The sequence below is a fragment of the Pseudomonadales bacterium genome, assembly GCA_024234615.1.
Lineage (GTDB): Bacteria > Pseudomonadota > Gammaproteobacteria > Pseudomonadales > IMCC2047 > JAJFKB01.
Genome location: JACKNY010000001.1, coordinates 1,154,558 through 1,212,228, shown reverse-complemented (window position 1 = coordinate 1,212,228; position 57,671 = coordinate 1,154,558). Strand labels below are relative to the sequence as shown.

The window sequence follows — 57,671 nt, the reverse complement described above, 5'->3', positions numbered from 1 at the left end:
GAGACGGAAAAAGTATTGTAACGGCCACAACAGCTGCCCCTGACATTAATTTTGGGCACACGATATTGATCAGCACTATCTTCCATGAGAGGATGCGCCCTGACAGCGGCACATGACGGTGTCAATGGTGTGCCTCCAAAATAAAAATACTAATCGCAAAGGAAATTGATATGACTCTTCAACTGCCCCGGCCGCTAAAATCTCTTATGGCGCTGTTTGTGTTTGGCTTTTTATGGATGGCTGCACCTGTCTCGATGGCGGCCCCCCCTACACGCTTACAGGGGGGGAGCTGTGCTATGACCATGCTACCCATGATTATGTTGCCCTGAGTTTTTGCAGCCCTGTTACCACAAATCCCACAAATCCCACAAAAACCGCAGAAGCCACAGTGACAGGCATTATCTCGCCACGTCCCAAAACTCCCTATCGAATGACGAGAACGGACTGTAAATCAGATGGCAGTCCGTCTAGCCCATCCGAGACGTGTGAAACGACCGAATACACTATTGATCCGGACACGCACCAACCGACGGCGATCAAAATTACGAAGAGTTGCACGACAACGTCAAGTGGGGTGGAGACCTGTACAGATTACGGCGTACGCCCCTCGGACGTCAGCATCGAAGTACTCGATCTGTCGGCCGGTCTGGGCTATGGGCAAACCAATATCGACAGTGATGCCTCCCTGTTGGGCAGCAAGCAGCGGATGAGTAGCACGGCCATCGCCGTCTCATTGAGGCAGGATTTTGGCGATTGGGGCTATACCGTCTGGATCCCCCTGCAGGATACCGAGAACAGCGGTCAATACTCTGCGTTAGACAATAAGCAGCTAGGGGTCACCTTCGCGCCGAGCTATCACCTATTCAAGGAGCAGGTGCATGGTATGACGCTGGACCTCGGCGGTCGCTTGGGCTACAACTACACCTCATTTTCGGACGTCAATGCCGTGCGTGATACTGCGGGTCCCTTCCAGTACGCTGATTTCAGCGACTTGAAGACCGCTTTCGCCAGCCTGAACGCCTCATTTGGCAAGCAACTCATGCCCGAGACGCGTTTACAACTTGGTTTTGAGGCCATTGGCTATCGCAACGAAGGCGCCGAATCCATGATGGGAAAAACCGGCAACATGCTCCTCGCCACGGCAGGCTTGAGCCACCAGCTCTCGGACAAACTGTCCGTGCGCGGAAGTGTTCAGGCCGTCCAGTTCCATCAGAACAGCTTCGACGATACCTCACGCTACAATACGATCGGACTTGGTTTCACTCACCATGTCAGCAGTTTTTCGGCTCTTTCGTTTGACCTGAGCCGCTCTGTCGACGGGGATGGCTTCGACACGACTGCAGCAAGCCTCAACTTCGCGTGGGCACTGAATTAGTGCCAGGTAGGCATTGGATAAAGGCCCTCTTACTGGGGGCTTTTTTTTATTGCGCATCTGCCTGGGCCGAAGAAGCCCAGCCAAATGGACCCCATCCATTTCCGGGTACGGCAACGACCCTGCAGGATGGCGACATCATCCTGAATGATAGTTTGAATATCGTCTCGTCGTTTAACCGGCAATTCGGCTACCCGTTAGGTCTTTATACCCACGCTTCGATCTATATCGAGTTGCCTAAGGAAGGTGGGCGGATCATTGGCTTCAACGATGCGGGCATACAGGTCAGCAAACCGGATGCTATGTTGAGGCGCAATTTTCGTCTGGCCCTGCTTCGCCCCAGGGTCAAGCCCCCTGCTGGCGCATTGGCGGTTGCCTTTCAAGCGCTTTCCGGGCGCCCGCTGAAGTTCGATTACGACATGAAGTGGCCCAGCGCCGACAGTAACACGAGCTACTGTGCGGGCTTCATCTCTCAGTTGTACCGGTTGGCCGGGCTCGCCGAGATCGACCCCTTCCCTCAGCCGGCGCCGCGCGCGCAGGATTATTGGGACGGCTGGGCACAACAGCACCTGGGCCTGCAGCTCGACAGGATCAATTCACCCAATGCCCCGTTGCTCAATCCGAATTTCCAAATTCTGGCCGAATATCAGGAAGCCAATCCCCGGCTGCGCCATCGGTTTTGGATCAACGACGCGACCATGGGCAGGATGATGGATTACATCCGCACTGACCAGCGTGATGTGGCCCCGCCTAAGCTGGGTTCCCGGCTGGCGCTGGCCGCGGCCAAGGCGGGGCTGGTGGATGGCGTCGGATTCATCGATATGCCGGGGCCAAGACAAAGGGTATTCATTGCCATCTACGAGTTCATGCTCCGGGTGGAGGCGAGGGTGAAACGCAGCATAATCCTGAACGAGGATCAAACATGGGACGAGCCGGCGATTCGTGCGCTGACCGTGGCCGTTGCGGATGCTTACCGCGACGAATTCTTTGTGCCGCCTTCACCACATTGAGCCCTCTGACTCAACTGCTAGGTTATCTGCTCTTGGTCGTTGCGGGACTTGCTCGTGCCGACGGGGGGTGCGACATGAAATCAGCCGAGTCAATCTGGCAGGACGCGCATCGTCGCTTGCAGGCTCAGTTCGGCGCCACGGTTCCTGCGCTAAGGATTATTCTATACCCGGATACGCGTGACTTGCCGGACGGCAATGACTTGGCCATTTTCGGGTACTACGAGCGGGAAGGGCGGGTTTTGCATGTGGCCTGCCGAAACGGTGACGAATACTGGCTGGACGTCGCACTGCGCCACGAAGCAAGCCACCATTACCTGAGCCAGGCTTTCGGGCCGCTTCCCACCTGGCTGAATGAGGGAATCTCCCTGTACATGGAAGTGGCGGACGAAGGCGAGAAGAAAGTGGCGGGCCACGTCAACAAACAACGTCTAAAAGAGTTCATCCAGATGCTGAAGTGGGGCAAAGCCCCCGCTTTGATGCGCCTGCTCACCCGGGATCCGGATTCATATAACGCCTCGCAGTACTATGCGGCCTATTGGGCGCTGGTCTATGCCTTGATGCATCACCCCGATGACCGTATTCAGCAGCAACGCCGTCAATTGTTGCAGGAGTTGCTTACGGATTCGCATCATGAACCCGCAGCATTGAGGCAGCATCTGATCGATGGCTTGCTGAGGGAGAACGCAAGTTTGGCCGACTGGGAGTTGCTCTGGAGGCGGCAGATTTGGGATCTGCGTCAATAAGATATTCGGGCCGAAGTACGGTCGTTGCAGGCCCCTGGACGTGAGTTTAGGAGGGATGCCCCTGTCTTGATTGCTGGGTTGTGTCTCAGCCCACAGCGCCGCGAGCCTGTCGCTACCGCTGGACTTGACGTCGGCGCTGCTGGGTTTTTTGGGCATGCGAACATCATCACCGAGTTCGACGATGAAGCGCGAGGGATCGCAGGCGGCGGTCTCGCGTGCACGCTCGCGGCGTGAGCAGTAAGAAAGCGTGAACGGAAGCATTCGTTTATTGGGTACATGAGCCTACATGTGTCAATTGGCATCGAAAAGTATCCAGCAGAGGGTGCGGCCATAATCTGGACAGTTTTACACGCCAATCAACACACCACAAGATGGAAATGATCTCGAGACGAGCGTATGGTTTTAGAAACTTTGAGAATTACCGATTAAGAGTGCTGGCCCACTGCGGGTGGGATGGTATTATCAACCGGGTTTGATGAGTGCTATCCCCCGATAATGGGGTAGAGCCGGTAGAGCCTGGGGTAGAGCCTAGAGCCAGCGGCGCTAACTACCTGCCGATTCAAGTTTTTTTGCTAATTTGGCGGTGAGGGTGGGATTTGAACCCACGAAGCCTTGCGACTTACACACTTTCCAGGCGTGCTCCTTCGACCACTCGGACACCTCACCAAATGCGTTCAACTTCTTGTTGCTTTCAAACTACAACGCGTCCGCACGCCTGCGTGGATGTAGCTTTTTCAAACAAATACACTTGTGTAATTTGATGCTCGAAAAAGAGCGCGTACTTTATACTAGGGTCTGGTGAAATGCAACGCCGCAAAAACCCTACGACTTGGGAAAAGCAACATAGGTTCCTTGATAATAAACAGCCACTTCAGCCCCTTGTTTAATCCTGGATTCTAGTACGAGGCTACCTTTGCCCTTCTGTTCCAACTTCACTATAAACGTTTTTAAGATGTCCGTTGCCGGCAAATAAGACTCAACCCTAAAGTCAGCGGTGATTGGCAGACGGTATTCGCTCTGACTACTGACCACAGCCAAGTCTAAATAGAATCCTTTTTGCTTTAAAAACAAATGTAGCAACGACCAGGCACAATAGGTTGTCGCCGCATTTAAAGAACCCGCAAAACCGGTACCTTTATCGTTGATGTTTGGCGCTAACGGAAAGGCTAACGACAGCCTATTACCATCATATTCGGCGACCGTCATCCCCATTGCCTTTAACAGAGGAATCTGACAATAACTCGATTCAACAAAGTCAGGAAGCAACGTCAATTTTGCCCCAACTCACAAGAACATCCCGAATGCGTATCTCCGGAGCAGGTTTTAGTTTTACTTGGGGCGTACCCAGATAGATAAAGCCTATAATGACCTCATTTTTGGCCAAACCCAATCCTTCTTTAACAACTGAATGATAGGCGGCGCCCCCCGTTCTCCAATAGGCGCCAACGCCTAAAGCAAAAGCCGCCGTAACCAAATTAGTGGCGGCGGCACCTGCAGTGATGATTTGCTCTATTTCAGGAACCTTGGGATGCTCTGTCAATTTTGCCACAACAACCACAATAGTCGGCGCACGTAGCGTTTTGCGTCGGACTTTATCAAGCGCCTCTGGCGCAGAATCCGGTGTGTCGGTTAGTGCAGCCTGCACCAAGACCTCACCCAGTTGCTCTCGCGCTGCCCCCTCAATCAACAAAAAACGCCAGGGACGAAGATTGGCATGATCCGGTGCCCGCACCGCAGCTTTTAACATTATTTCGAGCTGCTCTGCGCTAGGACCAGGCTCAGTTAATAAAGCACATGAAACCCGGTTGTGTAGTGCGGTTAATACATCCATCAATGATTCCTTAAAACAACCTATGATCTACTTTTGTTCAGCCCCTTCACCAGCACCAGGTAACTGAGCGCATTAATGGTAGCTTAGGACTAGAAACTTAAGGCAATGCTCTCTCAATAGCACTTTTTACTTCAGCCTCATCAGGCGCAGTTTTAGGGCCGAACCTGGCCACCACTTCACCAGCGCCGCTAATTAAAAACTTCTCAAAGTTCCAGGTAATATCACCGGGAAACGCTGCCCCGTCTCCGGCTAACCACTGATAAAGAGGGTGCCGCCCTTCCCCGTTGACATCAACTTTGCTGCTCATCGGAAAAGAGACTTTAAAATTGGTGCTACAAAAGTCCTTTATTTCGCTCTCGGTTCCCGGCTCCTGCCCACCAAACTGGTTACAGGGGATACCCAGCACAACTAAACCATCGCCTTGATACTCCCGATAAAGAGCCTGTAAGGCTTCATATTGCGGAGTCAGACCACACTTGCTGGCAACATTCACCAACAATACCGGTTTACCTTTGAATTGCGACAGATTAAGCGCGTTACCGTCAATATCAAGCAAACTAAAATCATATAACTTAGACATTTTTCTACTCCTGCTGCCAGTGGCAACTGTTAGGTTTGGTCTCTCTATTCTTTCTACTGCCTCACTTGACGCCCAATAACCTGGAAATCTTTCTGAGTTGAGCGCACGGGGTTAATATCCAGTCCGCCTCTGCGCAAATACCTTGCGTTGACTGTTAGCTCTAATGGTGCGCATTCACGCATGATATCCATAAATATTTGCTCAATGCATTGTTCATGAAAACCCATATGTTCTCGGTACGAAATAAGGTATCTCAGTAATCCGGCGTGATCAATCCGCACACCGGAATAATCGATAAAAAGACTTGCCCAGTCGGGCTGACCGGTAACCGGACAGTTGGATTTAAGTAAATGGCTGACTAATCGCTCACTGGTCTGGCTCTGCGTATCGACGCCTAACTGCGACGGATCAGGTTGGTATTGATTAATTTCCACATCCAAATCATCTATGCAAAGGTACTTGCTGACATTGTAAAACTCTCCCGCTGTGTCCTTAAGAACACTTATATAAACCGTTACTTCACCGCCCGCACATGATGACAAATCACTTTCTATTAAACTTTTAACCTCTTGTTTTTTTTGATATTTTGATTGATTCAATGAGTTAAGATAAAGCTTGAGTGATTTAGACTCGATAAGACAAGGAGAATCACAGGGTACAACAAATTCCGCCATTGCCACCTGGGGCTTTCCCTTACCGTTAAGCCAGGACAACTCATAAGCGGTCCAACGATCAGCGCCATAAAAAGGTAACGGGCCATCGATACCCAGCTCAGCTCGTCCGTTTGACCGGGGAATAGCAAATAGCAACTCAGGCGCATAGGTGCTGGGATAGCCACTTTCTTTGCCGAGCAGTGAGTCCTGAGGTGTATTTTTCTTCATTGACAATCCTATACTGATCTTTAGCTTCTGAGACCAACGCCTCTTTTTAGCAACCAGAGACAGGCACAAAAGAACAAGAGCATAAAACTCGACATCATGGCAAAAGCCAAGCCCAGATTAACCTCTATTATGCCAGTAAACCCATAACGGGCAGCACTGATGATATAAAGTATTGGATTGAGCAGGGATAGGTGACGCCAAAAGTCAGGCAGCATTTCGATAGTATAAAAGACCCCACCCAAATAAATCAGTGGCGTTAAAACAAAGGTAGGAATAATAGAAACATCATCAAAATTATTCGCAAATAGCGCATTGATAAAACCCGCCATGGAAAATATCGCCGAGGCCATGAGCAGGGTTAATAGCACAATAGCAGGGCTGGCAACCTTAATGGAACCAAAAACAGCGCAGATAGCCAATGCCATTAGCCCCACAATCAAACCACGCGCGATACCACCCGCGATATAACCCGCTAACATGACATAACCCGGTATCGGGGCAATCAGCATTTCTTCAATGCAATGCTCGAATTTCGCCATATAGAGAGAAAAGGTCACATTTTCATACGCGCTCATAATGACACTTAGCATGATAAGCCCGGGGACAATAAATTCCAGATAGCTAATCCCCCGCATTGAACCAACGCGATCGCCAATCAGATTGCCAAAAATAATCAAATAGAGCGTCAAACTTATAGCCGAAGGAACCAGAGTCTCAAGCCAAATCGACAGAAATCTTTTCACCTCTCCACGGAATATCGTGGGAAAGGCCGCCCAATTATTAAGGCATTGTTCCATTAACTGCGCAGTCCTTTGCTATGTTTAAGCAAATACAAACCTAAGACAAAGAACGCCAGGATAAACAGCATGATCACACCGAAAGCGGTAACCACATCGATATCTGAAACGCCCAATACGCCAAATCGAAAGGCATTGACCATGTATAGAATGGGATTAATTAATGACAGATTGCGCCAAAATTCGGGTAATAAATCAATCGAATAAAAAACGCCGCCCAGGTAAGTCAGCGGCGTTAGTACAAAATTGGGAATGATCGAGATATCGTCAAAGTTCTTGGCGTAAATTGCATTTAGAAATCCGGCCAGCGCAAACAATATAGAGGTCAATACGACCACAGAGAGCATTATACCCACATGGGCGATATGCAGGTCGGTAAAGAACAGAGACACCAAGGTTACGATAAAACCTACAATCAACCCGCGCGCTACGCCACCCACAATGTAGCCAACTAATATCAAGAAGTTTGGCGTTGGCGAAACCAGCACTTCTTCTATCTGATTCTGGAATTTGGCGCTGTAGAAAGAGGAAACCACATTTGAATACGAATTAGTGATAACCGACATCATAATCAACCCGGGCACGATATAAGCGACATAGTCAAAGCCGCCCATCTCACCCACCCGACGGCCAATCAAATTACCGAAAATTACAAAATACAGCGCCATGGTAATGATAGGAGGAATCAGAGTTTGCACCCAGATACGTAGAAATCGACGTACTTCTTTGATGACTATAGTGCTAAAACTAATCCAAAGCTCGTAGAAACTCACGCCACTCTCCCCGCTTCCACTAGAGAAACGAAGAGTTCTTCCAAACGATTTGCCTTATTGCGCATGCTCCGAACCTGGATTCCCTGCGCAGAGAGGCTTTCAAAAATGGGATTCAGCCCCTGTTCCCGCACCACTATTGCCTCAAAGCAATGATTATCAACCAGCCGTGTCGCATAGCCGCTTATTTCCGGCGCCATTTCCAGTTCATTGGTCACATCAAAAATAAAGGTTTCCAAATTCAACTGGCTTATGAGCGCACGCGTGTTCGAGTCCTGAATGATTTTACCCTTATCAATAATCGCAATATTACGACACAGGCTTTCGGCCTCTTCCAGGTAGTGAGTGGTCAAAATAATAGTGACGCCCTGGGCATTAATCTCTCGTAAAAACTCCCACATGGAGCGGCGCAATTCAATATCAACCCCGGCAGTCGGCTCATCTAAAATCAATACCTTAGGCTCATGAATTAATGCGCGGGCAATCATCAATCTGCGCTTCATACCCCCCGACAACATACGTGCCTGAGTATTGCGTTTATCCCAAAGGCCAATTTTTTTCAAGTAGTGTTCAGCACGCTGACGCGCGAGCTTGAGCGGAATACCATAGTAACCGCCCTGCGTCACCACGATGTCGAAGACCTTCTCAAACTGGCTAAAGTTAAACTCCTGCGGTACCACGCCCAAGTGTTTTTTTGCCTGCGAAAAGTGAGTATCAATATCGTAACCGAATACCGCCACCGTGCCGGAAGTTTTATTGACGAGAGAAGTAATAATACTCAGAGTAGTGGATTTACCCGCACCATTTGGCCCAAGCAAGCCAAAAAAATCACCCTGTTTAACATCAAGGTTAATACCTTTAAGGGCTTCAACTCCACCCGCATAAACCTTTTTTAAGTCCCTGATTACTAATGCTTTAGTCATATCAATTCTTATTGTTAACTGCGCTGAGAAAATATTTTCAATAGTAATGTTTGCAGTGCGGCCGTCCCATCACTTTCGACCTTTCTTGAGACTAAACTTTACTTCAATTCACGGCGTAAAATTTTACCAACATTGGATTTGGGTAACTCTGCGACAAACTCTATGTGCTTGGGCACTTTATAGCCGGTCAGACGTTCCCGACAAAAGGTGCGAACCTCTTCTGCGGTGACCTTTGGATACGCTTTGACGGCCACTAACTTGACCACTTCACCACTGTTTTCATCTGGCACCCCAATCGCCGCGCACTCTTTAACACCCGGGTGCATACTCGCCACTTCTTCCACTTCATTAGGAAATACTTTAAAACCCGAGACCAGGATCATATCCTTTTTACGGTCAACGATTTTAATATAACCATCCTTATCTATTTGGGCGATATCTCCGGTTTTCAACCAACCTTCTTCGGTTAGTACGTTTTGCGTCTCCTTTGGGCGCCGCCAATAACCGAGCATAATCTGCGGCCCTTTAACCCAAAGCTCCCCTGGCGTTCCTATCGGTAGTGCTTTTCCATCATCATTGACCACTTTAACCTCCGTGCCCGGAACCGGTGTGCCAATGGTGCCTTCGCGAATAGCGCCGGTTTGGTTACTCGAAACTACCGGAGAGGCCTCGGTTAGCCCGTAACCTTCCAAAATGGCGCAGCCGGTCAGCTCTCGCCAGCGTGTTGCTGTATCAGAGGTCAGCGCCATACCGCCGGCAGAGCAATTCCTTAAGTTTTTAAAGTTTAAACGTTTAAATGCAGCGTTGTGCAGAAGCGCATTGTAGAGTGTATTTAAGCCGATAAAACAGGTGATCGGATAGTCCTTAAACGTCTTAACCACCGAACTGATATCCCTCGGATTGGGAATTAATATACTGTGATTCCCCGTATAGGGCGAACAAAGAACATGCATGGTAAAGGCGTAGATATGGTAGAGCGGCAGCGGTGCAGCGATGCAATCTTGCTCGATGCGATAAACGTCGGGTAAGTGCTCGCAGGCCTGTATCATATTCGCGACCAGGTTGCCATGAGACAGCATCGCACCCTTAGCAACACCTGTCGTGCCACCGGTGTATTGCAACAGTGCCAAATCCTCAGGCTTGCGCTGGACGAGCTGAAACGTGCATTTCTCCCCTTGTTTAATCGCCCGCCTTAAATCAATTCTGCCAGGAATATTAAAGTTCGGCACCGCTCTCTTACCATACTTCACCACCAGGTTTAATAAGATGCGTTTAAACCCCGGATGAAAATCCCCTACCTGGGCGGTAAAAATATATTTCAATTCTGTTTCCGCCATGACATTAGCGACGGTATCAGCAAAATTTTCCAACACTACCAGCGCCTTGGCACCAGAGTCCTGCAATTGGTGCAAAAGTTCTCGCTCGGTATAGAGTGGATTGGTGTTTACCAGCACCAGCCCAGCTTTAAGCACCCCCAAAGCCACCACCGGATAGTGCAAGAGATTAGGGAGCTGAATCGCCACCCGATCGCCCACTTTTAGCGTGGTTTGATTTTGCAGATAAGCCGCAAATTGTGTCGAAAGCAGATCTAACTGCTGAAAACTAAGGGTATGGCCCAGCGCAGAAAAAATCGGATTATTGCTGTATTTCTGACAGGCATCTGAATAAATATCGATAATGGTTTGATTTATTTCCATTCTCTCCCCCAGGCAAGAGACTTTTGTCGATGTTACCTTATTGCTGTACGGGTTCCTAGGGGCGCAAAATCTGCCACTTAAGTGGCGTATATAAGATGCCTATAAACGCAAAAAGCAGCCGAAGCTGCTTTCAGGATCTGGAGCGGGAAACGAGACTCGAACTCGCGACCCCAACCTTGGCAAGGTTGTGCTCTACCAACTGAGCTATTCCCGCGTAAAACTTTCTAATTTAAGGCGCGGGCGTTTCCCCGCCACTTCATAGGTATGATTCTGTAGAGCTGATCCCACAACCTTTGAAGAGGCGCGAATTCTAATTTAAAACCTTCTGGAAAACCAGTCTGAACGTGAAAAAATTACCGCCTGACAGTGAAGTGCTTATTCATTCAACGTCTAATTGAATTTGCTTAATCGCGATTCCTGCATCATGCTATATCTTTAATAAAGGACGCTGACCGTCCGCTTCTATAACCATCAAACAGACATACCCAATGACACCAGAGAAAAGCCACAGACAAGAACAACACTACATTCTCACCCTCTCCAGCCCAGACCGAAAGGGCATCGTCAGAGCTGTAGCGAATTTCCTCTACGACTGGGACGCTAACATCATTGATGCGGGGCAGCATGGCGACCCTGTTTCCGGCAGATTTTTCCTGCGTACTGAGTTTTGCAGCGCCTCACAAACATCATTAACCAACCTCGAAGAACTGGAACAGGCATTCCTACCGATTGCACAAGAGTTTTCGATGGATTGGCAGTTTCACGATGCCAGTCGGCGTACCAAAGTGCTGATTGCTGCTTCGAAGCATGGCCACTGTCTGAACGATCTGCTCCACAGATGGAATACTGGAGTGCTGCCCATCGATATCGTCGGCGTCGTGTCTAATCATCAGGATATGCGTGAAATGGTGGAGTGGCATAGCCTGCCCTTCCATTATTTACCGGTCACTAAGGCAACCAAGGCGGAACAAGAAAAAGCCATTTTAGCAGTGATGCAGGATACCGGGGCGGAATTACTCGCATTGGCCAGATACATGCAAATTCTTTCTGATGAAATGTGTCAAGCGCTTTCCGGCAAGGCCATTAATATTCATCACTCCTTTCTACCGGGTTTTAAGGGCGCCAAGCCCTATCATCAGGCTTATGAGCGCGGCGTTAAAATTATCGGTGCGACCGCACACTATGTTACTTGCGATTTGGACGAAGGGCCCATAATTGAACAATGTACTGAACGAGTAGACCATTTGTACAGCCCTGACGAATTGGTACAGATTGGCCGCGACACCGAGTGCATGGCATTTGCCCGTGCGATTAAATGGCATTGCGAGCATCGCGTTATTTTGAATGGCAATAGAACAGTGGTTTTTAAGTAGCCGTCTCATCCAGATTCACCACTCTGCCAACTTCCAGGCTAACCTTACGATCACAGCGCGACGCCAAATGGTCGTCGTGAGTCACCATCACCAGAGTTGTGTACTTTTCTCGATTGAGTTCAAACAACAGATCAATTATTTTTTCACCCGTTTGCGTATCAAGGTTCCCCGTTGGCTCATCGGCAAATAAAATAGTCGGCTCGGTTACAAAAGCCCTGGCGATAGCCACCCGCTGCTGCTCCCCGCCGGAGAGCTGGGCAGGATAGTGACCTATGCGCTCGGCCAAACCTACTCTCGCCAATAAATTTTTCGCTTTAATTTCAGCATCATCGCAACCTTTGATCTCTAAAGGCAATAGTACATTTTCCAATGCCGTTAAGCTCGGTAAGAGCTGGAATGACTGGAATATAAAGCCCACATATTTACCACGTAGCAGCGCGCGGCCGTCTTCATCCAATAAACTCAGATCCTGTCCGGCGAGAATCACTTTACCAGCACTCGGTTCATCCAATCCGGCCAACAGACCAAGTAATGTAGATTTACCCGAACCCGAAATCCCGACCACCGCCACCGACTCGCCAGACTTGATCTCTAAACTAACCTTCGACAGAATGGTCAAATCACCAGCCAGAGTGCTCACTCTTTTAGTCAGCCCCTCTGCCACAATCATTAATTGAGGTTCTTTATTTTCCATGCAACGTGCCCTGATAGTCATTCTTTTAGTGTTATGCCCCGTCATTGTATCTGCAAAAACAGTATTGGTGTTAGGCGACAGCCTAAGCGCCGCTTACAACATGAAACTGGAAGCGGGCTGGGTTCATTTGCTCAGTGAGCGATTAGGCCCAAATCACCAAGTGATTAATGCCAGCATCAGTGGTGACACCACCGCCGGAGGAGTTAATCGATTACCCGCCGCCTTGAAAAAGCACCGCCCGGACATTGTAATTTTAGAACTTGGCGCCAACGATGGCCTGCGCGGCCTTTCCTTAACACAAATGAAACGAAATCTATCGAAGATGATCGAGCTTTCGCAAATCAGTGGCGCCAAAGTAATCCTAGCCGCGATGCATTTACCGCCGAACTATGGGGATTTGTACAATAGTAAATTTCACAATGTATATACTGAGCTAAAGAGAGAGCATAACATTGTGCTAATCCCCTTTCTGTTAGACCAGGTGGGCGGCGTCGATGATATGATTCAGGCTGACGGCTTGCATCCAAATGAGAAGGCGCAACCGATTATTCTCACCAATGTTTGGGGGCAGCTGAGGAAATTACTCGATGTACAAAAAGTTAGTTTGGAAAATACACAGTTATAGCTAACCAAAATCAGCTCTAACTCAAATCTTGTTTTATGATATGAATTTAACTTTACGGTTGTTTCGGCATCAATACTACTTGATCTTCTTTTTTTTCAAATCGTTTTTTCCATGCTTTGCGAATCAAATGTGGAAACAACAAATGCATAGGCATGCGTAAATAGTGCGATCGAATATAGAGTAGTAGTCGTGCAAGACTCGATCCCGGCATGTTACAGCTTGGGTGATTCGGTCTTAATGCACGTAAAAACAACCAATCCATCAATCTCCCCATTAAGACGCCTGGGGCTCCGCAATGAGCACTGCGCATCACATTGTCGGGTACTTGTGCTTGAAGAATCTGTTTGGAGTAATGCAGCCCATAGTAAAGCGGCTTGAGCAAACCCAACTCCTTGGCTCGCGGCACCAACCGATCCCAGAAGCCTGATTCGTTTTGCTCAAAGTAGCATAATAATTCTTTGATATCGTTCAAATCCCGCAAACCATGGTCGAATTCGCCTTCATGGAACAAGTGCGTAGTGCTATGGATTAAAATATCCTCTGAGCAAAGAGTGAACACCCCAGGCGAAATCTCTCGTTTCGCATCAATAATCTTATTTGGGTCTGGTTTATATTTCGCAGTTGGCGGCAATATGGTGTGATGAACATCAAGAAAACCTTTCCGTACTAAATGCTGGAGAGGCGGGATTTCATGCATCCACTCACGGTAGTAGCGCTGGTCATAGCTATCAGTTTTACTTGAAATCCAACCATGAGAAGCGAAAGCTTGTTCTGCCTCTTTGATTTGTTTTTTTGACACTAACAAATCGATATCGGAAAGTAGTCGGCCTTTAGCGAGATCAAGACCAGAGGCAATATAGGCCGCTCCTTTAAGTAAAATTACTGGCGCAGAAATAGGCTCCAAAGCCTTAATTATCTTTGTCACCTCCCATAAAGTAGTCGCCCTTTGTTTTTCCGAGGCTAAAAACGCAGATAGGCTGTGATTCAATGGTGCCGACGGCAGCGAGTCCGTTAAGTTATTCTGCTCAATCAACACATGTAAACGCCCTAGCAACAGGGCATGCCTAGCCTGTGGTATCAGCACGTTCCAGTCATCTAGCGTAAGACTTTGTAATATTGCAGGATCACGAAGCACCTCTACCAACGTATATGATGGATAGTTCATCCTCTAACTTCGCTCAGTTGGTTCAAAGTGGAAACTGCTTCTTCCAAATTGGAATAACTTAAATTGTAGCAATCGCTTGCTTCAATCAACCTCGACATCACATCAAAACCTTGGGCACCCAACAAACTATAATTAAATGACTGATCAGCGGTTTTCAAGAAAGCAGTCTCTTTGATTCTTTCTGTTAACCTCAAAGAAGCTTCTGCAGTGTATTTTGGAAATATGACCCAACCTGGCTTTACTGTTTGACTATCAAGCTCAACGGAATGGGTATCCGGCTTCATATGGGCCACTGTACCCTTGTGGGTATCAGCACTCATCGGACCTAGCACAACGCTTGGATCAAATGATTTTATAATCTGAATAGACTCATTCTTTAAACTAATTGGACGACAAACAGGAATGAGATCGCTATTCTCCAAAGAAATCAGCGCATGCTCGTCTGACAACAATCGCCAACCGCGTAAAACCAAGGCAGCGCACAGAGTACTCTTTCCGGCGCCCGGTGCGCCAGGCATCACCAACGCTTTACCATTTCTCTCGAGAACCGCAGCATGTAACTTTAAATATTGGTTCATATGAATTGAAATACACCAGTTCATACCCCACTCTAAAAATGCGTATGCCTGTGACAATGGCAAGGGTTTAAATGGCGTCTGATGGTCGAAATAAAAGTCCAGTTTGGGCCGGAACCAGCGTCGTAACCAATTCGGAGAATCTAACCGTATATCAAAGTCAACAAATTCCAAGTTTGAGTAGAATTTATTGTTTCCATATAAGACATGAATCCCTTCGGCAACAGCTGCTGCTGATGAGCGTATTCGATAACAAAATGGCCCGGTTTTGAGATAAAGACCAGAACCACCAAGTATTGAAGACAATTGCAAAGAAGATAAGTCAGAGATTGTTGCAATCATTGCGCGACCACTATGTCGCGCTTTATTAATTCAGCCAGCACCAATTCCATATGACTAAGATAACTTTCATCAACCTCATAATTAAGCACTTCAGCCACATGCTCAAACAGAAATTGTTTTTCGAGGGGTCTCTCGAGCAAATTTTGAATCAGCGGAACTGCTGTCGGGTTTAATAATAAAGTATCACCTGAAGCCGTATGGAACAACAAGGTCTCATTGCCGAAAGATTTAAGTATCAGTTCGGTACCCGAAGGGATATGAAGAAAAACCTGATGTATGATTAATTCCTTGCCAAACAAAATCAAAGAGCCTTTGATTCACAAATATACAATGAATCAAAGACTCGTAGAATAACACCAAGCTCCCCTAAATAAGAAGCGAAAGAGCCCTAATCGTGATAAAAGAAATTGTTAGCGTCGTTATTCAACGGACAGTTTCTTTCATTCAACGATGCCATTTGGCTATGCCAATTAATCAACGGTCCAGTGTTATTATTGTTGTTCTTCCATGCAGTATAGGCAGTGCAATATCCATTAACCACCTGCTGTGGTGTCAATTCAAAAAAACCACTCATGATAGTTGCATTTAGCCAAGCAGCTATAGAGTGCCTCGCCGACTGTTTTAGAAATGAAGTGTTTTCGTTTGGAATACAGAGTATTTGGTTCAACTCGGTCCCCTGTGCGAATCCGGGGCCAGGCCCACAACCAAATAGCGCGCTAAACTCCCACCATGGATCAACACCAGTTAACTGTTTAATTCTATCCCATGCTTTAGTATCTGGAGGCTGACCATAACACCAGAATCCAGGTGTGCAACCCATTCGGCATGCTTCCGGGTCAAAATTATGTAGAGAGCTTCCCGCATCTATCGACGCTAAAACAGAACCAGAACAGCGCGGATCCGTAAAACCCGTTCCTAGTGCTGGCCGACTAAGCAGCGACATTAGCACAGCGCCACCAGCAATACCTGACTTGGTAAAGTTACGTCTTGACTCTACCTGACCTTCAAGCTGTTTTTTGTCGTCACTTTCCGTTTTCACATCATCAGCCATAAGACTTCCTAAAACTTAAATTCCACTGAACCAATTATAGACGTTATCCACAAATATAAAGCATTTTTCTGCTCAAACAGGCTGCGTCTATACAATCCCAAACAAAGAGGTTGAACTCTTCACTAAATCTGCAATATTTGTACCTGAAACAAAATATACTTTAAAAACAAAACATTACCAGCAATAGATAGCCTAAAAGGGGGGCAAGATTGTAAATATGTAAAATTTACTGACACTTATCGCTTATCAGTAACCTGTCACGTTGGGATAGCCCCGGCTATCACTGCTGGCTCTTAACTAAATCTCGTACATAGTTTGAAGGAATCGCATAGGTAATACCGCTTGGTTTTTCAAGCACAGACTCCTTGGTTTCCTTTACAAAAACCTTATTAATAACACCAATTACTTTACCTGTAGCAGGGTCATAGAGTGGACTACCGCTATTTCCCGGATAGGCCGTCGCATCCAACTGAAAAATACTGTAGGGCGATTGCAAGCGCCGAATGAGTCTGGGATCAAGTTGCCCTGAATAAAACGCGGGGATCGCCATCGGCGTAATACTGGCGATAATGCCATGATGGGTTGCCGGATAAAGCCCCAACACAGCCCCCACCGGAAAACCGGTAAAGGCGTATTCCTCACCTTCTCGCACCGTACTCGAATCGCCTAATTGTAAAGCTGGTAATTTCCCGCTTGATAACTTTAGTAACGCCAGATCATGCTCATTATCTCTGCGAACCAGTTCAACATCGACCACTTCCGGAGTTTTCCCGACGCCCACAAAAATCACCCGGCGTTCTTTATGTAGAATATCCAGCTCACCGCCAATAACATGTGCATTGGTCACAATATAGGATCCATTGCCTACCACAAACCCCGTTCCCATGAGTTGGGAACGAGGCTGACGGGTAGGCAAATAAGTCCCGACACCCACCACCGATGGTTTTACTACAGCAATGGTATCAGATAGCGAAGCTGCCATTATCGACAAAGATAATCCGCAGATTAGCAACCCAGTGAACCATTGCAGACCGCGCAGAATCAATGACAACATCAGAACCACCAACGATCAAGTATTACGCCGAACCATACCAGCACCGTGATAATAATACTTAACATCACTGCTGCCGAACCCATATCTTTAGCGCGTCCGGCAAGCTCCGTATATTCCGAAGTTACCTGATCCACGACTGCTTCCAAGGCAGAATTCAATATTTCAACCACCATCACCAGCAGCCAGCTACCCATCAGCAGGCTCCTGACCAGAAAGCTTTCGCCAAGCCAAAATGCAGCAGGCATGAGGATTAAGGCCAGCGCAAACTCAAAACGAAAAGCCTCTTCATTATGCCAGGCGGCTCTAATGCCCGCCAAAGAATAGCGAGTAGCATTAACTAGCCGATGTTTGATGCGTTGAAGAATATTCATTTTCTCTTAATGCTACCTGTTCACCTGTCAGTGTTCGAGACCAATAAAACAGTTAGCCTCGCCATTTAGTTTATCATTGTGCCTAACTCGGCGAATCATGTCTCCCTTATCGTAATCTACTTCCGGTATTTTCCCGGATAGTACCGGAACCAAGCTGGCACTTTCATACCCACCCTTTTGTGAACGCTCAACGCTATAACGTAAAAAATTTCCACCACCATCCTCACTATGGTTTTAAACTGAAGTTAGCCTGTATACTTGCGCCACAACGCACAACGATAAGCAATGGAAAGTTAATTTGGCCGTGAACGACAACAGGACACTCTCTCCATCCTGGGGTAATCGTATTATCGCAATCATTGTGATGATGCTAGTTACTTGGGGCACACTTAACTTCCCCGTCGCAAGCATCGCGTTGCTGACTGGATTTCTCACCTATTTCACATTACTCATTCGCATGCCACAGGTTTGGATACTGGTCCTTCCTGCGCTTCTGCCGGTGCTCTATCTAACGCCCTGGAGTGGCCGTATATTATGGGACAGTTTTGATTTGTTACTGCTGACGACCCTAGCAGGAGCCATATGGCAAGGCTGTTATAGAAAAGTCCAATTTCCGCAAACCCGAAGCAACGCCCTTTTTGTTATTACCCTAACCCTATTTACCATTTCCTGGCTATTGTCTTTACTGATAGGCCTGTTCCCACTTGACCCATTTGATGCCAATGCCTTATCCAATTACCACTCCAGCTACAATGCCCTGCGCATAGGTAAAAGTCTGCTTTGGGCAGTGATTCTTCTGCCTTTGATACATCAGGCTTGGCATATCGACCCCAACAAGGCCACCAAGTTTTTATTGGCCGGCGCGTCAACGGGACTGCTCTTGCTAGGATTTTTTGTGCTGGCTGAACGCGGCGTATTTCAAGCAATCAGCCAGGCACAAAATATCTATGGCCTGGTTGGCCCGATCTTTAATTTTTCAACCACATACCGGGTCACCGGATTATTCGCAGACATGCACACAGGCGGAGCTGCCATTGATGCCTATTTACTGCTCTGTTTACCTTTAGCCCTCTACGGTGCTATTTCTCAGCAACCCAACAGCATACGTATAATCTGCGCCTGTGCTAGCGTTATCGGCCTCTATTCTATTTTGGTTACTTTTTCACGCGCCACTTATGCGGCGATGGCGCTCGCCCTTTGTATTATCGCTGCCAGTTTCTATTTAAAAGCCAAGTCCGCACAAATAAAACATCCTGTTTTACACCTGATCGTGTTACCGGTCTGTATAGGCGTCATTCTCTTATTCATGTTTAACCGGGGCGGGTCAGTTAGCCTTAGCGCCGGACTGGCTATCACAGCAATGAGTCTGCTCGCCCCCAATCTTCAACAGTATCTGAATAAGTATCCTGCTCTCTTTACCTTAGGCTGTGCATTTCTTTTCGCGCTGACGCTTGGTTGTTATGGCATGGCGACTAGCAAATGGGTCAAAAACAGTGCTCTCGAAGTATTCATGTACAGCGTATCAGCCAATATCTTGCTAACCTTAATCGCTTATCGCATCAGCACTCACCTGGCCGTCATCGCCAACCTTAAGCAAAGTATCAAACTGGTACTCGTCTTTACCTTGGGCTGCGCGCTCATTTTACCCTCCGTATTTGGCACCCGCATGATCGAGCGTTTCTCCGTGATTAATCAGGATATTGTGACTCGCGGATCTCATACGCTGACATCACTCAGTTTGATGGGAGACCGAATGATCGACCATGCTTTCGGACTTGGCTTGGGCAGTTTCCCCAGATATTTCTCACAACTACCAGACTCCCATGCCGGCAGCCTCGCCTACCTTGAGGAACAGCATTCAACCTTTCTCCGTATCGGCGGTGACGATGATTTCAAAGTCGGACAACGTTTTACCAATAGCAGCAAAACCTCAAAAATGCACATCAGCTTTACCGCCCGCTCAGACTCGAATGCTTCGGCCTATGTCGTGATTGCCCGTAAAATGATTAATAATCAACTGGGTTATAACCCCGCATGGATCAGCAAGGCAGTTCGCATTGAGGGCACTAAAAGATGGCAGTCTATGGACGTGGAGTTAGATATCAACCATTTCGCCAAGGCCAATTGGCTTAGCTCTCAACCGTTAGCTTTACTCTTTATTAACCCTAATCGCGGCACATTGATAGATATCGACAATGTTGTTCTAAAGGATGAAAACAATGCTTCACTGCTTCAAAATGGTAATTTTGAAGCCGGTGGAGATCACTGGTATTTTTATAATGACATCAAGCACTTACCCTGGCATACCAAAAATCTTTGGGTTCATCTCTATTTTGAAATGGGGTTACTGGGCCTGATCACCTTTATTGCATTCATCGGTTGGCTGCTAAATCAGCTGCTGCGACAGCTCACTCAGCCTGCATTAGCGATACCGATCACCGCCTCAATTGCGGGATTTTTAGTGTTAGGCATCAGTGACGGCCTACTGGATACGCCCCGCACTTTCTTCTTGTTCCTAATGTTTGCTTTGATTGCCGCAAAACAATTAGTAAAGCAAACCACCGCGAATAGTTCGTAGGGCAAGCGGCATGCTTTCCCGGAAAATACGAATGCTAATTCTGCTGGTTGCGGTTTCGCCGCTACCAACGCTAACTTTGTTAGGATACGAAACCTGGTCTCAGCATCAGTTACCTTTAAACCTATTCCTAGAAAAAAGTCTAGACAAACTTTTTCCTGGTCAGCCTGACGATTCCATTCTGACACCGAATCAAAGTACCGAATCACTTCCCGCAGAATATAGCCTCTGGGGAGCCAATGTCAGCAACCCCTTAAACACCACCACCGGAATTTCAAGGAAGGTGCTGGTGACATCAGCACAAGAACTTAGACAGGCCGTAGCAAGAGCACAGCCCGGCACGTTGATTCAACTTTCACCAGGCACCTACCCGATAACACATAAAATTCAAATCACCAACGCCGGAATCAGAGACGCACCCATTCTGCTGATGGCCGAACAACTTAATCAGGTAAAGCTGAAGGTCAACACAACGGAAGGAGTTTTGGTCAACGCTCCCTACTGGACATTTCAAAACCTGGATATCGAAGGTGTTTGTACGAACCACTCCCAATGTGAACACGCTTTTCATATTGTCGGTATGGCCGATCATACGACATTACGGAACAACCGTATTTACAACTTTAATGCGCATGTCAAAGGCAACGGCATTGGTGAAAATAATGCGCGGGAATTTCCCGACGACGTACTCCTTCAAGGCAACAGTTTCTTTAACACCAGCATTCGGAATACCGCAAATCCGGTTACGCTGATAGACGTCATCGGTGGCGAGCGCTGGATGTTACGCGAAAATCTGATTGCCGATTTTTCCAAAGGCCAGGGTAACCACATCAGTTACGGTGCGTTTCTCAAAGGCAATGGCCGCGACGGCATCATTGAACAAAATTTGGTGATATGTGAAATGGGGTTGCCAGCCGATCAAGGCATCAGAATCGGGCTCTCTTTGGGCGGCGGCGGTTCATCGGCCTACGCCTGCCAAAACAACAACTGCGACACCGAACATCGTAACGGTGTCATTCGAAATAATATCGTCATGGATTGCTCAAAGGACGTTGGTATTTACCTAAACCGTGCGCAAAACACACTCATTGCTCATAACACTTTGAGTCATACGCTAGGCATTGATGTGCGCTATGCAACCAGCACAGCAACAGTGATTAACAACGCTATCAATGGTCGCCTGCTTGCCAGGGACGAGGGGAGTTACAGTTCGCAAAATAATTTTATAACGCAGAAAACATTGTTTACCTTAACGAATTTAAAGCGCTGGCTTAATTCATCCACGCCAATGCCTTTATCTTCGGAAATAGCGCCATTATTAGTCAATACAGGAATTCCATCCAATGATATCGATGACGACTTCTGCGGGAAACCACGAGCGGATAATTTACCGGATATTGGCGCTGTAGAACTTAGCAACACCAGCATCTGTCGTGACGATAGAGCGGCTCAACTAACACCGCGAGAAATTGCAAGAACCACGTCAGCTAACGGAAAAGTAAATTTTAGGGTTGTCACACCTAACCCAATCGTCAACTCAATCAGGAAGGGCATCAAAGTTAAAATTACTGACTTGGTAAAAATCAGTACCGCAAACAAGACGAACGCTCCTTCCGAAGTGAGCCTGTTACTATCAGGCAATGATCATTCTGATCGGCTATTCGTCAGTAGCATGAATGGCCAGATACACATACTCAAAAGTAACATTCCCCTCACTCAACCATTTTTGGACCTCGCTCTAATTCGTATGCCACATTTTTATTGGGATGGCACAGAAAAAGGTCTCGTCTCCTTTACCTTTCATCCAGACTTCGCTTTACCCGGAACTCCTGGTTACAGAAAATTCTACACGGCCCACTCGGAGCGCCCAAGCGGCAAAGAGGACAACCCTGGCACACCTGTATTTGCCAGCACCACTGGTCTTATTCATCACTATTCAATCATTACCGAATGGATGGTCAAAACCGACAACCCTGACATTATTGATCAAAAATCTCGCAGAGAAGTGTTAAGAATTGCACAGCCTTTGAGAGACCATAACGTCGGGATGATTGCCTTCAAACCAAATACAACCGCAACCGGCGAGGACTATGGCTTACTCTACATCGCAGTAGGAGACGGCGGAAACACCGTCAAACCCGGTGAGAAATCGGACACCGACAAAAACCGATTGGGACAGGATACCAGTACTATATTTGGCAGTATTATTCGCATCAATCCTTTTAGCGGCTCCCAACAACCAGGTTACCAAATTCCGCAAAACAATCCCTTCGTAGGCCGTACCGGTTATGCTCCTGAAATTTGGGCCTACGGGTTTCGCAACCCACAACATTTCAGTTGGGATATAGCGGGCAGTGGGCAGATGTTTATTGCCGACATAGGACAAACCCAAATCGAAGAAATCAATTTAGGTCTTGCCGGAGCGAATTACGGTTGGAGCGAACGTGAAGGCACCTTCGCCACCAACCATGAAGATCAAAACGAATTGTTTGAACGACCCTTACTGGATAGATTATCAAAATACACCTACCCCATCGCGCAATACGATCATGATGAAGGAAGGGCCATTACCGGAGGCTATGTATATCGGGGGCAGGCTATTCCAGAACTTTACGGAAAATACATTTTCGGCGACATTCATAACGGTCGAATTTTTTATATCGATACCGACCAAATTCGCGACGCAGAGCAAACCCGCATTTTTGAACTTCAACTAATATACCAGGGTGAGGAAATGCAGTTACTCGATATAATGAAAACGAATAGAGCTGATTTACGCTTCGGCGTCGATGATCAAAACGAAATCTATGTTCTAACTAAACAGGACGGAATGATTCGCAAATTGGTTCGCTAAGGTCTCTTAATTATCCGCAAACGCTAGTAGTAGACTATACTTGCTTTGCCCGCTTATTAACTCAAACCAGAATAGGCGCCGCCGAACCTTTACTTAGAATTAATACAGATTAATAACAGGCATGATTTCACTTCTTCACGACAGTATTTTCCACCAGGCAAAAGTATCGCCTTCAGCACCTGCCATTAAATTCAAGGATAACCAGTTAAGTTATAGAGCATTATCAGAGGTAATTGAGCTATTCGCGCATCAACTGCGCGCTGCTGGACTAAAACGCAATGACAGAGTCGCCGTTTATCTGCCCAAACAATTTGAAACCGTCATCAGCCTCTTCGGCACTTCACTGGCCGGCGGTGTTTTTGTTCCGGTCAACCCAGGATTAAAACCTCGGCAGGTAGCGCATATTCTCAAGGATAGCGGTGCGACGTTTTTTATCAGCTCCACGGATCGAGCACAACGACTCATCGAAGAATTAACTGACTGCCCCGAATTAGCCAACATTATTACCCTTGGTGGCGAATGTGTACTGCCCAGCACACTGGCAATTAATTGCGTCAACTGGGAAAGCTTTAATACAGCTTCAACAAACCCGAACACTCTATTACCAAATCGCATTGATGCCGATCTTGCCGCCATTCTTTACACTTCCGGCAGTACCGGAAGACCCAAGGGAGTGGTACTTTCACATAGAAACATGGTTGTTGGCGCGAAAAGCGTCAGTAGCTATCTGGGAAATACCACACAAGACACCCTACTCGCAGTTCTTCCCTTTAGTTTTGACTACGGCCTGAGCCAGCTGACAACGGCATTCCAGGTAGGCGCCTGTGTCGTGTTAATGGATTACCTGCTACCCAGGGATGTTATTAAAGCGATCGTACGCTATGGCGTTACCGGATTGGCCGCTGTACCGCCATTATGGAATCAGCTGGCCAATTTAGAGTGGCCACAGGAGGCGATTGAGAGCCTGCGCTATATCACCAACTCCGGCGGAGCCATGCCACGCGCCACCCTGCAACGACTCAGACAGGCGCTACCGAAAACCCAAGTATTTCTCATGTATGGACTCACCGAAGCATTTCGCTCCACTTACCTTGATCCTGAATTGATCGACGAGCGCCCCGGATCGATGGGCAAAGCCATACCAAGTGCGGAAATTTTGGTGGTTCGCGAGGATGGCAGCGAGTGCGATGCCGAGGAGCCTGGTGAATTAGTGCATCGTGGCGCGTTAGTCGCGCAAGGATACTGGAACGACCCAACTAAAACTGCCGAACGCTTCAAACCCGCTCCCGGCCAACCCAAACAACTCCCTAATCCGGAAATTGCAGTCTGGTCAGGCGATCAAGTCAAAAAAGACAGCGATGGCTACCTCTACTTTATTACCCGCCAGGATGAAATGATTAAAACCTCAGGCTACCGGGTTAGCCCTACCGAAGTCGAAGAAGAAATATACAGCAGTGGATTAGCGACGGAAGCAATCGCATTGGGGGTTGCTCATCCAATGCTGGGACAGGCGATTGTGCTCGTCGTACATGCCAATGAAGGCGTTGACGAGGCCGCCATCCTAAAATATTGCCAACAGTCTCTTCCCAACTATATGGCACCACAGAAAGTCATTCTGTATGCTGAATTACCGCGTAACCCGAATGGTAAGATCGACCGAAACTTTTTGAAAAATGAGTTTAAGGATTTGTTTAGTGGGTAAGTTCCCTCACCCTAGCCCTCTCCCAGAGGGAGAGGGGATTTGCTTCTTCCCCTACGAGAAAGGATATGCACCCCTCTCTACGAAGGGGATTTACTCCTTCTCCCTCTGGGAGAAGGTTGGGATGAGGGCATAATTCGCTCCAAACACCTATAAAACAACCCAACCAAAGTGACCTAATGAATAAACCAAAACCGCAACACGTACCAATGGATCAATTTAAAACCGATCAAAACTGCCTGCTGATTAACGGGCGATCTGTTATGGATCTAGCGGAACAACTGGGAAGTACGCCTTTTTACGCTTATGACAGCAGTTTGATGACAGCCAGAGTCCAACAACTGCGGGAAGTACTTCCAAAAGAAATTCACCTACATTATGCGATGAAAGCCAACCCCATGATGGCAGTGGTTGAGCATATGGCAAAACTGGTTGATGGTTTAGACGTAGCATCACAAGGTGAGCTGGAAATTGCACTGCAAACCAGCACCTTACCAAAAAATATCAGCTTTGCTGGCCCTGGCAAACGAGACCCAGAACTGGTAGCCGCTATTGAAGCGGGCATTACGATTAATGTTGAATCTGAAGGCGAACTTAGGCGGATTGACAAGATTGCGACGAAACTGGGAGTTCGACCTCAAATAGCCATTCGTGTAAATCCTGATTTTGAACTGAAAAGCTCCGGCATGAAAATGGGCGGAGGACCTAAACAATTTGGCATTGACGCCGAACGCGTACCCACTGTGTTAACGCTGCTCGGGGATATGGATTGTCATTTTAGAGGCTTCCATATTTTTAGCGGCTCACAGAACTTACGATCCGAAGCCATCATTGAAGCCCATGACAAAACCTTTGAACTGGCTATTCGGCTCGCTGAATCAGCACCATCTGAGGTTGAGCTTCTCAATATTGGTGGTGGTTTCGGCATCCCCTACTTCCCCGGTGAAACACAACTGGACCTGCAACCCATTGCCGACAACTTACAGCGCACTTTACCAAAGGTCATCAACGCTTTACCCGGCGCAGAGATAGTCACCGAGCTAGGCCGCTATTTAGTTGGAGAGGCTGGCGTTTATATCTGTAAAATAATCGATAAAAAAATATCGCGCGGGCACACTTTTCTTATCACCGATGGCGGTTTACATCACCACCTTTCTGCCTCCGGTAATTTTGGGCAGGTTATTCGTAAGAACTACCCTGTTGCTGTCGCTAACCGAATGAGTAGCGACAATAAAGAATTAGTCTCGGTGGTCGGCCCGCTTTGTACACCGCTGGATTTGCTGGCAGACAAAGTTGAATTACCTAGCGCAGAACCCGATGATTTGGTTGCCGTGTTTCAATCGGGGGCTTATGGCTTTAGTGCGAGTCCACAGGGGTTTTTAAGCCATCCGGGAGCGAAGGAAATTTTAGTATAACCCTAGGTTGGGCCATAAACACTGTCCAAAATTTTACTATAGGACTTAGTTACTGATCTTCGGGAGTACTGCTCGGCAATCGAACAGGACGCTATAGGCGCATTGCCATGAGCAACCTGCTCCATCAACAGAACAAGACCTTGCTTGATTTCACTCTTATCGTTCAATTCCACAATATTAGAAATACCAGCCTCCCTCAATGCATCTGCGGTGTTCCCCTGTTTATCCGTTAACGCAAAAATAGGTTTACGCGCTCGAAAGTATTCATAGAGTTTTGCTGGTATCTGGTGATTACAATTCGATGCCTGAAACAGCAACAACGCATCCGACTCTAACATTTCCGCTAGGGCTTCGGCATAGCCAACGCTGGGTTCTAACTTGACAATATCTTCAATCTCGCGTGATTTAAGCATTGGCTCGAACACATGATCATGAACGGAAGCACGTAATATAATCTGTAATGTACCAGCATTAATTTGACCTTCTTTTTTTAATTCTGATAAAGCATCAAACAAAGCGGTCGGGTCTCGTTCTGTCGGGTAAATAATGCCGCTGTGCGTGAGCCTAAGTGCCCTGCACTTTTGCTGATCCTTGCTGACCAGTTGTTCTGCTTTTTTAAATGCCTCCTCATCATAACCATTGGGAATAACCGCAAAACGAGTTGGCTCGATGCCGGGGTAACGCTCAATGTACATCTGCCTAGTGCCCTCTGTGGTGAAAACGACTTTAGTGGCACGCGCGATTACTTTTTTCTCCAACCAGAGGTAAACCCTTCTTTGCTTCTCATCAACCGGGTAGTCATCTTCCACCATTGAATCTCTAAAATCTGCGACCCAGGGTACGCCGGTCAAACGATTTAACACGAGCCCAATAAAGTGGGCTGTAGCGATAGGAAAAGTAGACCAAATAATCGATATTTGCTTTTGTTTGATTGCTTTGCGCCCGGCTAGGACGCCGCCAAATAACCAGGATACCCAGCGATCGGGCAAGGCTAAAAAGGAAGGGTATCCACCGAGTTTGGAGAATAACTTTTCTGTATTCCAACCTTTCGCACGAACCACCTCGACATAATCGGGGATATCTCTCAGCTGGTCTGGCGATACCGCCTCATAGGCGCTTGGCGATATTGATAACACCGACGGCAGCCAATAATTCTCTTTGAGATATTTGGCCAAAGACAAAGTTCGCTGGAGACCACTGCTCACCCTAACCGGGGGGAAGTGGTAGGCTATCAACAAGATTTTCTTTTCAATTGGCATATGTTGTGTAACCCTGTGATGGTTGCCAGTATTGAGCAACTGCCTGTTCACACCTACTTTTTCTTATAGTGATTACCATGATTTCAACCAGGTTTCAGCCCAACCGACAACAGCGTTGCGCCACTCATTAGTCGAGAACGTATGATCCGCATCTGGAATATCGTATCGGACCACTTCCGGGTGGCTCATCCTGTCACGCCACTCCTGCGAGCTGGCGATCAGGTCGTCAAACTCCCTGGCGACAAAGTCTCGACCACTCATAACCAACATAATCGGCGCTTGAAATCTGGCAAATCCAATATACATACGACTGGGAATATCTAGGTTTCGAGGAATCGGCGTCGACTCAGAGTTCACCTGTGCCGAAACATTCTCGGTCTTGTTAGCGAAAGATGATTTCAGATTAGCTAAAAAAGATTTCAAAGATCCGAAAACATCAAATTGCAAGCTAATAACTTTTTCCCAAAACGCTTTATCTTTCAGACGATGCCAATAGTAATGTTTGATGAAGGCTTTGGCTTGTCCTGCCGGGGTGTGCACCCAGGGGTTTAGTAAAACCGCACCTTTGACTCGAGAATCACTCCAGGCATAAAAGATAATGGCAGATGATGCATCACATTCACCCCAGAGCACTACTTCTTCTACTTCCGCCACCTCGGCAAACAGGTAGTCAATTGCTGCTTTGATGTCCGCATCGACGTTCTCAAATCCAGCAAAATCGCCGTAACTATCACCCATTCCGCGATAATCGAAACGCAGCACAGCAATGCCTTGGTCACATAAGCGTCGCGACCAGAGTACTAGCTGACGATGTCCGCCAACACGATATTGGGGGCCGCCACCGACTACGATAACCACCGCTCTTTTTGCTGGTCTTTCCGGACGATGCAGAATACCGATCAGTGAATCACCGTCGCATGAAAAAACTTTAGCCTCTTCTGTGCTCACGCTAGCCTCAGCCAATCCAAAGTTTTTTCAATGACCTCGGGCGCGAGCGTTCGCTCATGCATCTGCCAGAATGCTGGACCGACAAATGTATTAAAATCGAGCTTGAGCTTATTTTCTTCACACTTCGACAAAGTATCTGTCAACGCTTTTGGCAACGGTTGGTCTGCTTCGTTTCTGTGCTCAAGCCACAAAATGGTAGCGCCTTGCAAAGCCTCAAAATAATTAATCATTCTTGTATTATCGATCGCCTCCGCCAGCTCGCGACTAATTTCATAGCCAGCAACTTCCACAGAACCCTCATCCATTAATTTGCTTCTAAGCAGTTTGGTGGTTTCTTTTTCTTTTGTCTGTCTTTCTAAATTAGCAGCCAATCGAATCCGCAAAAATTGCACTAGATGAATTTTGCCATCCGTCACTGGTTGCCAAAACAGCAATTTTTTAAACCGTTTTCCTGCATCCTTCACCAAAACCTCGGCCGCGAGCATGGCCCCTAAGCGCAGTCCTAATAAACCAATACAGCTAAAGCCCTCATTCTCTAGCCAATCAGCAACCGCAACTATATCCTGTCGCCATATTTCCCAACTAGCATCCACATAATTACCTGAGCTATCGCCGGTACCATACAGATCCACTATTGCAAGGCCGTAGCCTTCAGCATTTAGCCGAGTGGCTAACAGTGTCAGCATTGAACGACTGCGATTCATCTCCTCATTAAAGGGCGGCACAAAAATGATGGTTCCTTTATAAGGAAGTGATGGGACCGGCCTGTGGTGCAGGACAAAAATTGAACCTGCTGCACCGGCAATGAATTGAGGATGAGCTATTGAAAGACTATTAGATGACACTCGTGCTATCGCCTACGCAATCAGGCCTTCGATAAAATGAGTCAGACTTCCCACCGACTCAAACACTTCAGCTGAGATTTCATCGTCTTCCACAACAACGCCGAACTCTTCTTCAATCGCTGTAAGCACGCCCACCACCGCCATTGAGTCGAATTCCGGGAGGCTTCCTAACAGCGGTGTATCCATACCGAAGTCATCCGTTCTATCGCCCAGCTGAAGCTGATGCTTCAAGATAAACTTTACCGTATCCAAGATTGCCATGATCAAAGCCCCTTTCTTTTTAAAACGAAACAGGCCATCGCATCGAGCGTTCCCAAATTATCAATATTAATTTCCTCTTGGCTCAAAGGAATTTCATAAAAATCTTCATACCAAGCGATTAGTTGCATTAAACCCGCAGAATCGAGTAGCCCGGTTGCCGGTATGATGTCATCGGCATTTAACCCTGATGCATCCATCCCCAGCTGTTTCGCGATCACTATAACCTGCTCTTTTACTGCACTAACAATCTCTGCTTTATCCATTATTTCCTCATTATTTAGTTTCAGGCACCGAGACAAGCTGACGCAATACCATCGCCACATCAAACCCGCTCAATACCCGGTGATCATAGGTAGCACCGACAACCGCTTGGTCATTTATTGTGGCCGCATGGGCTACCATCAATGAAGTTCCAGGCGACAAAATAGGCACATGTCGGGTTATATTCCATCGTGCCATGCTCGAAAAGGATATGGTCGCACCTTCCAATTCTGTCGGCTTTAGCTTTTTAACCATCGCTCGACGCTGCAAGTCCGTCATTCGATTGACGAATTCCAAAGCATCTAACTTACCCGCGTCTCTTAACACAGCCACATAAAGTGTCTCTCCAGCCTGCACGGTAAACCCCGTGTTAACGCTGTCATACTGGTAAAACTTATCTTGATATACCGTGCTATTTAATTTCGGATTCTCCTCTGCCATTTGTGCTAAACGCCAGAGCATCAGCGATAAAAGCGGACTGAATAGCAGTTTGTTTTGATCCTGGAAAGCTTGAGCCCAATCATCCAGAGGCTTAGGGTCATAGGCGAGCTCGATATAACCGGTTGCGGCGTGGTCACGCTGCCAGGCAACAGCATTTTGCATACCATGCTGTTCGGACGTAAACTCCACCGGCTTTCCCTCTGCGATGGGTCGGCGTTCGGCTTTTTTTGCCATCTTTACGTTTTCACCGGAATGATCGGCAAGCTCCCTTTTGCTTGCCCAAGCCATGACATCTTCCGCGGTTAAGCGCTCGCCTATGATAGGTACTTGGGATGCTTCAACACCATACTTGCGCAAGAGTATGCGGGCGCGAGCGGTAGGTTGTTTTGAATCACCGTTATGCTGACTGGCGACGGTTGGTTCGGCTTTTGAATCAGGAACTGTTTCATTCATCGTTGCACCGACCCAAAGCAACACACTGCCAACCGGAATCACATCTTCCAATTGCGCTAATACTTTAAGCACATAGCCATCCTGCTCAATCTCGACATCGACGATCGCCTTGTCGGTCTCGACACTTGCGACCACCTGACCGGCTTTAACGTAATCGCCTTCGCTCGCAGCTAAATTGATGAGTTTGACAAGATCATCGTTATTATTAACCCGCGGAGTGTATAAAGGTGTTGGCATTCTTATGTCCAGAAATCAAATAGGTTCAAAATAATTCGAGTAAATTAGCAACAATCAGCTCTTTGTCCGGGAGCACCTGACGCTCCAAGCTTCTGGCCGCAGGTATTGGTACAGGATCAGTACCTACACGGATCGCTTCTCCCTGGTAACCCGCCTCTAGCAGCATGGCGAGTATTTCAGCGCCCACACCGTACTCATGATGCGACTCTTCAACCACCGCAATAGCTGGTCGACTCATTAATTGCTGCAACAGGGTATTGCGAGGTAAAGGGGCCAATAGCGATGGCACAATAACTTCTACCTCCAGCTCCTCGGTTTCCCGCAAAAATTGTATCGCTTCCTCCACGATAGGCAGCATTCCGCCGTAGGTAATAACCGTTAAATCCGGCGTTTGAGAACCTTCCACCAGGGTTGGAAACAACCTGGCAGCCAAATCTAAATCAGAAGCCTTTAATACTTGATAGGCACCGGGTGACTGTTTTTCACCATAGAGCAGCTTATGCTCCAGGAACAGCGCTGGATTCGGCCAATTTTTTGAAAGGTCTATCAGCAGTTGTCCAACATTATGGCGATGTGACCCATAAACAACCGTCAGCCCCGGAATAGAGGTAAATATATTCTCAGGGCTCTGGCTGTGCGTAGGCCCATATCCCCGGCGCCCACCACAAGGTGTGCGAATGATGAGTGGAACTTCCACATCCTCAAACATCGCCGGGAATTTTACCGCGTGATTAAACAGTTGATCAGCGCAAAGTGTGAGGAAATCTGCAAACATAATTTCCACAATAGGCCTAAAACCTGCCAACGCCAAACCTATTCCGGCGCCAGTTATCCCCGCTTCGCTTATTGGGGTAGATATAACACGCCCTTGATACTTTTCAGATAATCCGGCGGTCACTTTAAAAGCACCGCCGTAGGGCTCATGTAAATCCTCACCTAGCACGATACAGTTTTTATTTTGCGCCAAAAGATAATCCAGGCCAGCATTGATTGCAGCACGTACATTTTCCGCTTCCGCTGATAATTGCGAACTGGTTAGCTCATTTCCTACTTTAAAGCTGTGTAAAGGAATGCCGGCGAACTGAGATTCTGGGGTTGCGATTGCGGTCTGTTCTAACTCTTTAAGAAAACTACTATTACGCTCATCAATCGCTACTTTAGCCACACTATCTAATCGTTCGCCCAGTGCAGTCAAAGGATCTCTTTTCAGAATATGACTTTTCTCTTGCTCGCTGCGCAGGTCGTCGCCTTTACTATGTGGGCCCAGCCTCATGGTATTAATCACCAGCATTCCCGGGCGAGGATCGGTGCGCAACCCATCCACAACTTTTTGCACACTCGCACAAAATTGCGGATCGCTATCGTCTAACTCCCATACCTCTAGCCCAAATGCTTTGCCGCGACCGGCAATACTGCCACCGATCGTATTTTCGGTCATCGTCGTCTGTGCGATACCGTTATTCTCTACCACATAAAGTACCGGAGCGCGCCAAATTGAGGCCAGATTCATACTCTCATAGAGCAAACCTTCACCCAATGTCCCATCACCTATCATCACTGCAACCAAAGCGTTAGAACCGTTAAATTTTCGCGCTAACCCCAGGCCAACACCAATTCCCGTCATCCCTGCCTGGACACCGTTACTGTGAAAACCACGATGGGAAATGTGCTGACTACCGCCATAGCCAAAACAAGTACCAGAAGATCGCCCCATTATTTCCGTCACCAACCCGAGCACATCGCCAGAGTAAGTCAAAAAATGGCCATGATTGCGATGATTGGACAGCACGACATCATCAGGATCATTCAGGGCACGCACCACCGACATCTGACAAATTTCCTGCCCTAGGCAGGTATGGGTCGTACCGGAAAGCAACCCCTTGCTGAATAACGAAAGAATCAGCGTTTCAGTACGGCGTACCAAATCACCCCAAGCGTATACGCTTTCGTCATCGAGACCGATAATCGGTTTGCCATGTGGATCACGGCAAAAGCCGGGTAAATTCATATAACCTGCTTAAAATATGTCTGAGAATTGCTCAAATAATTGAAATTCTATTGAGTATAGACCCTAATAAAAAAAAGTTTGAATGTTACTACAGAGCATGTCTACTTGGGATACTAAATCCAGGCTGGACCATGACAAAAACTAGTGACAAAACTTAAAGGCGTTCCCCAGAGGTTCCTTGGTCAACCTGAGCTGAGTAAACTATACTAGCACGAGATCCTCACAAATAAAGGCCATGGTTTACCAAAACTAATAGCTGATCCTAGCGTGTGACTGTAGTCACACGCCCCAGAACCATAGCCAACCGTTTATGAACAGGAAGTATTGATGCAAGCGCCACCCACCATCCATCCGGTCGACTCAGACCTATTGCCCAAATTTTGCTCTTTTTTACATCAACACCTTTACAGCGAAAGATCCGTATACGAGTGGCAACAGGCCCTATCGGAAAACTGGTGTGAAGAACGTCCAAATTATGGGTATGTTCTTGTCAACGAAGAAAACGAAATAGTCGGTGGTATCGGCGCACTTTACGCTGACAGAGAAATAGGCGATAAAAAAGTTAAAATCTGTAACATTACTAGCTGGTGTGTTCTAGAAGCCTTTCGCATGCAAAGCATGCGCTTGGCCATGGCCTTGATTTCACAGCCCGGCGAATATCACTACACAGACTTTTCTCCCACCTCAACCGTCGGTAGCGTATTACAGTTTCTAAAATTTAAACCCCTAGATGAGCGCGTCACTGTGCTGGCTAATCTTCCTTGGTGGCAACCAGCCACCCAGGTTCTTACCAAGCCTGACGACATGTCAAAAACCCTAAGCGCCGAAAACCTACGCGTTTATAACGATCACAAAAAGTATTCTTGGTTACACTTTCTGTCGCTCCAAAGCGATAACCGACAGTGTCTTGTCATCTATAAAATCGGGACATTTAAAGGTTGTCCGGCCATTAAGGTTATATATCTTAGCGATAGCTTGGTATTCAGTAATGGATTTCGAAGCCTCGGCAGCTGGTGGTTATTTCAACATGCCGCTCTAAGCACTCATGTGGAAACACGCCTGCTAAGCAAAGACTATCGCTTATCTGCAATACGAGAAGGCTTCGTTAATAAAGTTTACCTGAGCAATGACTTGCAGGCAGAAGATATCGACTATATTTATTCTGAGTCAGTAGTTTTGGATCTCTAACTCAAAACACCCGGTTGGACTAATACAAGAACAATTAATGAAAGTACCAAGCACTGCAACGGTGGACAACCCAAACTATCGCCCTGACATTGATGGCCTGCGCGCTATTGCTGTGCTATCCGTTATTCTTTATCACATTAACGACGCGATCTTACCTGGCGGTTTTGTTGGTGTTGACATCTTTTTTGTAATTTCAGGTTATCTTATTTCGTTACACATCTTCCGCGATTCAGAAATGGGGCGTTTTTCACTGCTTGAGTTTTACCGCCGTCGTGTCAAACGTATAGCACCAGTGATGCTAGTAGTCGTAGCTTTCGTAATATTCATCGCCCAAGTGATTATGCGTCCAGTAGATGCGGAAAGAGTCGCGGAGTCCGGGCTCTGGTCGCTATTATCTTTAGCCAATGTGTATTTTTGGTTGTACCAGGACACCAGCTACTTCGCGGCAGCAAGCAGCGAACTACCCTTATTGCATTTATGGTCACTCGGCGTAGAAGAACAGTTTTATATCTTCTGGCCATTAATTTTAATGCTTGTTTATCGACTGAAAAGTACCCGATGGTTTTTTGCAACCATGATAGTGGTGGCCACTCTATCCTTTCTATTAGGCGAATATCTGTTTGATGACGCACCATCATTCGTTTACTACATGTTACCAACGCGTGCTGGTGAACTATTGGTAGGTGCTGGCTCAGCCTATCTAGTACTGAAACGCGGCACACAAAAAATTTCGCCTGAAATCGTAACCTTCACCGCCATTTTAGGCCTGGCATTAATAGCCGGTGCGCTGGCACTGCTATCTGAGGAACAAACATTTCCCGGCTTGAGGGCTATTCCACCAACACTCGGCACCGCCATGCTGATACTCGCTGGACATTACGGCAATAGTTGGCCGTCCCGCCTGATGACTCTCAAGCCCATGGTCTGGGTGGGTATGATTTCCTATTCAGCCTATCTATGGCACTGGCCATTGCTTGCATTTTATCGCTATGGATACTCGGAAATCACCTTCGTTCCGGGTGCGGTAATTTTTATTCTTACTTTCTTACTCGCTTGGCTAAGCTACCTTTATGTGGAAAGTCCCGCGCGGCGATCCTCTCGTCCAGCGTTGCAAATCTTTGCATTCCAATATATTTTCCCTGCCGGCGCGCTCGCCCTCGTTGCTTTGATATCCATGAAGATTGATGGCTATGGATTGCGATGGTTTTCTGAAGAGTACAAAAGCAGTCTTGCCTCACTGTATGATGAGACACGCCCCGCCTATGATTACGACTATGTTTGCCAGCGACAACGAGTTCAGCCAGAGGATATTAATAATGCTCAATGTATAGTTGGTGCTGAATCCAACAAAGTACCAAAAGCAATTTTGTGGGGAGACTCAAACGCCGCACATTTTGTTGGAATGCTGGGAGTTTTCGCACGTGAAGGCGACTTTCGGTTTCAAAACCTTGAAATAGGCTCTTGTCCGCCAATTAATTCTGATCCTGCTGATTTCGTCGCCGCGCACAGGTTGTCCGATTGTCGTGGAGCTATTGAGCTAGTTTGGCCTAATCTAAAGCAGTACCAGGTAGTAGTGATATCTGCTAGCTGGTCTGGCTATCAATCTCGTTCGGATCAATTCCTGAAAACCTTCTTCCGTACAGCAAACAGCCTAGCCGAGCAGGGCAAACTGGTCATATTACTGGGCAAGATACCTGTTATCTCTAGCTATGACAGGTATTGCCGGGAAAAAGCGCTTAGCTATCCCGTAATGAAATGTGAGTCACCTCAAATCGAAATTCCCGCTAATGTCGCCGACGCCAATGCGCAGCTAGAAGCCTTCGCCTCTCAGACGAAAAACGTTGAGTTTTATGCCATCACCGAGTATTTATGCCCAAAATCCAAATGTTCTCCCATCGATGAACGTGGAAGACCAATGTATTACGATTCCAGTCATCTCTCGCTGCCTGCTTCCTGGCAAATCGGAAAGCGTATATTCCTAGAGGAAGGTGTGCCGTTTCCTTTTACTTTGATCCCAGGCTGGTCTACCGCCGCAAAGCATACTCAGTAATATACTTTGAATATCTGTGAAGTCTTTTTCTGCTAACATAAAGATACGCTTCATTTAAATAAAATTTAAATAATCTCTAGCTTAGCTCTATACTAGTTATGCATCACCAGACCAAAATGAGGAAGAGCTTTTCCAATATGCGTAAATCAATTCAGATAGGCAAGTTTTTACTTTTCTCATTACTCGTGAACTGTAGTAATACAATATTTGCAGATGAAGTGCCTTTACCAAATCCCGGTTGGGTTGGGTATGATTTAAAGGGGGCTCCTTGTACAGGTGGAGCCGTGGCATATGGGCCTTGGGACTATACTAACCCGGGACACAGAAGAGAAAAATTACCTGTCGTAACTGCATACCACTTCACCAAAGAAATTGAGTCATTGGAAAAGGGGAAAACCGCATCGATCGAAATGGATATCGACTATACCCTTAAAACTTTTCCAAACCACCACCGGGCTCTATACGCAATGATGCGCCAACAGATTAAAAACCCACGGCCAGATATAGCTCAATACGCACCTGTTGAGTGTTATTTCCAAAGAGCAATGGCGTTCAAACCTGACGACTACCGCGTAATGCAACTTTATGCCAATTATCTGGTTAAGAAAGATAAACCCAAAATAGCTATAGATATTTACAAACGCGCTCTAAGTATTGATAAAGCCCCCGTGGATATTAATTACGCGTTAGGTCTTCTGTATTGTGACTTAAAAGAATTCGACAAAGCCGTAGAACAAGCAAAAATTGTCTATGGCGCGGGGTTCAAAAAAACCAAACTGGCGCGGCAATTAAAAGAAGCTAATCGCTGGCCCGTTAAATAATTTCGACCACTTCAGCATTGTTTTTTCTCAGTGCTCATATTAATAATCATCAAACACCACCCGTCTATCGACCAGCCTAAGTTGTTCACCTATGACTGCTAGTACACAAACTCTTCAAAACAAACGTTTCACACTAAGCTATGCGGGCAGCCCTGTCTGGGAAATTGATGGTAAAAGCGTAACAGCGGACTCGCCAGTAGCGTTCGAGCAACTGTTAAGCCTATACCAGAAAAACCGGACTGAATTTCTAAAATGTCTGCACGGACATTTCGCCATCATTCTTCGTGACAACGAGAAAAACACCCTGCTCGCCGCCTCTGATCGAATTGGTGTGTATCGCTTATATTGGTCGCAAACAAGCGTTGGTGACATTCTAGTCAGTACTTGCCTGGAGGACATTAGAAAGCAACGACAAGACACTCCAGAATTATCAGCTGACGCGCTTTATTGCTACATGTACTTTCACATGATTCCAACACCCTTTTCTATTTACTCGAATATTAAGAAATTGCCACCGGGGCAATGCCTTACCTACGAAAATGGCCAAGTCAGTATAGAACCTTACTGGTTACCGCAATTCGATGAGCCACAGAATGCCGACATTGACACTCTCAGCACTAACCTACATCAAATACTGAAGGATTCGGTATCATGTTCTCTTGCCGACCAACCCCATTATGCGGCGTTCCTGAGCGGTGGGTTGGATAGTTCCACGGTCGTTGGGGTAATGAGTAAGCTGGAGAATCAAGCCACTCATTCTTACTCCATCGGGTTTAATGCGAAAGAATATGATGAAACTCCCTTCGCCAGGCTTACCGCAAAACATTTTGGGGTGCAGCACCACGAATACTTCGTCACGCCAGAGGACATTGTCAGTACTGTACCAAAAATTGCAGCCGCTTATCACGAGCCTTTTGGCAACTCCTCTGCTCTGCCCGTTTATTACTGCGCCAAGGTAGCCGCTGAAAACGGTGTAAAATTAATGCTTGCCGGGGATGGCGGAGATGAGCTGTTTGGGGGTAATACACGCTACGCCAGCCAACGTCATTATCGCCATTACCAGGCATTACCTAAAGCCTTACGTCGCGGTTTGTTCGACCATCTAATCAATGCGCTACCTTCAGGCTTACCATTAGTCAGCAAGGCACAAAACTATATCAAACAAGCTAATATTCCCCTGCCAGACCGTTTACAAATCTACAATTTTCTACATCGTCACGACCCGTTAGAAATGTTCAACCGGGACTACCTGCAAACAGTGGATACCAATATTCCCTTAACGATTCAACGTCAGCAATATTCACGCCCTCAGAATGCTTCCGAACTAAACCGCATGCTCTATCTGGATTGGTTAATTACTCTGGCGGATAATGACCTGCGCAAAGTGAGCAGCATGTGTGAACTGGCCGGTGTAGAGGTCGCCTATCCGTTACTGACGGATGAACTGATCGAGTTTTCATGTACCGTCCCTTCTGCTTTGAAATTAAAAAAAGGGCAATTACGTTACTTCTATAAATACGCCATGCGGGAATTCCTGCCACAGGAAACGCTAAAAAAATCGAAACACGGTTTTGGCCTCCCTTTTGGCGTTTGGCTGAAGGATTACCAACCGTTGAGAGAACTCGCCCACGACAGTTTAAGCAAACTGAAAACAAGAGAGTACTTTAACCCAGCCTTTATCGACAAAGCCCAAAAGATGCACGAGGGCACACACGCCAGCTATTATGGTGAGTTAATCTGGATCATGATGATGCTGGAGCTTTGGCTCAGCACACATCAGTCGTCCTACCAAGGATAACCACCCGAGGTTAAATGCAAAAATTTCTATTTAGACAAGCGGCCAATCTAGTACAGGCGTTTCAGCCCAAGCTAAATATTCTGATTTACCATCGAGTAATGCCAGAACCCGACCCCTTGCGCCCCTGGGAAATTGATGCACAACAGTTTCGAAAACATCTGGAATGGATATCCGGTGTGTTTAATGTCATCCCATTAGCAGACGCTGTCCAACAATTAAAAACGGGTACCCTAAAAAGACGCAGTCTCGTCATTACTTTTGATGATGGTTATCTGGATAATGCCACCGTTGCCCTGCCGCTACTGAAAAAAGCCGGTTTGCATGCTACCTTCTTTTGTACCAGCGCCTGGCTTGATGGCGGGCTGATGTGGAACGATCAGGTGATCGAAGCCATCCGAAGGTGGCCTGATAAAACCATTAGTATCAATGAATTAGAACTTAAATCTATACCGGTTCATACAAACCAGGAAAAGAGTAAAGCGATAGAAATCATACTGCCAAAACTAAAATACCAAGAACATAATAAAAGACAGGCGATTGCCAACGCCCTCACTGAGAGCGTTGATGGCTTTCCCGACCTAATGATGCGGCGAGAACATATTAAGCTTCTTTATCAGGAAGGCATGGGTATTGGTGGGCACTCACATAGCCATCCGATATTATCCGGCATTGATGATGAAACGCTGAAAGAAGAACTCGAAAAGAACAAACAAATTTTAGAGGAAACACTCGGAACCCGGTTAAATCTTTTCTCATACCCCAATGGAAAATCACGGACTGATTTTCGTGCTGAGCAAATTCGATTTATTGAAAACGCAGGATATGTTGCTTCGGTTACAACCGAATTGGGCTCAGCTTCAGCCGATACTAATCTATTTCAGTTACCTAGATTTACGCCGTGGGATAACAATAGCACTAAATTCCTGGCACGATTAATCACCCTCAAAAAAGCGTTGGGCTAGGAAACTAGCTGTTTATATAATTCACTCATCCTTTGCATATTCACATCCTGGCTGGCCTTGGATTTCACCAAAGTCAGGTTTTCAGTGACAATATGGTTAGATTTTTCTTTATCCATCAACAGGCTGACGATAGCAGCTGCCAGTGTATCGATATCATCTCCACTGACCACTAGGCCATTGACGCCGTGAGTAACCCATTCTTTAACAGAGAGGACATCAGACACCACTGGTGGGCAGCCGCAAGCCATACTTTCCAGCAAGGACATCGGTGTGCCATCGGTTTCTGGTATTGAAACCATCACATCGCCCGCACGATAGAAATCAGCCATTTGATGGTATTCAACTCGATCCAGAATAATAACCTGTTCAGATAAGCCCAGCTCCCGCACCAAATTCAGAATTTCATCGTTGTAGTTATCGTCTTGGTTATAGCGTTTTAATAGGAGGACCGCGTTTGGTACGAGCGCTACGACCTTATGAAACGCTTTAATGATTTCAATGATTCGGTACAACGGAAGAAAACTTCGAGGGCTTATTACAACCGGTCGGCCAGAAATACCCAACTCAGCTTTGATGGAGGCTTCCTCAGTTGATGGCGCAAAGACGTTAGTGTCAACTCCCCATTGGATCACTTGAACTTTATTTGGGCGAATTTTTGAGAGGTATTGAATCTTTTCCGCAAGATCATTCGAATCGCAGGTAATCATATCAGGAGTAGCCAACAGGCCAATCAATTGAGCACGATCGGTCTCGGAGATGCTCTCCATTCGATATATATCAGATCCCCAGGCGGTTAACACCAAGGTTCCACGCCAAACCTTTGTAATCGGCAGCAGAAAACCTGCATAGTGGGCATGTACAATATCCGGTTTCAATTTCCATAACAGATACTTGAGATAGAGCATTCTCAATTTATGGCTTTTCAACGGAATCGATTCCAAGCTGAATTGAGCGACTTCATCTGGGTAATGCCCGAAACCAGAAAAAGAAATGACACTAACGTCATAACCCAATTTAGGGAAATAACCGGCCCAACGCTCTAGATGGACATGATCACCCCAACCGACAAAGCATATTTTTATCTTACGAGCACCCGCCATCCTAAACCGCTTTTATTAGAGCATCACAGACTTGTTCGATTTGCTCATTCCTCATGCTTGGATAGAGCGGCAGGGTTAATACCCTATCACCCACAACAGTGGTATGAGTTAAATCCTCGCTGGCACCCAGGCCCTGCTCTCGGTAGTTTTCAAAGGTGTGAATGGGTCTGTAATGAATACTCGATTGTATTTGCTGATCCCTCAGCTTAGTCATCACTTCAACTCTATCAGCTGTTTCCGGCAGTAGAATGGGCATAATATGAAAGGCCGCGTCACTATCGTTTGTCAGAAAGGGTAAACCAATATTCTGCGAGCCTGATAAGCAGGCGCGATAATAAGCAACATGTTCCTTACGTCTCTCATTCCCCACCTTTAATTTTTCCAGTTGCACTAAGCCCACCGCCGCATTAAGCTCGCTCATGCGATAGTTGAAGCCTTTTTCAACCACATCGTAGGAAAAATTATGCCCTTTATGTCGATCCAGCGTCACGCTGGTCATGCCATGACATCGCATACGCTGTGTTCGTTGACACAGCCCTGGATTATCCGTCACTACCATGCCACCTTCGCCGGTGGTCATGTTCTTATTCGAAAAGAAACTAAAACAACCGGCATCGCCCCAAGTTCCCGCATATTTTCCTTTGCGCGAAGCACCTGGCGCATGGGCAACATCCTCGATTACCTTGAGATTATGCTGAGCCGCCAACTGCATGATTGGCGCCATATCACAAACGTAACCCGCATAATGCACCACGATAATCGCCTTGGTTTTCGGTGTAATCACCTTTTCAATCGTGGGTTTTGAGATGTTCCAATCTTGCAAAGAGGTAATATCAGCGAATACCGGTTTCGCCCCGCAATATCTAATGGCGTTTGCGGTCGCTACAAAGGTTAAGGACGGGCATATAACCTCATCACCCACTTCGATCCCCAGCGCTTCTAAAGCCAAATGCAAAGCGACTGTACAGTTTGTTACCGCAATCCCGTGCGCGGAACCTATGTAGGCGGAAAACTCTCTCTCAAATTGTGCGGTTCGTTCGCCCTGCGTTAACCATCCAGAATCGATCACATCACACAAAGCCTGCTTTTCCTTGCTTCCTAAATCAGGCTCAAATAACGGAACCTTCCACTCCATTTCATTCTCCCCGCAGAAAATCTGAACGTCGTGACTCAAACTCATCAATTGCGCGCTCATAATCATCAGGGCGCCCCATATCCAACCAATAACCCGAAAATGGGTAAGAGGCTACCGGCTTATTATCTGCCATCAATATTTTTACCAAATCAGGGAAATCCAGATACTCACCCGGTTTTAGATAGGCCAGAACCTCCGGTTCAAAAACATAAACCCCCATACTGACACGATAATCAAACTCAGGTTTCTCAATATAAGCATTAATCAGCCCAGCGCTGTCTGTTTCAATCACCCCGAAGTCTATCTTGACCTTTCTTTCATAAGTCGCAATCGTTGCTACCGCACCTGATTTTTTATGAAAAGCGATCAAATCCGCATAATCTAAATCCGTTAAAACATCACCATTCATCATCACAAAAGTATCGTCTAAGCCAGAGATCAAGGTCAAAGGGCCAACAGTTCCCATCGGCTCCTTTTCCATGGAGTAGTCGATCGACAACTTAAACTTTTCCCCTTCCCCAAAGAAAGCCCTCAATAACTCTGCCAAATAGCCTACCGCCATAGTAATTTGAGTGACTCCGGCCTGCTGCAATTGGCGTATTACCACTTCGAGAATCGGCATGTCCCCAATCGGCATCAACGGCTTTGGCAATACTGTTGTATAAGGCCTTAAACGTGTTCCTTTACCACCGGATAAAATTACTGCACGCATCTTCGATTCCTTATTTATAGGTTATAAATATTGGCTTTATAACGGTTTAGATTGTCCTTTAGCCACGCAATAGTTATTTCGAGACCTTTATCCAAGTTTACCTGAGGCTTCCAGCCTAATAGCTCAGCAGCTTTCGCGTTGCAACATAACAGACGTTCTACTTCACTCTTGCCGGGTCGCACACGTTGGTCATCTGATTCAATGACAGAATCACTTTGCAGAATATTGATGATCTTATTAGCAATCTCACCAATGCTGTATTCCACTCCGGAACCGACATTAATCACCTCACCGACGGAACGGTCAGACTTCGCCACCTGGACAAAACCTGCTACGGTATCCGCAACAAAATTCATATCCCGTGTGGGTGTTAAGGACCCTAATTTAATCACTTTGCCGGAAAGTGCCTGACTAATAATAGTCGGTATCACCGCCCGCGCCGATTGACGTGGGCCATAGGTATTGAAAGGACGTATTATCGCCACGGGCAACTCGAACGAGCGCCAAAAGCTTTCTGCAATCATATCCGCACCTATCTTACTTGCAGAATAAGGTGACTGTCCTTGCAAGGGATGCTTTTCATCAATCGGCACGTACTGAGCGGTGCCGTAACACTCGCTGGTGGAAGTATGAACAACTTTCGACACCCCATGCCTAACCGCCGCCTGCATCACATTCACCGCACCACCAACATTCGTCGCCACATAAGTCTGGGGGGCAACATAAGAATAGGGAATAGCAATCAAAGAGGATAGATGAAAAACGGTGTCGCAACCTTCAACCGCTTTATCCACAAAAAATGGATCTTGAATGTCACCGGAAATAATTTCCAATTCATTCCGCACTTCCTTGGGAATAAGCTCCAATAAACCCCAATCATTTCGAGAATTGTAATGAACCATGGCTTTGACTTTTGCACCCTCCCGAACCAGTTTTTCGGTAAGGTGGCTGCCGATAAAGCCTCCGGCTCCTGTAACAAGTATTGATTTCATTCTATATATTCTTCCATTACTTCAATATTAAATTTCAGTTTCGCTTCCTTTCTAGCTCTATTAACATCCTCGTCATCAGGTACGGTTCCTCCGAACCAATCTATTAGCTCACCCCTTTCTTCCTTTCTGACAAGCCAATCATCAACGCTTCCAACTATTTTGGCCGGGTTCCCCGCGACGATACTATTTGCCGGGACATTTTTCGATACCACCGCATTCGCTCCAACAATTACACGAGAACCTATGGTGACACCAGGCAAAACTACTGCTCCAGCGCCAATGAAGACATGGTTGCCTATTACTACTTTCCCTACCCTAGTTTTATTACCGAAAACCGCCGGAGAAGCATCATGAGCAAGGATTGTTGCATGCGTAATAATACAATTACTTCCTATCTCAATCAGAAATGGGTACACAGAATCAAAAATAACATTAACCAACCCTATGTCATCCCCCAGTTTCATTCCAGTTTCCGCAACCGTGAAATTAGCAGCTCTGTACTTTCTCGTCTGGATACTGGTTGTTTAAACCAAGCAGTTTTTTTTAAAATTTTCTTAATCATTGTTTATTATTTCTCATAACGGCTTCCTATCTTCCGGCCTGGCACTCCGGCTAATACAATTCCAGAAGCCACACTTTTAGTCACCACAGCACCAGCACCAATAACAGCCTTATCGCCAATTATTGTTCCGGGGAGTATTACTACCCCCGCGCCAATAAACACATCGTCGCCTATCTCTATATCAACAGTTTTATAGGTTTCAGTTATCGGTGTATTAGCCGTGTAATCATTTGAGTGCGATATTATTACAGTTTTTGGCCCAACCGCCGTTCCTTTTCCAATTTTCACGGAACCCATGCCCGCATTAATATACACATCTCCTGAAAGATGAGAACCTTTCCCTAATTCAAATATCCCATTCGCACAAAATATCTTAGTGCCACGATAAATAGCTGTCCGATCTCCCAAATAAGTATTCTTTGGATGACTAATATAAACATCTTTATCGATATGAGTCGTAGCATGGAACTCACCAAAATCCTTAGCTAAATAACATGGTCTCTCGATCAATCTAATAAGCAGCCTGCTTATTTTGTCGAGCACATATCGCTTTAACACGAATCTCTCCTTAAGTTACTAACCAAATATAGTTTTTAAGAGTTTTCTGATAAATATAACCCCAAACAATCAACTACTCGTTTGGCGTCAGCGTCAGTCATTCTAGGATTTATCGGAAGATTTGCGATTCTTTTCACCGCCCACTCAGCATTGGGACAACTACCCCATTTATAACCTGCGGCCTCATGGTCGACACCGTGTGGATGAATAGGCGCTGAAAACCATAAGCCGGTTTGAATATCAAATTGCCGCATAAACTTTGCAAAAGCTTCTTTATCCGATACGACCAGTGGATACCTCACAAAGGAAGCCTCCATGGCTTTATTAACTTTAAATGTTTGTAGAGCAAACTTTTCTATTGCCTGTTGATATATATCCGCAATTCTTTTTCTTGCTGCTATATTTTCATTAAGTCGCTTCAACTGTGCGCAACCAATGCGTGCCAATGCATTAGGTAGTTTGTACTTAAATATTTCCTTTGAAGCTCTACAGGCCATTTCATCTGCAGTTGTAACTGGCCCTTGGCTAAACCCGAACCGATTAAGATAATAACTGAGAGGCTTTGTGAGTTCGTTACAATATGGACCAGAAAATAAAATAAGATCAATTAGGTACCATAGCATTCCCTTCACCTTAACTTCGTCTGGAAAAACACATTCCTGCTGATATTCATTTAATTTCCTAATAACACTCTCATCTCGACTGAACGCCACTCCGCCAGAACCCGTACTAATAACCTTACTTTGTTCAAAACTAAAAAACGACGCGTCTCCAAATAAACCGACCGGTTTCCCCTGGTACTTTGAGCCTAGCGCATGAGTACAGTCTTCTATTAAACGAATATCTTTCCTCTCAACGAAACTTCTAATCGCCTCCATATCTACTGGTATACCAAATGTATGTTGTATCACTATCGCTTTTGTTCTTTCTGTAATGTGATCTGGTAGAGTTAAAAGATCAATATTTCCAGTTTCTTTATCTATATCTGCATACACAGGTTTCGCTCCACAAACCAGAACTGGATTGGGGACAGCGACGCAAGTATATGCAGGAATGATCACTTCATCTCCGTTACCGACATCCATCGCACGAAGTATTGCTGCAAGGGCCACTCTTCCAGCATTGAAACTGAAAGCTTCACCTTCCCCTCCCATATATTTGACAAAATTTCTTTCAAAACGCTTTATTTCCACTCCCTCTAGCAGGCTTTTCCTACGCACCAAGGATACCAGGACAACTAATAAGTCGTTTATTAAGTTTGCATTACCTAAGTTGATATACCGTTTAGCCATAGATTTATTCAAACATATACTCAGTCATTCTTGGTTATTCTTTGTAGCCGTTTCTCGAAACAACCAGAGAAGCAATACCCTGTTAAATTAGTATAGTTTATATCCTCAGAGCACCATTCAATTAAAACTTTATTCTAATTTGATATAGAGATTCGTATCCGGTTAAACAGATAAGTACATACGCTCACCAACCTATTCTTCCGCTTTCGCAAGTTAAGGTACAAATCAACCTTCCACTTAGGCGTTTCTAACAAGCCTTCCAGCACTTTCTGTAACTCAGGATCATGTCCCGTTGCTGCCAGCAAAGATATGTTCTCTCTGACAAATATTTTGGCCGCTTCTGAGGTAATCCAGAGTTTTTTTACACTTCTCAGCGAGAGTTTTTTGGGAAAAGATTCACAGCAATCCAGCACACCGTAAGCATGCAAGCTGACCATCGTGCGGATACATTTCTCACATTTACAACAGTTATAGGCATTATTTTTATTCAGATAACAAACACGTAAGAACTTCAATGCCAACGGATTATCGGTAAGCCTTTTGATCTTATCGATTCTTGGCAGACAACCATGATGCACAAACTGCAATGACCCACTACTCCAAAGTGGGTCTAACTCAGGGTGAGAGCCCCAGGGCATTAAATTGTTCAGATCTAATGATGCGGGTATGTATATTTTACTAAACCGATCTGCCAGTAAATGCCCCACTGAAGCTAGACCAGTTCCGAAAGCTTCACTTCCCCAGTCCATCTCGTTTGCGGTAAAAAACTCTCTTAGGTTTGTTCTAATAATAATTAACTGGATTCCCATCTGTTGAGCGATAGTTTTCACGTTCTTCTCAACAAGAGCAAACAATGCCTTGTTTTCGACGGGAATATCAAATCCGTGTATACAAATTAAATGAGTGATCTCCGCTTGTTGTTCGAGTAGCGTGTAGAAGGAATCGACTCCACCACTAAAGAAACAGCCGATAAAGGGTTTAATTTGCGACGTCTTTTCGACAACTGCTAATCCGTCAAGGTCAACCAACTGGTAATAACTACGCCAGCTTGTTAGCAGGGCTTGAGCTTGGCGAATATTCTTTTTGAATTCTCTGTCTAACTGCACACCAGAATAGGACTGACCATCCGGTTTTTTCATGTTAGCAATCAGGGTAGCAGTGACTAGCAGCTCCGAACTGATTCGCAACGGATACTCAGATTCAAAAAAAATACGGCCCTGGTATTTACCCAGGTGAGTCATATCCCCCGTGATTTCGACTCTATTCATGATTTACCGCTGATCTGGTCGTGTGGCGCACGGGAACGCCAGAGCAAATGACGTGTAAAGGTTAAATAGCCAAGGTTACCCAGGGTATTGATACTGCGAAAATGATAATTCCACGCGTCATTTATTAATCCATCCTTTAACGCCTTCTGTGAGCCCATATGGTAAGCAGCGCCTAACCGCTTTTTGAGTTGCTTTTGAATAGGATGGCCACATGCCAATGCTGACATTTGTTCAACGACCGCAATAAACGCATCAATATTCTCGTCACCTTTGGACAGAGAGTCTTCGCTATCCCTGACATGAAAAGTCGGGGTATCGATAAACTGTATCTGTTTGCCATTGAGCGCTAAATTAAACGCTACCCAAGTCCATTCAAAATATTTAGGCAAATCTAAAAAGTAGCTAGGGTATATAGTCGCTGTTTTAAACAGTCCACCACAGGAAGCCAACCAGTTACTTTCCATTAAAGCAGCCAAGGGGTCTGACCGGCAATCATCAAATGAACTGCGCATTAATACGCCTGTTCCAAACGTATCAAAATAACCATTACCTACCACTACATCGGTCGCCGGATTTTGGGAAAACTCTCTCAGCTTTAGCACTAAAGCATTTTCTAACAGGATATCGTCATCATCCAGAAAACCAAAAAACTCTGATTCAACCAACATTCGCCCTAACGCAATGGCTTTCGGTAAGTTGCCCTCTTCCTCATAATGCAACTTGATATCCGAGCGGGCTTGTAGAGTCTCGAACACCTCTTTGTCATAGCGGCTGCCATTGACAACAATTCTTGGCGTTGCTTGCACACCTGTTTGTTGAAGCACAGAATCAATAGCCTCAAACAACGATTGGCCCCGCTCAGCGGAGGCCGTTGTAGCAATAATCACTTCAACCGTGGCCATCATTGTTAGCTCAAAGGCACTCTTTGTAGCCAGCGAGCAGCTTGGTTAACCCGGTAGCTATTCCTAACTCTTGCTGGTAAGTAATGTAACTTGGATGGGGTTTTCCGATAGGCTCGATCCTCATTTTCTCCCCAAATAACGTTACGATGCTGCAGGCTGTATTCCCAAATACTTCTATTTTTGTGGTACTTACTGGGGTACAGAACAACAGGTTTATTTAACAATGCTGCTACCACGGCGGAATGCGTTCTTGTCGTGATAATTTCCTTGGCATAGAGGTGAACCCTAATCCAATGCTTGAAACTTTTACAAAAGTAAGCCGGATCAAGCTGAACGCCATTACCAAAATCGTGAATATTCTGCCCAGAGGATTCATTATCCTCTCGCAGCGCATAGAAGCGGTACTTGCACCTTGATGGCCCTGCGAACGACTCCAGCAAATCTTTGCCAGCCCAAAATGCGGTGTCTTGATCGTGGAAAAAATGCGTGTCGGTTTCGGCCAAATAGTCTTCGCAAAGCCCAAAGGTGGTCATTTCTCTTGCGATAAAATAAAGCGTTGGTTTCCTTGGTGCATTGAGCACCTTAGCTAAGCTGTTCTCCAAATAATCACTGTCTTGGTCGATGGTGCACGGCCCTTGAACCACCAATCTGGCGTCAGAGCATAGGGCATGCTCTAACACTTTTAGTGACTTCCCTGAACACCATCGGTTATAGCCACCGCCGCCATGCAAATAAAGTATTTCATCCGAGGTTATTTTCTGTGTCAAAAATTCCTCTGCCGAAAGTGATCGAAAGGATAGATTCAATTTTTTCGCCAGCGCTTCAAGGCCGTAGTAGATGAGCGAATCACCGTAATTGCCGCCGGGTTGCACGAAGACAAACTTTGCATCTTTGTAGTCACAAAATATCTGCTGCAACGATGATTGCTCAGTCACTGAAAGTTAACCTTTGTTTCCTGACCTGACGTATTTTTTCGCCAATTCATAGAGTTTGAATTCCGGCCCTTCCGGCATTTTCGCTAAGACCCAGAATAAAAAAACAACTGTAAAATATAAGAGCACCCCTATGACTACCGCTTCACCAAGCCGCCAAATATTTTGTTGCATGGAGCCATCGCCCTCCATACCAGGTAATTGCGCTAACACAAACATCATCAACATTGCGCTCAAAAAAGGGCGATAAAATGCTTTGATTAAATCTCCTATTGTGATGGGTAGGCTCCTAACAATTACTAGGTTGCTAATACAGAACATTGTGGCGCTCGTGAAAAGTATAGACCAAGCTGCACCGATCAGTCCTTGCGTGTTAACTAAGTAAACCAACGTGGGGATAAATATCAGAATTCTGAGTGTCCCCAACTTAGTCGCCAACCGGGGATTTCCCAATGCCATAAACACATAGCCCGAATTTGAATTGATCGCCAATAGCAATCCGCCAATAGCAATAAACTTGATCAGTGGAATAGCCTCCAGCCACTGGCCACCAAGAAATATCGGCACAATAAGTCCTGTGATTGATGCAACGCCAATTGCCAGAGGGAAAAGCAAAAACGCCGTGGAGCTAAGTACATTTAGATACAGATTTCTCAAGTCATTCGAGTTATCCGCAACCCGCGCATAACCTGGGTAGGAAGCCGCCGAAACAGCGGCACTAAATTCCGTCGTTGCCATCATGGATATTTCATTGGACACCGAAAATACGCCAGCCGCTTGCGGACTTAAAATTTTCCCAATTAACAACTCCGGCGAGCGGTTGTTAAGAAAATTGATGAGATTATTTGCCATTAACCACTTGGAAAAATTAAATAGTTCTTTTGCGGCGGTCAATGCAAATTTCGGGCGATAGCTATGCATTAAATACCCCATGCAGAGCGCGACAAACTGGGTGATAATTGTACCTATGGTTAACGCCCAATAATTTCTCAGCGAATAAGCCAGCGCTAGCGTACAGGGTACGCCGATCAATTTTGGTAAAATCTTGAGTTTGAATTCCTTCTCGAATGTCAGGTTTTTGCGAAAGTCTAAAGTACCGACGCTTTCTATACTGCCGATTACAAATAAACTAGCGATGGCCCAAATTAGTGGCTCCAATTCAGGTGTATCATAGAGGTCAGCTATCAAACCTGAAAAACCTAACAAAACTAATGCCAACCCTAACCCGAATATCAGGTTGAATGTCCAAGCGGTATCGTAGTGCCCTTTTCTTGGATTCTGCATTTGAATAATGGCAGTATCAAAACCAAAATCTTTGATCAGATAGAGCAGCGCGAAAAATGACATGGCAATGGCGACAATGCCAAAGTCTGCTGGGGTCAGTAAACGGGCAAGAACCACCGTACTCACTAACCCTAAGACACGCAGGCTCATTCTGAGCATCAGCATCCAAGCGACTCCGCCTGCAACTTGTCTTGATATATTTTTATTACTAGACATGTAGTTATTTTATCGACTATTTAGATAGTTAAAGTGGGGTTCAGCATACGGGAACAATTTCTCAAGCTAAACCCTTGATCACTAATGCAAAATTATCAAAAGATATAGTGAGTACGAGCCTTGTTAACACTTACCGTGAATACTCAGGTATGTTATTAGGTGGCGTATGATCATTGCTGACTGCATTGATAGAAGCTTCTTGTACTTTAATTTGGCCAATTAACAATACGACTATCGCCAGCACGTAATAATAGAGATCTAACGTTGCCATATTTACCGTCAGACCATTTGCTGCATACCCAACGATAGAAAACTGTGTCATATAAAGCAGCAAGCAAGATCGTTTTAATTGAGGCGTGTGGAATCGCTTTTTGGAGACCCTGTTTGCAGATAAGACAGCAACGATTCCCAGCAGCAAATATACAAATAAACCTATGTAACCATGTTCTCCAAGGACTTCAAAATAATTACTATGCACCGCCCTATTGATATCGTCATGCAGATATCTTTGTACATAGGGCTGATGAAAAAATGCATTAAATCCATTACCAAATAATGGCCTTTCTCCAGCAATATCTATGGCATATTTCCATTGGATAATGCGAGAACTTGCAGACGCATCCTCTTCATAATTAGCGATGGTTGACATTCTCTGAGTCCATGACTCGGGCATAAATACCAACCCTGCTATCACTAAAACTGCAATCGCCGGAAGAACTGTTACCTTATACTTAGAGCGATAAACCGCATAACAAAGCATACCTGCTGCGCCAACAAGCCCTCCGCGAGACTGTGTCCCTAACAAAGTAAGGAAGAATGTTCCTGCTAGAATGAGCAAAAAACTCCTAGTTAATTTGTCTGTAAAATAATATCTCAACCCCCATATCAGCGGTGCTCCAATTAACATCGCGATGGAAACACCGTTATTATCACCCCAAGCTGTTTGCGGAGGCCCCCATATTCTGTATCCCCCACCAGTCATTACTGTAAATATCCCACCCTTAAAGCCAGTGAAAGCGAGTGATAATACAAACACCCAAATCAAAGCGAATGTCCAGGTTCGGTTATTCATCGACATTAATATAACTGCAACCATCAGTATGGTTTTTGAATACGCCAGCCATTTCTCAAATGCTTGCACAAACTCAACCGCAAAGACCGTAGTCAGACAAGTCCAAAAATAATAACAGGCCAGAATACCTATAATAAGATGGTACTTAGCTACGTAGAGTTTTTTCCTATTGATCAATAGGCTAATGATAGTAATACCCGCAATAATATCGAGAAATGGAAAGTCATAGGCGAACCCATAGGTAAGCTTATGAGGATTCATAATAGACATCCAAACCCAAAGTAACACACCTACCTGCGGCTTCTTAAAAACAAACGGTAGCGCGCCAGCTAACAATAATACGATGAAGAGGTCTCTCATAATTTTATGCTGCTTTGTTTTATGCTGTTTTGTTCAGGGGTTAACTTACGGCAATCTGGGAGTTTTTCAGCTTGGTGTTCGATAAATCGATTAAATTCTTCGGCCAATTCCAGGCCATCACTCACCTCAGTTCTAACATAAAACCCTTTGGCGATATCTCGAACAATCACCTCAGAGATAGCTGGCGCAAAATGTTCAATGTCTTTGTAGTATTTCTTATTCCCGATGACATCATAGCGAGCCATAAAATCATGCAAAAATACGTTCTGATGCAAGCGCGCCAGCTGATAAATCTTTATTCTGAATAAATTAACCGCCTCTTTCTCATTCCCTAAAAAAAAGTTATAGAATGAGAAAGGAGGAAAAAACAGGTGAAAGGCGACTTGCGGGTTAGCATTAATAATTTTGCCGAGGTTTTCCTCAATACTGACATCAAAGTTGAGCGGTAGGGGAGCCCTGTCCCCGTTACTTTTTATACGACAAAAATGCTCTAGTACATGCTTACCATCAAATTTATTCTTCTCTTTATCTCCCCAATAATTGAGTTTATCTAATTCAACAGGCCCCTTCCCTAATAGGTTTTTCACGCTCATCCACAGTGAGCCTATAGAGAACAGATACTGGATATGTGATAGCGGATTCACTTGATAAAGGTAAGTAGGGAACTCACCTCCTTCAACCAGGTTAGGATTAATGCCACTAAAGGATCTGTAGTTCATCTCCCAGATGACTTGTTTCAACTTTCCAGATTTGACTGCTAACTCGACGACATTTTTCTGCTCGGCAGCAGACGAGCCACTAATTGCCAAGTTAAGACTTTTTGTACCGAGCTCCCGATCTAATGATGAGGGGATAAAGTTTTCGCTATGCGAAGTACCGATAAAAGCGGTGTCAAACTCATAGTTTCTAATGAGCCCCGGTATTTGATAGCGCTGGTTTAATACGAATACCGGCTGCGCTGCCTTTCGATAAAATTGAATCGGATCAACGCTATAGTTAAACAGCATCAGACCACCTGTCCAAACCAAAACAGCAACGCAAAAATAATTCAAACTCGTATTTCGCAACCAATCGCTCCCAATCTAAAATTGGAAATACAGAAATTCACTCACTCTATTCATCGAAGAAAGAGTAAGCACCAACGCAAAGGACATCAGGATTGCCGTAACCGGAACCTGTAACCTTTCCATACCTTTATTCAATACCGTCTGACGCCCGATAACATTGCGGTCGAGTCGGTCAATAATTTCCTGCACGTTTGGCGCAAATAGCGCCACCAGAGCACCGACTAAAACCATCGCCAAAGCCCTGGGCAAATCCTGCAAAACCAAAGCTGAGCGACTTCCGCCCTCGATGCCAGGAACCAAGCCAAGCATCGATTCATAAAGATTCATCGCACCATGAAAAGTCTCTGCACGAAACATTACCCATGCCAACACTACCGCAATAAAGGTTATTCCCCACATGATAATCAGGTATATTTTATTTGTTTTTAAAGAAGCTAATCCCATTACTGACAATAGGTTTCCCCATAAGTGGTTGACCACTAAATAGCTACCGTGCATTCCACCCCAAACCACAAAGTTCCAGCTCGCACCATGCCATAACCCACCCAGCAACATGGTGATAAGTAAGTTACCCTGTCGTCGAATCGGGCCTTTTCGATTGCCTCCGAGCGAAATGTACAGATAATCCTTTAAAAATCTCGATAACGTAATGTGCCAGCGACGCCAAAAATCGACGATGGATGTCGCTTTATAAGGCGAATTAAAGTTAACCGGCAGCCGAATACCAAACATTTTGCCAATACCTATGGCCATATCCGAATAACCGGAAAAATCAAAATAGAGTTGGAAGCTATAGGCGAGTACCCCTATCCAGGCCTCTGGCCCAGATAATACAGACCCTGAGTCTGCCGCCATAAAAACGGGGGTTGCGAATAAGGCCAAATTGTCAGCCAAAATCACTTTTTTAAATAACCCAAGTATAAATTGATACAGTCCGCAGACGAACAACTCCGCATCGAAAGTCTTCCCTTGCGCGTCGTCGAATTGCGGCATCATCTCTTTATGATGGACGATAGGCCCCGCAATCAACTGCGGGAAAAAGGATACAAAAAGACAATAGTGGACAAAGCTGTACTCACGCAGATGTTTTCGGTACACATCCACGAGATAGGCAATTTGCTGAAAAGTAAAAAAGGAAATCGCCAATGGCAGAATAATTGAGTCTATCGGCATTGCTGCACCCGTTAAGTACTCAATGTTCTCGAACAAGAAGTTCCAGTACTTGTAATAGCCCAGCAGAGCTAAATTAGCACCTACAAAAACGATTAATAGAGCTCGTTTTAAACCGCCCTCTTGCAGCCGGTTTAATAGAATACCCGCAAGATAATTAAAAAGTATGGACGCGATAATTAAGGCGAGATAACCAAATCGCCAATAGCCGTAGTAGACAAGAGAAGCAACCACCAGAATAACAAAAGAAAATTGCTTGCTAGCAAAATTTCTTGATGCGTAATAGGCACACAGCGTTAACGGTAAGAATAGAAGTATAAATATATAGGAGTTGAATAACATTCGAATATAAATCTATTTACTATTTAAACTGCATAATTTATTAACTCTATTTCTTGTCGGCACTATCGGGGCCTCGGTCATTTTTGTAGGCCCAATAAATCGTATAAACAATGGCTAAATTAAAAATAATAAATAATATTGTATTCGCCATTAAGCACCTCTGACGCCAGAAAAAGCCCTGTCAAATCTAATTTTTATCAGTTTAGCTGTAAGTCTAGTTCGCTTTTGAGATACTGATAGCGACATTTTAGAAACCTCAATACATTAATATTGTAGTGGTGAACTAATTACGGCACAGCTTAAATACGGCTCACCACGTAGCGCATTTTCCCCGACGCTTCTGCCGCTATTTTATCCACGCGCTCGATCACAATATTGACACCATCACCTAGACGCTTTTTGAAGCCCGATATGATTTGCTTTTCATCGAATTCACTAAAATTCGAATTGACCACCAACTGCACCCTTGTTAGCTGCTTGCTTTCCTGAATGATTTTAAACTCCAATACTGACTGGATGTCACGTAGGATATATATCAGTGCCAGCCCATGCATCAACGTACCATCGGCAGCTACTATAAAGTCTGTACTACGCCCCTGTATTTCCTTAAGAATCGGCAGGCCTCTGCCACAAGAGCAATTTCTTTCCTCTAAAACACCGATATCACCAGTGCGATAGCGAATAAAAGGATAATCCTGGGTCGCCAAGTGTGTAGTGACTATTTCGCCAGAATTTCCAGGCGGTAGAACGTTGCCCGCTGGGTCGACAATTTCTACGATAATATCCTCTGCGGTAATATGCATATTACCTTGCGGACATTGATGAGCTATAAATCCTGCGTCGCGTCCTCCATACCCGTTCGCAATAGGGCAGCCAAATGTGTTTTCTAGCAATTCTCGTTGATGGTCATAGAGTCGTTCTGAGGTAACAAATACAACCTTCGTCCCCAAACCATTTAATAGAATATTAGTATCCTTTGCCCGTTTGGCAATCAGACTAAAAGCTGAGGGATAACCAAACAGCATCTGCGGCTTAACCTTTTTAATTTCCTGGATAAAGCTGTCAATTTTAGCTTCTGACATTTCAAAAGCTGGCAGCAAACGAGTTCTTAGTAATTTATCGCGAATTAACCGCACATAATCCTGCGTGCCTAATTCAATTGGCGAACCCCACAGCACAATTTCCTTATCACCCAAATCTACATCCCACCAACGCGTAGCACGCCATTTGGCGGCCACATCACGACTGACGCGCTCTTTGCCGATATAGAAAATGAGTGGTTCACCGCTCGATCCACCCGTGTTAAACCGGCTTAGATGTTTGGCATTCCTTGCGCGCAGTTTATCGCTATTCGCTCGAATCAGTGCTTTATTTAAAAAAGGTAATTTCTTCAAATCCTCGGCGGATTTGATCTCAGCTGGGTCAATATTCTGTGATTCAAGTAACTCCGCATAATAAGGCACGTTTTGGTTTACGGAGCGTATAAGTTTTTGTAAGCGCTGTGATTGCAACGCCAGTATTTCGTCTTTCGACCACCACTGGCTCTGTTCTAATGAACGCATATCTGCAACAGTGGTGTGGCCTTTGAGGCATTCGTGCAACGGGAAAATGGCGCAGGATACCAATTTTGTATAGAGGCTGCTCATTTGGCGTCCTCCCTCACCCTAGCCCTCTCCCAGAGGGAGAGGGGATTGTGTATGCGCAGTCTCTCCCTGGGATAAAGGAAATTACGCGAAGGAACCGTTAACTCACTGGAGCCTAATCCCCTCTCCCTCTGGGAGAGGGCTAGGGTGAGGGCAGCGATCTGAAAGCAAATCATTAGCACAGTACCCGTACATATAAATCCAACAGTTGTGAAACAACCACATTCTGATCGAATTTTTTAACATCCTGACTACCTTGCGCGACAAGCCTATCTTTCAATTCTTCGTCTCCCAGAATTCTAAGTGCCGCACCAGCCATTTCCTTAGCGTCGTTTGGCTCCACAAGCATCCCATTTTTCCCGGATTGGATGAGATAGGGAATCCCACCCACATTAGTGCTGATAACAGGTACACCAGAAGCAAGCGCTTCGATGATCGAATTAGGCGAATTATCTTCCAAGCTGGGATTGAGCATTAAATCGGAATCCTGATAGAGCGCAGCTATTTGTGCATGATCCAATCTTCCGCAAAAATCAGTGTTCGCATCAATACCCAAGGTTTTTGTTGTTTCCTGTAATTCTTTCAGCAAAGGGCCGGAACCGGCGATTGTTAAAAGTGCTTCGGGAAACTGTTTGCGAATTAATGCAAAGGCTTTCAAAGCAGTACCAATGCCATAAATCTCTTCCAGGTTTCTCGTCACGATGATATGCGGCGCGCCTTTCTTGCCACGGGCTCCTTTGGAGGGTTGAAATCGTTCCAGGTCGAGCACATTCGGAACTATGTGCGTCGCTATATTACGCTCATCAAATATTTTTGAGAGGAACGGTGATGGTACCACCACCATCTGTACTTTCTTCATGGTCGGATGTATCCAAAGCCAGGATTTAGAAAAAAACTTAGCGGCCTCCCCTCCTCGATAGTTAAGTACAACGGGAATCTTCTTAAACCAGGCGATCCACACTACTGGAGCAACAAAAAGGTACCAAGACCAACCGGAGTTCGCCATGATGTGAAACATATCAACTTTCGCAACGGTTTTGTAAACACAGACGAGATAGCCAAATAAGCGGAACAGTGCGCGGATCCCTTTTACTCGAGAAATAAAGGCTGGCTGATAGTCTGGATTCGTTCTAAT

53 protein-coding genes and 2 tRNA genes (1 of these 55 cut by a window edge) are annotated in these 57,671 nt (G+C 45.9%); 15 read left to right on the top strand and 40 right to left on the bottom strand.

Features of this window, described 5'->3' with window-relative positions; genetic code table 11:
• Positions 1-574 precede the first annotated feature (574 nt).
• The 4 genes from H6995_05670 to H6995_05655 all read left to right on the top strand — a co-directional run bounded on the left by H6995_05670 (position 575) and on the right by H6995_05655 (position 3,601).
• Positions 575-1,375, top strand: coding sequence for a hypothetical protein (locus H6995_05670; protein ID MCP5214476.1), 801 nt, complete (start codon positions 575-577; stop codon positions 1,373-1,375).
• Positions 1,375-2,382 (top strand): hypothetical protein, encoded by a 1,008-nt coding sequence (locus H6995_05665; protein MCP5214475.1) that lies wholly within the window; start codon positions 1,375-1,377, stop codon positions 2,380-2,382. The genes H6995_05670 and H6995_05665 overlap by 1 nt, the downstream gene beginning before the upstream one ends.
• A gap of 74 nt (positions 2,383-2,456) precedes the next feature.
• Positions 2,457-3,125, top strand: a complete 669-nt coding sequence (locus tag H6995_05660) for a DUF1570 domain-containing protein (protein ID MCP5214474.1) — start codon at positions 2,457-2,459, stop codon at positions 3,123-3,125.
• Between the two features lie 377 nt (positions 3,126-3,502).
• Positions 3,503-3,601 carry a hypothetical protein gene (locus tag H6995_05655; protein MCP5214473.1) on the top strand — a complete coding sequence of 33 codons (99 nt, stop codon included), beginning with the start codon at positions 3,503-3,505 and terminating at the stop codon, positions 3,599-3,601.
• A gap of 102 nt (positions 3,602-3,703) precedes the next feature.
• Here the strand turns inward: H6995_05655 and H6995_05650 are convergent.
• The 10 genes from H6995_05650 to H6995_05605 all read right to left on the bottom strand — a co-directional run bounded on the left by H6995_05650 (position 3,704) and on the right by H6995_05605 (position 10,818).
• Positions 3,704-3,791, bottom strand: a tRNA-Ser gene (locus tag H6995_05650).
• A gap of 156 nt (positions 3,792-3,947) precedes the next feature.
• Positions 3,948-4,397 (bottom strand): YiiD C-terminal domain-containing protein, encoded by a 450-nt coding sequence (locus H6995_05645; GenBank protein ID MCP5214472.1) that lies wholly within the window; start codon positions 4,395-4,397, stop codon positions 3,948-3,950.
• Positions 4,381-4,956: a nitroreductase gene (locus H6995_05640; protein ID MCP5214471.1), complete on the bottom strand. Its 576-nt coding sequence runs from the start codon at positions 4,954-4,956 to the stop codon at positions 4,381-4,383. Before H6995_05640 ends, H6995_05645 begins: the two co-directional genes overlap by 17 nt.
• A 97-nt stretch (positions 4,957-5,053) precedes the next feature.
• Positions 5,054-5,536: a glutathione peroxidase gene (locus H6995_05635; GenBank protein ID MCP5214470.1), complete on the bottom strand. Its 483-nt coding sequence runs from the start codon at positions 5,534-5,536 to the stop codon at positions 5,054-5,056.
• 53 nt (positions 5,537-5,589) lie between these two features.
• On the bottom strand, positions 5,590-6,417 hold the full coding sequence (gene queF, locus H6995_05630; GenBank protein MCP5214469.1) for an NADPH-dependent 7-cyano-7-deazaguanine reductase QueF: 828 nt from the start codon (positions 6,415-6,417) through the stop codon (positions 5,590-5,592).
• 20 nt (positions 6,418-6,437) lie between these two features.
• A complete protein-coding gene (locus tag H6995_05625) occupies positions 6,438-7,214 on the bottom strand; it encodes an ABC transporter permease (GenBank protein ID MCP5214468.1) in 777 nt (258 codons plus the stop codon).
• Positions 7,214-7,987, bottom strand: a complete 774-nt coding sequence (locus H6995_05620) for an ABC transporter permease (GenBank protein ID MCP5214467.1) — start codon at positions 7,985-7,987, stop codon at positions 7,214-7,216. Before H6995_05620 ends, H6995_05625 begins: the two co-directional genes overlap by 1 nt.
• Complete coding sequence (locus H6995_05615) at positions 7,984-8,907, bottom strand: ABC transporter ATP-binding protein (protein MCP5214466.1); 924 nt, start codon at positions 8,905-8,907, stop codon at positions 7,984-7,986. Before H6995_05615 ends, H6995_05620 begins: the two co-directional genes overlap by 4 nt.
• Before the next feature lie 98 nt (positions 8,908-9,005).
• Positions 9,006-10,604 (bottom strand): AMP-binding protein, encoded by a 1,599-nt coding sequence (locus H6995_05610; protein ID MCP5214465.1) that lies wholly within the window; start codon positions 10,602-10,604, stop codon positions 9,006-9,008.
• A gap of 138 nt (positions 10,605-10,742) precedes the next feature.
• Positions 10,743-10,818 (bottom strand) — tRNA-Gly (locus tag H6995_05605).
• 274 nt (positions 10,819-11,092) lie between these two features.
• On the opposite strand from H6995_05605, the gene purU reads away from it, so the two are divergent.
• Positions 11,093-11,977 carry a formyltetrahydrofolate deformylase gene (gene purU, locus H6995_05600; GenBank protein MCP5214464.1) on the top strand — a complete coding sequence of 295 codons (885 nt, stop codon included), beginning with the start codon at positions 11,093-11,095 and terminating at the stop codon, positions 11,975-11,977.
• Here the strand turns inward: purU and H6995_05595 are convergent.
• Positions 11,970-12,647: an ABC transporter ATP-binding protein gene (locus tag H6995_05595; protein MCP5214463.1), complete on the bottom strand. Its 678-nt coding sequence runs from the start codon at positions 12,645-12,647 to the stop codon at positions 11,970-11,972. The two genes, purU and H6995_05595, sit on opposite strands and share 8 nt — an antisense overlap.
• 22 nt (positions 12,648-12,669) lie before the next feature.
• On the opposite strand from H6995_05595, the gene H6995_05590 reads away from it, so the two are divergent.
• Positions 12,670-13,296, top strand: coding sequence for an arylesterase (locus tag H6995_05590; protein MCP5214462.1), 627 nt, complete (start codon positions 12,670-12,672; stop codon positions 13,294-13,296).
• A gap of 52 nt (positions 13,297-13,348) precedes the next feature.
• On the opposite strand, the gene H6995_05585 is transcribed toward H6995_05590, so the two are convergent.
• The 6 genes from H6995_05585 to H6995_05560 all read right to left on the bottom strand — a co-directional run bounded on the left by H6995_05585 (position 13,349) and on the right by H6995_05560 (position 17,854).
• A complete protein-coding gene (locus H6995_05585; protein MCP5214461.1) occupies positions 13,349-14,461 on the bottom strand; it encodes a nucleotidyltransferase family protein in 1,113 nt (370 codons plus the stop codon).
• Positions 14,458-15,378, bottom strand: a complete 921-nt coding sequence (locus H6995_05580; GenBank protein ID MCP5214460.1) for an HprK-related kinase A — start codon at positions 15,376-15,378, stop codon at positions 14,458-14,460. Before H6995_05580 ends, H6995_05585 begins: the two co-directional genes overlap by 4 nt.
• The gene (locus H6995_05575; protein MCP5214459.1) at positions 15,375-15,677 is read right to left on the bottom strand and encodes a hypothetical protein; all 303 of its coding nucleotides are present in this window, start codon (positions 15,675-15,677) and stop codon (positions 15,375-15,377) included. The genes H6995_05580 and H6995_05575 overlap by 4 nt, the downstream gene beginning before the upstream one ends.
• Before the next feature lie 89 nt (positions 15,678-15,766).
• Positions 15,767-16,429 carry a hypothetical protein gene (locus tag H6995_05570; protein MCP5214458.1) on the bottom strand — a complete coding sequence of 221 codons (663 nt, stop codon included), beginning with the start codon at positions 16,427-16,429 and terminating at the stop codon, positions 15,767-15,769.
• Between the two features lie 280 nt (positions 16,430-16,709).
• On the bottom strand, positions 16,710-17,483 hold the full coding sequence (locus tag H6995_05565; GenBank protein MCP5214457.1) for a trypsin-like peptidase domain-containing protein: 774 nt from the start codon (positions 17,481-17,483) through the stop codon (positions 16,710-16,712).
• Entirely contained in the window at positions 17,483-17,854 is a 372-nt protein-coding gene (locus tag H6995_05560; GenBank protein MCP5214456.1) for a diacylglycerol kinase, read from the bottom strand. Before H6995_05560 ends, H6995_05565 begins: the two co-directional genes overlap by 1 nt.
• A 304-nt stretch (positions 17,855-18,158) precedes the next feature.
• Between H6995_05560 and H6995_05555 the strand changes: the two genes are divergently transcribed.
• The 4 genes from H6995_05555 (at position 18,159) to H6995_05540 (ending at position 26,397) form a co-directional block, all read left to right on the top strand.
• Entirely contained in the window at positions 18,159-20,432 is a 2,274-nt protein-coding gene (locus H6995_05555) for a hypothetical protein (GenBank protein ID MCP5214455.1), read from the top strand.
• 31 nt (positions 20,433-20,463) lie between these two features.
• Entirely contained in the window at positions 20,464-23,283 is a 2,820-nt protein-coding gene (locus H6995_05550; GenBank protein MCP5214454.1) for a PQQ-dependent sugar dehydrogenase, read from the top strand.
• Between the two features lie 121 nt (positions 23,284-23,404).
• The gene (locus H6995_05545; protein MCP5214453.1) at positions 23,405-24,985 is read left to right on the top strand and encodes an acyl-CoA ligase (AMP-forming), exosortase A system-associated; all 1,581 of its coding nucleotides are present in this window, start codon (positions 23,405-23,407) and stop codon (positions 24,983-24,985) included.
• A gap of 176 nt (positions 24,986-25,161) precedes the next feature.
• Complete coding sequence (locus H6995_05540) at positions 25,162-26,397, top strand: pyridoxal-dependent decarboxylase, exosortase A system-associated (protein MCP5214452.1); 1,236 nt, start codon at positions 25,162-25,164, stop codon at positions 26,395-26,397.
• Between the two features lie 2 nt (positions 26,398-26,399).
• On the opposite strand, the gene H6995_05535 is transcribed toward H6995_05540, so the two are convergent.
• From H6995_05535 to H6995_05505, 7 genes are all read right to left on the bottom strand, one after another.
• Positions 26,400-27,656 (bottom strand): glycosyltransferase, encoded by a 1,257-nt coding sequence (locus H6995_05535; protein MCP5214451.1) that lies wholly within the window; start codon positions 27,654-27,656, stop codon positions 26,400-26,402.
• 72 nt (positions 27,657-27,728) lie between these two features.
• Positions 27,729-28,619 (bottom strand): hydrolase 1, exosortase A system-associated, encoded by an 891-nt coding sequence (locus H6995_05530; protein MCP5214450.1) that lies wholly within the window; start codon positions 28,617-28,619, stop codon positions 27,729-27,731.
• Entirely contained in the window at positions 28,601-29,449 is an 849-nt protein-coding gene (locus H6995_05525) for a hydrolase 2, exosortase A system-associated (GenBank protein MCP5214449.1), read from the bottom strand. Before H6995_05525 ends, H6995_05530 begins: the two co-directional genes overlap by 19 nt.
• Before the next feature lie 12 nt (positions 29,450-29,461).
• Positions 29,462-29,710 carry an acyl carrier protein gene (locus tag H6995_05520; GenBank protein MCP5214448.1) on the bottom strand — a complete coding sequence of 83 codons (249 nt, stop codon included), beginning with the start codon at positions 29,708-29,710 and terminating at the stop codon, positions 29,462-29,464.
• Between the two features lie 2 nt (positions 29,711-29,712).
• Positions 29,713-29,973: an acyl carrier protein gene (locus H6995_05515; protein ID MCP5214447.1), complete on the bottom strand. Its 261-nt coding sequence runs from the start codon at positions 29,971-29,973 to the stop codon at positions 29,713-29,715.
• A gap of 10 nt (positions 29,974-29,983) precedes the next feature.
• On the bottom strand, positions 29,984-31,102 hold the full coding sequence (locus H6995_05510; protein MCP5214446.1) for a 2-oxo acid dehydrogenase subunit E2: 1,119 nt from the start codon (positions 31,100-31,102) through the stop codon (positions 29,984-29,986).
• 25 nt (positions 31,103-31,127) lie between these two features.
• Positions 31,128-33,110, bottom strand: coding sequence for a 2-oxoglutarate dehydrogenase (locus H6995_05505; GenBank protein MCP5214445.1), 1,983 nt, complete (start codon positions 33,108-33,110; stop codon positions 31,128-31,130).
• Positions 33,111-33,437: 327 nt separating this feature from the next.
• Here H6995_05505 and H6995_05500 point away from each other — a divergent pair, with 327 nt between their 5' ends.
• From H6995_05500 to H6995_05480, 5 genes are all read left to right on the top strand, one after another.
• Positions 33,438-34,298, top strand: a complete 861-nt coding sequence (locus tag H6995_05500; GenBank protein MCP5214444.1) for a hypothetical protein — start codon at positions 33,438-33,440, stop codon at positions 34,296-34,298.
• A 37-nt stretch (positions 34,299-34,335) separates the two neighbouring features.
• Positions 34,336-36,348 (top strand): acyltransferase, encoded by a 2,013-nt coding sequence (locus H6995_05495; GenBank protein MCP5214443.1) that lies wholly within the window; start codon positions 34,336-34,338, stop codon positions 36,346-36,348.
• 137 nt (positions 36,349-36,485) lie between these two features.
• The gene (locus H6995_05490) at positions 36,486-37,169 is read left to right on the top strand and encodes a hypothetical protein (protein ID MCP5214442.1); all 684 of its coding nucleotides are present in this window, start codon (positions 36,486-36,488) and stop codon (positions 37,167-37,169) included.
• 91 nt (positions 37,170-37,260) lie between these two features.
• Positions 37,261-38,967, top strand: coding sequence for an asparagine synthase (locus tag H6995_05485; protein ID MCP5214441.1), 1,707 nt, complete (start codon positions 37,261-37,263; stop codon positions 38,965-38,967).
• Between the two features lie 14 nt (positions 38,968-38,981).
• Positions 38,982-39,929: a polysaccharide deacetylase family protein gene (locus H6995_05480; GenBank protein MCP5214440.1), complete on the top strand. Its 948-nt coding sequence runs from the start codon at positions 38,982-38,984 to the stop codon at positions 39,927-39,929.
• Here the strand turns inward: H6995_05480 and H6995_05475 are convergent.
• The 16 genes from H6995_05475 to H6995_05400 form a co-directional block, all read right to left on the bottom strand.
• Entirely contained in the window at positions 39,926-41,029 is a 1,104-nt protein-coding gene (locus H6995_05475) for a glycosyltransferase family 4 protein (protein ID MCP5214439.1), read from the bottom strand. The genes H6995_05480 and H6995_05475 overlap by 4 nt on opposite strands.
• Before the next feature lies 1 nt (position 41,030).
• Positions 41,031-42,164, bottom strand: a complete 1,134-nt coding sequence (locus H6995_05470; GenBank protein MCP5214438.1) for a DegT/DnrJ/EryC1/StrS family aminotransferase — start codon at positions 42,162-42,164, stop codon at positions 41,031-41,033.
• Position 42,165: 1 nt separating this feature from the next.
• Complete coding sequence (locus H6995_05465) at positions 42,166-42,876, bottom strand: NTP transferase domain-containing protein (protein ID MCP5214437.1); 711 nt, start codon at positions 42,874-42,876, stop codon at positions 42,166-42,168.
• Positions 42,877-42,890: 14 nt separating this feature from the next.
• The gene (locus tag H6995_05460; GenBank protein MCP5214436.1) at positions 42,891-43,868 is read right to left on the bottom strand and encodes an SDR family NAD(P)-dependent oxidoreductase; all 978 of its coding nucleotides are present in this window, start codon (positions 43,866-43,868) and stop codon (positions 42,891-42,893) included.
• On the bottom strand, positions 43,865-44,332 hold the full coding sequence (locus H6995_05455) for an acyltransferase (protein ID MCP5214435.1): 468 nt from the start codon (positions 44,330-44,332) through the stop codon (positions 43,865-43,867). The genes H6995_05460 and H6995_05455 overlap by 4 nt, the downstream gene beginning before the upstream one ends.
• Before the next feature lie 104 nt (positions 44,333-44,436).
• A complete protein-coding gene (locus H6995_05450) occupies positions 44,437-44,727 on the bottom strand; it encodes an acyltransferase (GenBank protein ID MCP5214434.1) in 291 nt (96 codons plus the stop codon).
• A gap of 296 nt (positions 44,728-45,023) precedes the next feature.
• Complete coding sequence (locus H6995_05445) at positions 45,024-46,280, bottom strand: DegT/DnrJ/EryC1/StrS family aminotransferase (GenBank protein ID MCP5214433.1); 1,257 nt, start codon at positions 46,278-46,280, stop codon at positions 45,024-45,026.
• A gap of 134 nt (positions 46,281-46,414) precedes the next feature.
• A complete protein-coding gene (locus tag H6995_05440) occupies positions 46,415-47,548 on the bottom strand; it encodes a hypothetical protein (protein ID MCP5214432.1) in 1,134 nt (377 codons plus the stop codon).
• Positions 47,545-48,453, bottom strand: a complete 909-nt coding sequence (locus H6995_05435; protein ID MCP5214431.1) for a glycosyltransferase family 2 protein — start codon at positions 48,451-48,453, stop codon at positions 47,545-47,547. The genes H6995_05440 and H6995_05435 overlap by 4 nt, the downstream gene beginning before the upstream one ends.
• Before the next feature lie 2 nt (positions 48,454-48,455).
• The gene (locus tag H6995_05430) at positions 48,456-49,385 is read right to left on the bottom strand and encodes a hypothetical protein (GenBank protein ID MCP5214430.1); all 930 of its coding nucleotides are present in this window, start codon (positions 49,383-49,385) and stop codon (positions 48,456-48,458) included.
• Between the two features lie 6 nt (positions 49,386-49,391).
• Positions 49,392-50,882, bottom strand: a complete 1,491-nt coding sequence (locus H6995_05425; protein MCP5214429.1) for a lipopolysaccharide biosynthesis protein — start codon at positions 50,880-50,882, stop codon at positions 49,392-49,394.
• 130 nt (positions 50,883-51,012) lie between these two features.
• Complete coding sequence (locus tag H6995_05420; GenBank protein MCP5214428.1) at positions 51,013-52,314, bottom strand: putative O-glycosylation ligase, exosortase A system-associated; 1,302 nt, start codon at positions 52,312-52,314, stop codon at positions 51,013-51,015.
• Positions 52,311-53,321: a hypothetical protein gene (locus tag H6995_05415; GenBank protein ID MCP5214427.1), complete on the bottom strand. Its 1,011-nt coding sequence runs from the start codon at positions 53,319-53,321 to the stop codon at positions 52,311-52,313. Before H6995_05415 ends, H6995_05420 begins: the two co-directional genes overlap by 4 nt.
• Before the next feature lie 75 nt (positions 53,322-53,396).
• Positions 53,397-54,893, bottom strand: a complete 1,497-nt coding sequence (locus H6995_05410; GenBank protein ID MCP5214426.1) for an MBOAT family protein — start codon at positions 54,891-54,893, stop codon at positions 53,397-53,399.
• A 299-nt stretch (positions 54,894-55,192) separates the two neighbouring features.
• The gene (locus H6995_05405) at positions 55,193-56,539 is read right to left on the bottom strand and encodes a phenylacetate--CoA ligase family protein (protein ID MCP5214425.1); all 1,347 of its coding nucleotides are present in this window, start codon (positions 56,537-56,539) and stop codon (positions 55,193-55,195) included.
• A gap of 172 nt (positions 56,540-56,711) precedes the next feature.
• On the bottom strand, positions 56,712-57,671 hold the 3' portion of the coding sequence (locus H6995_05400; GenBank protein MCP5214424.1) for a glycosyltransferase family 4 protein. The gene runs 117 nt beyond the window's last position; only the last 960 of its 1,077 coding nucleotides appear in the window; the start codon falls outside the window, past its right edge; the stop codon is at positions 56,712-56,714.

What these genes read in the sequence shown, in the direction of transcription:
- H6995_05640 (MCP5214471.1), bottom strand. Translation starts at nt 4,956, where the DNA reads ATGGATGTATTAACCGCACTACACAACCGGGTTTCATGTGCTTTATTA.
- H6995_05495 (MCP5214443.1), top strand. Translation starts at nt 34,336, where the DNA reads ATGAAAGTACCAAGCACTGCAACGGTGGACAACCCAAACTATCGCCCT.
- H6995_05660 (MCP5214474.1), top strand. Translation starts at nt 2,457, where the DNA reads ATGAAATCAGCCGAGTCAATCTGGCAGGACGCGCATCGTCGCTTGCAG.
- H6995_05465 (MCP5214437.1), bottom strand. Translation starts at nt 42,876, where the DNA reads ATGCGTGCAGTAATTTTATCCGGTGGTAAAGGAACACGTTTAAGGCCT.
- H6995_05440 (MCP5214432.1), bottom strand. Translation starts at nt 47,548, where the DNA reads ATGAATAGAGTCGAAATCACGGGGGATATGACTCACCTGGGTAAATAC.
- queF (MCP5214469.1), bottom strand. Translation starts at nt 6,417, where the DNA reads ATGAAGAAAAATACACCTCAGGACTCACTGCTCGGCAAAGAAAGTGGC.
- H6995_05535 (MCP5214451.1), bottom strand. Translation starts at nt 27,656, where the DNA reads ATGCCAATTGAAAAGAAAATCTTGTTGATAGCCTACCACTTCCCCCCG.
- H6995_05590 (MCP5214462.1), top strand. Translation starts at nt 12,670, where the DNA reads ATGCAACGTGCCCTGATAGTCATTCTTTTAGTGTTATGCCCCGTCATT.
- H6995_05480 (MCP5214440.1), top strand. Translation starts at nt 38,982, where the DNA reads ATGCAAAAATTTCTATTTAGACAAGCGGCCAATCTAGTACAGGCGTTT.
- H6995_05445 (MCP5214433.1), bottom strand. Translation starts at nt 46,280, where the DNA reads ATGGCTAAACGGTATATCAACTTAGGTAATGCAAACTTAATAAACGAC.
- H6995_05550 (MCP5214454.1), top strand. Translation starts at nt 20,464, where the DNA reads ATGCTAATTCTGCTGGTTGCGGTTTCGCCGCTACCAACGCTAACTTTG.
- purU (MCP5214464.1), top strand. Translation starts at nt 11,093, where the DNA reads ATGACACCAGAGAAAAGCCACAGACAAGAACAACACTACATTCTCACC.
- H6995_05635 (MCP5214470.1), bottom strand. Translation starts at nt 5,536, where the DNA reads ATGTCTAAGTTATATGATTTTAGTTTGCTTGATATTGACGGTAACGCG.
- H6995_05515 (MCP5214447.1), bottom strand. Translation starts at nt 29,973, where the DNA reads ATGGATAAAGCAGAGATTGTTAGTGCAGTAAAAGAGCAGGTTATAGTG.
- H6995_05570 (MCP5214458.1), bottom strand. Translation starts at nt 16,429, where the DNA reads ATGGCTGATGATGTGAAAACGGAAAGTGACGACAAAAAACAGCTTGAA.
- H6995_05585 (MCP5214461.1), bottom strand. Translation starts at nt 14,461, where the DNA reads ATGAACTATCCATCATATACGTTGGTAGAGGTGCTTCGTGATCCTGCA.
- H6995_05455 (MCP5214435.1), bottom strand. Translation starts at nt 44,332, where the DNA reads ATGAAACTGGGGGATGACATAGGGTTGGTTAATGTTATTTTTGATTCT.
- H6995_05410 (MCP5214426.1), bottom strand. Translation starts at nt 54,893, where the DNA reads ATGTTATTCAACTCCTATATATTTATACTTCTATTCTTACCGTTAACG.
- H6995_05560 (MCP5214456.1), bottom strand. Translation starts at nt 17,854, where the DNA reads ATGAATATTCTTCAACGCATCAAACATCGGCTAGTTAATGCTACTCGC.
- H6995_05470 (MCP5214438.1), bottom strand. Translation starts at nt 42,164, where the DNA reads ATGGAGTGGAAGGTTCCGTTATTTGAGCCTGATTTAGGAAGCAAGGAA.
- H6995_05405 (MCP5214425.1), bottom strand. Translation starts at nt 56,539, where the DNA reads ATGAGCAGCCTCTATACAAAATTGGTATCCTGCGCCATTTTCCCGTTG.
- H6995_05545 (MCP5214453.1), top strand. Translation starts at nt 23,405, where the DNA reads ATGATTTCACTTCTTCACGACAGTATTTTCCACCAGGCAAAAGTATCG.
- H6995_05420 (MCP5214428.1), bottom strand. Translation starts at nt 52,314, where the DNA reads ATGAGAGACCTCTTCATCGTATTATTGTTAGCTGGCGCGCTACCGTTT.
- H6995_05500 (MCP5214444.1), top strand. Translation starts at nt 33,438, where the DNA reads ATGCAAGCGCCACCCACCATCCATCCGGTCGACTCAGACCTATTGCCC.
- H6995_05595 (MCP5214463.1), bottom strand. Translation starts at nt 12,647, where the DNA reads ATGATTGTGGCAGAGGGGCTGACTAAAAGAGTGAGCACTCTGGCTGGT.
- H6995_05415 (MCP5214427.1), bottom strand. Translation starts at nt 53,321, where the DNA reads ATGCTGTTTAACTATAGCGTTGATCCGATTCAATTTTATCGAAAGGCA.
- H6995_05580 (MCP5214460.1), bottom strand. Translation starts at nt 15,378, where the DNA reads ATGATTGCAACAATCTCTGACTTATCTTCTTTGCAATTGTCTTCAATA.
- H6995_05615 (MCP5214466.1), bottom strand. Translation starts at nt 8,907, where the DNA reads ATGACTAAAGCATTAGTAATCAGGGACTTAAAAAAGGTTTATGCGGGT.
- H6995_05540 (MCP5214452.1), top strand. Translation starts at nt 25,162, where the DNA reads ATGAATAAACCAAAACCGCAACACGTACCAATGGATCAATTTAAAACC.
- H6995_05490 (MCP5214442.1), top strand. Translation starts at nt 36,486, where the DNA reads ATGCGTAAATCAATTCAGATAGGCAAGTTTTTACTTTTCTCATTACTC.
- H6995_05435 (MCP5214431.1), bottom strand. Translation starts at nt 48,453, where the DNA reads ATGATGGCCACGGTTGAAGTGATTATTGCTACAACGGCCTCCGCTGAG.
- H6995_05475 (MCP5214439.1), bottom strand. Translation starts at nt 41,029, where the DNA reads ATGGCGGGTGCTCGTAAGATAAAAATATGCTTTGTCGGTTGGGGTGAT.
- H6995_05610 (MCP5214465.1), bottom strand. Translation starts at nt 10,604, where the DNA reads ATGGAAATAAATCAAACCATTATCGATATTTATTCAGATGCCTGTCAG.
- H6995_05565 (MCP5214457.1), bottom strand. Translation starts at nt 17,483, where the DNA reads ATGTTGTCATTGATTCTGCGCGGTCTGCAATGGTTCACTGGGTTGCTA.
- H6995_05450 (MCP5214434.1), bottom strand. Translation starts at nt 44,727, where the DNA reads ATGGGTTCCGTGAAAATTGGAAAAGGAACGGCGGTTGGGCCAAAAACT.
- H6995_05425 (MCP5214429.1), bottom strand. Translation starts at nt 50,882, where the DNA reads ATGTCTAGTAATAAAAATATATCAAGACAAGTTGCAGGCGGAGTCGCT.
- H6995_05655 (MCP5214473.1), top strand. Translation starts at nt 3,503, where the DNA reads ATGATCTCGAGACGAGCGTATGGTTTTAGAAACTTTGAGAATTACCGA.
- H6995_05485 (MCP5214441.1), top strand. Translation starts at nt 37,261, where the DNA reads ATGACTGCTAGTACACAAACTCTTCAAAACAAACGTTTCACACTAAGC.
- H6995_05505 (MCP5214445.1), bottom strand. Translation starts at nt 33,110, where the DNA reads ATGAATTTACCCGGCTTTTGCCGTGATCCACATGGCAAACCGATTATC.
- H6995_05520 (MCP5214448.1), bottom strand. Translation starts at nt 29,710, where the DNA reads ATGGCAATCTTGGATACGGTAAAGTTTATCTTGAAGCATCAGCTTCAG.
- H6995_05460 (MCP5214436.1), bottom strand. Translation starts at nt 43,868, where the DNA reads ATGAAATCAATACTTGTTACAGGAGCCGGAGGCTTTATCGGCAGCCAC.
- H6995_05510 (MCP5214446.1), bottom strand. Translation starts at nt 31,102, where the DNA reads ATGCCAACACCTTTATACACTCCGCGGGTTAATAATAACGATGATCTT.
- H6995_05625 (MCP5214468.1), bottom strand. Translation starts at nt 7,214, where the DNA reads ATGGAACAATGCCTTAATAATTGGGCGGCCTTTCCCACGATATTCCGT.